This is a genomic window from Paenarthrobacter nitroguajacolicus, from assembly GCF_031455195.1.
In the GTDB taxonomy this organism is placed as follows: domain Bacteria; phylum Actinomycetota; class Actinomycetes; order Actinomycetales; family Micrococcaceae; genus Arthrobacter; species Arthrobacter nitroguajacolicus_D.
The window spans coordinates 570,593-628,263 of the sequence record NZ_JAVDSH010000002.1 but is presented as its reverse complement, the minus strand read 5'-3'; the positions used below and the strand labels follow the sequence as shown (position 1 = coordinate 628,263).

The 57,671-nt window shown below is 64.2% G+C and carries 44 protein-coding genes and 1 pseudogene (1 of these 45 cut by a window edge); 10 read left to right on the top strand and 35 right to left on the bottom strand.

The genetic code is table 11. From position 1 onward, the window contains the following. Nucleotides 1-78 precede the first annotated feature (78 nt). Nucleotides 79-717, top strand: a complete 639-nt coding sequence (locus J2Y68_RS06520) for a VOC family protein (protein WP_211711634.1) — start codon at nt 79-81, stop codon at nt 715-717. 80 nt (nt 718-797) lie between these two features. On the opposite strand, the gene J2Y68_RS06515 is transcribed toward J2Y68_RS06520, so the two are convergent. Beyond that, nucleotides 798-1,571 (bottom strand): CPBP family intramembrane glutamic endopeptidase, encoded by a 774-nt coding sequence (locus J2Y68_RS06515; protein ID WP_309991222.1) that lies wholly within the window; start codon nt 1,569-1,571, stop codon nt 798-800. Nucleotides 1,572-1,621: 50 nt separating this feature from the next. Here J2Y68_RS06515 and J2Y68_RS06510 point away from each other — a divergent pair, with 50 nt between their 5' ends. Beyond that, nucleotides 1,622-2,314, top strand: a complete 693-nt coding sequence (locus J2Y68_RS06510; RefSeq protein ID WP_309991218.1) for a histidine phosphatase family protein — start codon at nt 1,622-1,624, stop codon at nt 2,312-2,314. A 9-nt stretch (nt 2,315-2,323) separates the two neighbouring features. On the opposite strand, the gene J2Y68_RS06505 is transcribed toward J2Y68_RS06510, so the two are convergent. The 5 genes from J2Y68_RS06505 to J2Y68_RS06485 are packed head-to-tail and all read right to left on the bottom strand — an operon-like array spanning nt 2,324 to nt 6,803. Beyond that, nucleotides 2,324-3,115 (bottom strand): DeoR/GlpR family DNA-binding transcription regulator, encoded by a 792-nt coding sequence (locus tag J2Y68_RS06505; RefSeq protein ID WP_211711631.1) that lies wholly within the window; start codon nt 3,113-3,115, stop codon nt 2,324-2,326. Between the two features lie 24 nt (nt 3,116-3,139). Continuing rightward, nucleotides 3,140-3,994: a class II fructose-bisphosphate aldolase gene (locus tag J2Y68_RS06500; RefSeq protein ID WP_309991215.1), complete on the bottom strand. Its 855-nt coding sequence runs from the start codon at nt 3,992-3,994 to the stop codon at nt 3,140-3,142. Beyond that, a complete protein-coding gene (locus J2Y68_RS06495; RefSeq protein ID WP_309991213.1) occupies nt 3,976-4,944 on the bottom strand; it encodes a 1-phosphofructokinase family hexose kinase in 969 nt (322 codons plus the stop codon). The genes J2Y68_RS06500 and J2Y68_RS06495 overlap by 19 nt, the downstream gene beginning before the upstream one ends. Beyond that, a complete protein-coding gene (locus J2Y68_RS06490; protein ID WP_309991212.1) occupies nt 4,941-5,876 on the bottom strand; it encodes an ROK family protein in 936 nt (311 codons plus the stop codon). The genes J2Y68_RS06495 and J2Y68_RS06490 overlap by 4 nt, the downstream gene beginning before the upstream one ends. A gap of 9 nt (nt 5,877-5,885) precedes the next feature. After that, complete coding sequence (locus J2Y68_RS06485; RefSeq protein WP_309991209.1) at nt 5,886-6,803, bottom strand: SIS domain-containing protein; 918 nt, start codon at nt 6,801-6,803, stop codon at nt 5,886-5,888. Nucleotides 6,804-7,078: 275 nt separating this feature from the next. Between J2Y68_RS06485 and J2Y68_RS06480 the strand changes: the two genes are divergently transcribed. Beyond that, a complete protein-coding gene (locus J2Y68_RS06480; protein ID WP_309991207.1) occupies nt 7,079-11,461 on the top strand; it encodes an endo-alpha-N-acetylgalactosaminidase family protein in 4,383 nt (1,460 codons plus the stop codon). On the opposite strand, the gene hutI is transcribed toward J2Y68_RS06480, so the two are convergent. Further along, on the bottom strand, nt 11,462-12,700 hold the full coding sequence (hutI, locus tag J2Y68_RS06475; RefSeq protein ID WP_397334654.1) for an imidazolonepropionase: 1,239 nt from the start codon (nt 12,698-12,700) through the stop codon (nt 11,462-11,464). It abuts the gene before it with no gap. Nucleotides 12,701-12,711: 11 nt separating this feature from the next. Further along, entirely contained in the window at nt 12,712-13,809 is a 1,098-nt protein-coding gene (locus J2Y68_RS06470; protein ID WP_309991204.1) for an NAD(P)/FAD-dependent oxidoreductase, read from the bottom strand. Nucleotides 13,810-13,999: 190 nt separating this feature from the next. Here J2Y68_RS06470 and J2Y68_RS06465 point away from each other — a divergent pair, with 190 nt between their 5' ends. Then, entirely contained in the window at nt 14,000-14,350 is a 351-nt protein-coding gene (locus J2Y68_RS06465) for a hypothetical protein (protein ID WP_309991202.1), read from the top strand. 73 nt (nt 14,351-14,423) lie between these two features. On the opposite strand, the gene J2Y68_RS06460 is transcribed toward J2Y68_RS06465, so the two are convergent. Continuing rightward, complete coding sequence (locus J2Y68_RS06460) at nt 14,424-15,617, bottom strand: glycine C-acetyltransferase (RefSeq protein WP_309991199.1); 1,194 nt, start codon at nt 15,615-15,617, stop codon at nt 14,424-14,426. Nucleotides 15,618-15,651: 34 nt separating this feature from the next. Further along, complete coding sequence (gene tdh, locus J2Y68_RS06455; protein WP_211711119.1) at nt 15,652-16,698, bottom strand: L-threonine 3-dehydrogenase; 1,047 nt, start codon at nt 16,696-16,698, stop codon at nt 15,652-15,654. Between the two features lie 109 nt (nt 16,699-16,807). On the opposite strand from tdh, the gene J2Y68_RS06450 reads away from it, so the two are divergent. Continuing rightward, nucleotides 16,808-17,746: a LysR family transcriptional regulator gene (locus J2Y68_RS06450; RefSeq protein WP_309991196.1), complete on the top strand. Its 939-nt coding sequence runs from the start codon at nt 16,808-16,810 to the stop codon at nt 17,744-17,746. A 1-nt stretch (nt 17,747) separates the two neighbouring features. On the opposite strand, the gene J2Y68_RS06445 is transcribed toward J2Y68_RS06450, so the two are convergent. The 5 genes from J2Y68_RS06445 to J2Y68_RS06425 form a co-directional block, all read right to left on the bottom strand. Then, entirely contained in the window at nt 17,748-18,932 is a 1,185-nt protein-coding gene (locus tag J2Y68_RS06445) for a Gfo/Idh/MocA family protein (RefSeq protein ID WP_309991193.1), read from the bottom strand. A 26-nt stretch (nt 18,933-18,958) separates the two neighbouring features. Next, on the bottom strand, nt 18,959-20,020 hold the full coding sequence (locus J2Y68_RS06440; RefSeq protein WP_309991190.1) for a LacI family DNA-binding transcriptional regulator: 1,062 nt from the start codon (nt 20,018-20,020) through the stop codon (nt 18,959-18,961). A gap of 58 nt (nt 20,021-20,078) precedes the next feature. After that, complete coding sequence (locus J2Y68_RS06435; RefSeq protein ID WP_309991188.1) at nt 20,079-21,737, bottom strand: type 2 periplasmic-binding domain-containing protein; 1,659 nt, start codon at nt 21,735-21,737, stop codon at nt 20,079-20,081. A gap of 70 nt (nt 21,738-21,807) precedes the next feature. After that, the gene (locus J2Y68_RS06430; RefSeq protein WP_211711124.1) at nt 21,808-22,731 is read right to left on the bottom strand and encodes a carbohydrate ABC transporter permease; all 924 of its coding nucleotides are present in this window, start codon (nt 22,729-22,731) and stop codon (nt 21,808-21,810) included. Nucleotides 22,732-22,770: 39 nt separating this feature from the next. Next, nucleotides 22,771-23,802, bottom strand: a complete 1,032-nt coding sequence (locus J2Y68_RS06425; RefSeq protein ID WP_309991184.1) for an ABC transporter permease — start codon at nt 23,800-23,802, stop codon at nt 22,771-22,773. A gap of 287 nt (nt 23,803-24,089) precedes the next feature. On the opposite strand from J2Y68_RS06425, the gene J2Y68_RS06420 reads away from it, so the two are divergent. Then, nucleotides 24,090-25,109, top strand: a complete 1,020-nt coding sequence (locus tag J2Y68_RS06420; RefSeq protein WP_309991181.1) for a formylglycine-generating enzyme family protein — start codon at nt 24,090-24,092, stop codon at nt 25,107-25,109. A gap of 1 nt (nt 25,110) precedes the next feature. Here the strand turns inward: J2Y68_RS06420 and J2Y68_RS06415 are convergent, their stop codons facing one another. The 6 genes from J2Y68_RS06415 to J2Y68_RS06390 form a co-directional block, all read right to left on the bottom strand. Further along, nucleotides 25,111-25,668, bottom strand: a complete 558-nt coding sequence (locus J2Y68_RS06415) for a DUF5666 domain-containing protein (RefSeq protein ID WP_309991178.1) — start codon at nt 25,666-25,668, stop codon at nt 25,111-25,113. A gap of 101 nt (nt 25,669-25,769) precedes the next feature. After that, complete coding sequence (gatB, locus tag J2Y68_RS06410) at nt 25,770-27,278, bottom strand: Asp-tRNA(Asn)/Glu-tRNA(Gln) amidotransferase subunit GatB (protein WP_309991175.1); 1,509 nt, start codon at nt 27,276-27,278, stop codon at nt 25,770-25,772. Further along, on the bottom strand, nt 27,278-28,831 hold the full coding sequence (gatA, locus tag J2Y68_RS06405; RefSeq protein ID WP_309991172.1) for an Asp-tRNA(Asn)/Glu-tRNA(Gln) amidotransferase subunit GatA: 1,554 nt from the start codon (nt 28,829-28,831) through the stop codon (nt 27,278-27,280). The genes gatB and gatA overlap by 1 nt, the downstream gene beginning before the upstream one ends. A gap of 6 nt (nt 28,832-28,837) precedes the next feature. Next, nucleotides 28,838-29,134, bottom strand: a complete 297-nt coding sequence (gene gatC, locus J2Y68_RS06400) for an Asp-tRNA(Asn)/Glu-tRNA(Gln) amidotransferase subunit GatC (RefSeq protein ID WP_211711130.1) — start codon at nt 29,132-29,134, stop codon at nt 28,838-28,840. A gap of 65 nt (nt 29,135-29,199) precedes the next feature. Next, nucleotides 29,200-30,309, bottom strand: coding sequence for an AI-2E family transporter (locus J2Y68_RS06395; protein WP_309991168.1), 1,110 nt, complete (start codon nt 30,307-30,309; stop codon nt 29,200-29,202). A gap of 13 nt (nt 30,310-30,322) precedes the next feature. Continuing rightward, complete coding sequence (locus tag J2Y68_RS06390) at nt 30,323-31,201, bottom strand: cytochrome c oxidase assembly protein (RefSeq protein WP_309991164.1); 879 nt, start codon at nt 31,199-31,201, stop codon at nt 30,323-30,325. A 94-nt stretch (nt 31,202-31,295) separates the two neighbouring features. On the opposite strand from J2Y68_RS06390, the pseudogene J2Y68_RS06385 reads away from it, so the two are divergent. After that, nucleotides 31,296-32,809 (top strand): annotated as a pseudogene (locus J2Y68_RS06385) (LCP family protein). A 48-nt stretch (nt 32,810-32,857) separates the two neighbouring features. Here the strand turns inward: J2Y68_RS06385 and J2Y68_RS06380 are convergent. Further along, on the bottom strand, nt 32,858-34,354 hold the full coding sequence (locus J2Y68_RS06380; protein WP_309991161.1) for a CitMHS family transporter: 1,497 nt from the start codon (nt 34,352-34,354) through the stop codon (nt 32,858-32,860). Nucleotides 34,355-34,553: 199 nt separating this feature from the next. Here J2Y68_RS06380 and J2Y68_RS06375 point away from each other — a divergent pair, with 199 nt between their 5' ends. After that, nucleotides 34,554-36,242 carry a sensor histidine kinase gene (locus J2Y68_RS06375; RefSeq protein WP_309991651.1) on the top strand — a complete coding sequence of 563 codons (1,689 nt, stop codon included), beginning with the start codon at nt 34,554-34,556 and terminating at the stop codon, nt 36,240-36,242. Beyond that, nucleotides 36,235-36,894, top strand: coding sequence for a response regulator (locus J2Y68_RS06370; RefSeq protein WP_211711134.1), 660 nt, complete (start codon nt 36,235-36,237; stop codon nt 36,892-36,894). Before J2Y68_RS06375 ends, J2Y68_RS06370 begins: the two co-directional genes overlap by 8 nt. 36 nt (nt 36,895-36,930) lie before the next feature. Here J2Y68_RS06370 and J2Y68_RS06365 read toward each other — a convergent pair whose 3' ends face one another. Both J2Y68_RS06365 and J2Y68_RS06360 read right to left on the bottom strand, forming a co-directional pair. Then, a complete protein-coding gene (locus tag J2Y68_RS06365; RefSeq protein ID WP_309991157.1) occupies nt 36,931-37,311 on the bottom strand; it encodes a RidA family protein in 381 nt (126 codons plus the stop codon). Nucleotides 37,312-37,366: 55 nt separating this feature from the next. Beyond that, nucleotides 37,367-37,879 (bottom strand): GNAT family N-acetyltransferase, encoded by a 513-nt coding sequence (locus tag J2Y68_RS06360; RefSeq protein ID WP_309991154.1) that lies wholly within the window; start codon nt 37,877-37,879, stop codon nt 37,367-37,369. 308 nt (nt 37,880-38,187) lie between these two features. Here J2Y68_RS06360 and J2Y68_RS06355 point away from each other — a divergent pair, with 308 nt between their 5' ends. Continuing rightward, nucleotides 38,188-39,555 (top strand): LLM class flavin-dependent oxidoreductase, encoded by a 1,368-nt coding sequence (locus J2Y68_RS06355; protein ID WP_309991151.1) that lies wholly within the window; start codon nt 38,188-38,190, stop codon nt 39,553-39,555. Nucleotides 39,556-39,571: 16 nt separating this feature from the next. Here J2Y68_RS06355 and J2Y68_RS06350 read toward each other — a convergent pair whose 3' ends face one another. From J2Y68_RS06350 to J2Y68_RS06300, 11 genes are all read right to left on the bottom strand, one after another. Continuing rightward, complete coding sequence (locus tag J2Y68_RS06350; RefSeq protein WP_309991149.1) at nt 39,572-40,780, bottom strand: AAA family ATPase; 1,209 nt, start codon at nt 40,778-40,780, stop codon at nt 39,572-39,574. A 10-nt stretch (nt 40,781-40,790) separates the two neighbouring features. After that, entirely contained in the window at nt 40,791-41,615 is an 825-nt protein-coding gene (locus tag J2Y68_RS06345; RefSeq protein ID WP_309991147.1) for an inositol monophosphatase family protein, read from the bottom strand. Continuing rightward, a complete protein-coding gene (ligA, locus tag J2Y68_RS06340) occupies nt 41,612-43,933 on the bottom strand; it encodes an NAD-dependent DNA ligase LigA (RefSeq protein ID WP_397334653.1) in 2,322 nt (773 codons plus the stop codon). The genes J2Y68_RS06345 and ligA overlap by 4 nt, the downstream gene beginning before the upstream one ends. A gap of 39 nt (nt 43,934-43,972) precedes the next feature. After that, the gene (locus tag J2Y68_RS06335) at nt 43,973-44,578 is read right to left on the bottom strand and encodes a hypothetical protein (RefSeq protein ID WP_309991144.1); all 606 of its coding nucleotides are present in this window, start codon (nt 44,576-44,578) and stop codon (nt 43,973-43,975) included. Between the two features lie 89 nt (nt 44,579-44,667). Then, the gene (locus J2Y68_RS06330) at nt 44,668-49,122 is read right to left on the bottom strand and encodes an FtsK/SpoIIIE domain-containing protein (protein ID WP_309991142.1); all 4,455 of its coding nucleotides are present in this window, start codon (nt 49,120-49,122) and stop codon (nt 44,668-44,670) included. Then, entirely contained in the window at nt 49,119-49,823 is a 705-nt protein-coding gene (locus tag J2Y68_RS06325; protein ID WP_211711143.1) for a hypothetical protein, read from the bottom strand. The genes J2Y68_RS06330 and J2Y68_RS06325 overlap by 4 nt, the downstream gene beginning before the upstream one ends. A gap of 45 nt (nt 49,824-49,868) precedes the next feature. Then, complete coding sequence (locus tag J2Y68_RS06320; RefSeq protein ID WP_309991138.1) at nt 49,869-51,578, bottom strand: serine/threonine-protein kinase; 1,710 nt, start codon at nt 51,576-51,578, stop codon at nt 49,869-49,871. After that, nucleotides 51,575-53,347 carry an FHA domain-containing protein gene (locus J2Y68_RS06315; RefSeq protein ID WP_309991136.1) on the bottom strand — a complete coding sequence of 591 codons (1,773 nt, stop codon included), beginning with the start codon at nt 53,345-53,347 and terminating at the stop codon, nt 51,575-51,577. Before J2Y68_RS06315 ends, J2Y68_RS06320 begins: the two co-directional genes overlap by 4 nt. After that, nucleotides 53,334-54,242, bottom strand: a complete 909-nt coding sequence (locus J2Y68_RS06310) for a PP2C family protein-serine/threonine phosphatase (protein ID WP_309991133.1) — start codon at nt 54,240-54,242, stop codon at nt 53,334-53,336. Before J2Y68_RS06310 ends, J2Y68_RS06315 begins: the two co-directional genes overlap by 14 nt. Then, nucleotides 54,239-55,798: an RDD family protein gene (locus J2Y68_RS06305; protein WP_309991128.1), complete on the bottom strand. Its 1,560-nt coding sequence runs from the start codon at nt 55,796-55,798 to the stop codon at nt 54,239-54,241. The genes J2Y68_RS06310 and J2Y68_RS06305 overlap by 4 nt, the downstream gene beginning before the upstream one ends. Then, nucleotides 55,788-57,671: the 3' portion of a transglutaminase-like domain-containing protein gene (locus J2Y68_RS06300; protein ID WP_309991126.1), read on the bottom strand. It continues 606 nt past the right edge of the window; only the last 1,884 of its 2,490 coding nucleotides appear in the window; its start codon lies beyond the right edge, outside the window; its stop codon occupies nt 55,788-55,790. The genes J2Y68_RS06305 and J2Y68_RS06300 overlap by 11 nt, the downstream gene beginning before the upstream one ends.

The following is a 57,671-nucleotide window of genomic DNA, read 5'->3' as shown; positions in this document are numbered from 1 at the left end:
CACCCCCGCGAGTAACATCCCATGTTAGTTAGGCATGGCTTAGCTGAGACACCGATCACAAAGTGCCAAGATGATGCCATGCGCATGGATCACGTCTCTTACGCCTGTGAACGAGATGGCCTTCTGGCCACTACCGAACGAATTTCCGCGGCATTGGGAGTGGACGCAGTCCGGGGCGGAGTGCACCCGCGCTTCGGCACCCGGAATATGATCATTCCCCTCGCGGATAACAAGTACCTGGAGGTCGTGGAGGTCCTGGACCACCCGGCTTCCGATAAAGCCCCCTTTGGCCAGGCAGTCCGTGCACGCTCGGCTGCCGGTGGTGGCTGGATGGGCTGGTGCGTCGCCGTCGACGACCTCGCCCCCTTCGAAGAGCGCCTCGGCCGCGCGGCCGTACCCGGCAACCGCAAGTTCCCTGACGGCCGCGAACTGGTGTGGCAGCAGATCGGAATTCTTGGCCTGATCGCCGATCCCCAGGTGCCCTACCTCCTCAAGTGGGAGGGCGACCCTACCCTGCATCCTTCAAAGGTCTATGAGAGTGACGTGAAGATGTCCAGCCTCACCATTGCTGGCTCGGCGGAACGCGTGACCGAGTGGTTGGGCGAACCGGTGGAAAAGCCACTGGAGGACGTAGCCGTGCAGTGGATCGCACCGCGGGGTACTCCGGGCATCATGGCTGTTACCTTCGAAACAGCCTCAGGAGCCGTCACCATCTGACCGTTCCACAAAGCTTCGGCCGCCATCAGCGGGTGCCAATGACGTCACCCACCGATGGCGGCCGGATATTTTTAGGGCCCCTACCCTAGGCCCACCGCCTTCCCGAACAGGCTGAAACCTACGAAAGCCACGATGTCCAGCAACGCGTGCGCGATCACCAAGGGCATCACTCGCTTGGTTTTGGTGTAGATCCAGGCAAAGACCAAGCCCATCACGACGTTGCCAATGAACGGGCCAAAGCCTTGGTACAGGTGGTAACTCCCCCGCAGTACTGCGCTGACACCGATGGCCACTGGGGTGCTCCACCCAAATTTGCCAAAGCGGTCCATCAGGTAGCCCACCACAATCACTTCCTCCACGATTCCGTGCCGGACCGCGGACAGGATCAGCACGGGGACCGTCCACCAATACGCGTCCAGGCCACTGGGCACGATCGCCGTCGTGATGCCCAGGGCCCTGCCGGCCGCGTAAAGGCCCAACGATGGGATGCCTATGGCAGCTGCCAGTCCCAGGCCGTGGAGCAGGTCCTTGCCAGGGCGGGCGAAATCAAACCCCAGCCGGGCGAACGCCGATCCGTTGTCGCCGTCCCGGTTCGCCTGGACATGCGTGGACAGGAAGTAGAACACCAGCGCCACAGGCACCAGGGCGAACACGATGTCCAGCAACTGGTACGTGAGGTCGAAGTATTCGCGGGTGCTTTGGGACCTGTTCAGCGTCGAGGTCGCATCCGCCAACGGCGCCCGCGTCATCTTGTCCAGCAGTTGCACCACCGAATAGACGGCCGACTGGCCCAGGGACAGACCAAGCACAATTAGCAGTTCGGCGCGCAGCCGGCGTCGGGAAGCAAGGAACATGTACCTATCTTGCCTGCAGTTCCTGCCACTTTGCCGGGAACCACCGCCCCATGCTTGATGGGATGGGTGCCCCTGAGCGAATTTTCATGATCCGGCACGGCCAATCCGCCGCCAATGCCGACACGTCGATTTACAACCGCGTGCCGGACTACCGGATCCCCCTGACGGACCAAGGCGTGGAGCAGGCACGGATCGCTGGTGACGACCTCCGCAGGAAGCTCGACGGAGAGCAGGTCTGCGTTTACATATCGCCCTATCTGCGCGCCTACCAGACACTCGAGGCAATGAACCTTGGGTCCTTGGTGGAGCGCGTGGTCGAGGAGCCTCGGCTGCGCGAACAGGACTGGGCCAACTTCCAGATAGCTGGGGACATCGAGGACCAAAAGGAACTGCGCAACCTCTATGGCCATTTCTTCTATCGCTTCCGCGAGGGCGAGTCAGGCTCGGACGTGTACGACCGCGTGTCCTCGTTCATGGAGACGCTCTACCGCCATTGGCAAAAGCCCACCTATGTACCGAACACGCTGCTGGTGACGCACGGCCTGACGATGCGCCTGTTTTGCATGCGCTGGTTCCACTGGACGGTGGAGTACTTCGAGTCGCTGAACAACCCGGAGAACGCAGAGTTACGCACGCTGATTAAGGACGACGGCGACCAGTACCGTTTGGACCTGCCGTTCACCCAATGGGTGCCCAGGGACGTGGACGATTCGGTGCTCCACGCGCCAAGGATGCGGTTCTAGGAGCAAACCCTAGCTGGCAGGCGCGACGATGACTTCGGTGCCCTTGGCCTCGAATGCGGCCTTGTCCTCGGCGCTGATGCCCGAGTCGGTGATGAGGTGCCGGAAGTCGTAACCGGACATGGCGGCGAAGGAGCGCCGGCCCACTTTGGAGGAGTCTGCCACGACATAAGATTCCGTGGCCCGGCGTGCCATCACTGTGTTGACCATGGCTTCGCCTTCGTCGGTGATGGTGGGGCCGAGGTCCGGGTCCACGCCGTTGACGCCGATGAAGGCTATGTCCAAGGCGACTTTCTGCATGATGACATCCGTGTAGGGGCCCACGAGTTCGTAGGACCGGGGATTCAGGATGCCTCCCGTGACCATGATCTTGATGTTCGGCCGGACTGCCAGTTGCGAGGCGATGTTGATGGCATTGGTCACCACGGTCAACGTAGGCCTGTTGGACGGCGCGTTGAGGTCCTCTCGGGTGGAAAGAAGCTGGGCCAGGGCCGTGTTGGTGGTACCGCCGCTGAGCCCGATCACTGCACCGGGTCGGATCAACGACGACGCGGCCACCGCGATTTCCTGCTTGGCCTCTGCGTGGTCGTCCCGGTTGTAGCGCCCGGGGAGGTCGTAGGCAACGGACCCTGTGGTGGCGCCGCCCCTGGTCCGGCTAAGCAACCTTTGCTTGGCGAGGCTGTCGAGATCCCGGCGCGCCGTTGCAGGCGACACGCCCAAACGCGTCACGATGTCCTCGACTTCCACATGGCCGGACTCGGCCAGGAGGTCAAGGATGGCGGTCAGCCGATCGGTGCGGGTCATGACGAGCCTTTCGCGGGTTCCTTGCTATTTCGCTTTGGCGAACAGCGTCAGCATACGTGCGGACTCCAGCACCAGGGCATCCCGGCCGGCCTTGATGTACTTCCGGGAATCCACCACTGCAGGGTTGGCATCGAGGTACTCACGGACGGCGCGGGTAAAGAACCCGTTCAAATGTGTGGATACGTTGATTTTAGTCATACCTGCGGCGATAGCAGCTACGAGCATCTCGTCTGTGACGCCAGAGGAGCCGTGGAGGACCAGTGGTTTGCCCACCGCGGACTTCAATCGGGAAATCAGGTGCAGGTCCAGGGCGGCACTGCGTTCGGTCATGGCGTGGGATGAGCCGACAGCCACCGCGAGGGCATCCACGCCCGTAGCTTCGACAAATGCCTGGGCTTCTGCGGGGTCGGTTCGGACGCCCGGGGCGTGGGCTCCGTCCTTGCCTCCCACCTTGCCGAGCTCGGCCTCAACGTAGACGCCCTGTCCGTGGGCGTATTTGGCCACCCGCTGGGTGACTTCGACGTTCCACTCGTAAGGCAGGTGCGCGCCGTCGTACATCACCGAACCGAAGCCAAGATCGACGGCGGCGAGCGCGAGGTCCTCGGACTCGGCGTGGTCCAGGTGGAGGGCGACGGGAACAGCGGCGGAACGGGCGATCGCGAGGGCGGCCGAGGCGATGGGCTCCAGCCCACCGTGATACTTCGCGCAGTTTTCGGAAATCTGCAGGATGAGCGGGACGCCTGCGGCTTCCGCACCGGCAACCAGGCCCTCGGCTGTCTCTAAATGGATGATGTTGAACGCGCCTTGGCCCGTGCCGTTGGCTGCGGCTGTGTCCATCAGCTCCCGTGTGTTGACCAGGGTCACCGGGTCTCCTTCCATGTCACGATCAGTTGGTCTTGAAGTTCCTGGTGGCGCGGCGAAATTTCGCCCGCTGCGGGCATGAGCACCGCCGCGGCGGACCAGGCGGTGGCCCGCCGGAGGATTTCGCGTGGTTCGGTGACGCCTTCGGCGAGTGCGACGGCGGCAGCTGCCACACCGGCGTCGCCCGCCCCTGTGGGGTTGCCGCTGAGCGCCTCCGGCAAGCGGGCGCTCCAGTAGCCGCCCGGGGCGGCGTGGTCGAAGGCGAGCATGCCGTCAGCGCCGGCACTGACCAGCACCGTGCGGGCCCCCATGGCAATCAGTGACAGTGCAGCTGCCTCAAGGCTGGACTCGCCGGTGGCCTCGGCAAGTTCGTGGTGGTTCGGTTTGAGGATGTCGGCACCTGCCTTGGCGGCGGCGATGATCCCGGGACCGGAAGTGTCGATGATGGCCGGTATGCCGGCGTCGTGAGCCAACCGCACCAGCTCCGGGTAGAAATCCGCAGGTGCGCCCGGCGGCAAGCTGCCCGAGCCGACCAGGACGGAGGCCGGCAGGTTTCGGTTGCCGCTCACGGCTTCCACCACGGCGATCCGGAGCGAGCGCCAATCGTCGGGCAGCAGCGCCTGCCCCTCCTCATTGAAGATGGACGTTTCTCCGGCGACGGCGTCCACCAGTGCGATGCTTCGCCGCGTCTCCGCGGCAACTCCCACCAGGGCGTGCGGTACCCCGCTGGTCCATAGTTCAGCGGCGAGGGTCTGCCCCGCCGCACCCCCGGTCGGGGCAATCGCGAGAACCGGATATCCGAGCTGGTGGGTGACGCGGGCGACGTTGATGCCCTTGCCTCCTGCCCTGCTCAAGGGGGTTGGGACGCGGTGGCTGGCACCCTCGGTGATCCCCTGGACGGTGTAGGTCATGTCGATGGCCGGGTTGGGGGTGACGGTAATAATGCGGTTTACGGCGGCGCGATTCACTGCTTGCCTCCCAAGAGCGCCCGGGCGTTCAAGGCCGCACCCAACAGGCCTGCGTCCTGTCCCAATTGGGCACGGATCAGTTGTGGACGTCGCTGGAAATCGAGGATGTGGTCAACACGGGCGCGGAGGGGCTCCAGGAGCTCCTCACCGGCTTCCGCGAGCCCACCGCCGATCACGACGGCTTCGGTACCAATGATGTTGACGCATTGACAGATGGTGAAGGCGAGGGCGTCCACGGCGTCGGCCCAGATACGGGCCGCCAGCGCGTCGCCCGCGTTCGCCCGGAGCAGTACACCGCGTGCCCCGTTCACCCTGTTTCCCGAGGCGCGGTGGTAGCGCTTGGCGATGGCCCCGGCAGAGCCGACGGCTTCGAGGATTGTGGAGCCCGCGCCGCCTGGGGAGGCGTCGGGGTCCGGGACCTGGGCGTGGCCCAGCTCTCCTGCGAAGCCGCCCGCTGTCACGGGCTTTCCCCCCGAGAAGACGGCGGCAGCGATGCCGGTGCCCACCACCATCACCACAACGTCGTTGAACTCCCTGGACCCACCCAGGCTATGTTCCACGGCAGCGGCGGATCGGACATCGTGATCGAAAGCGACGGGGATGCCCAGCCGCTTCTCGGCTTCGGCAGTGAAGGGGAAGTCACGCCAGCCAAGGTTGGCGGAGTAGACACCAACCCCGGCCACGGAGTCTACGATGCCCGGAACGATGATCCCGGCGGCCCGTGCGGGCGATCCCGGGAACTCGGAAGCCAACTCGGCAGCAAGCTCCGCGAGCCGGTCCAGCACTGCCTCCCCCGGCCGGGACGAGTCCAACGGCGTAGGGACGCGGCGCATGCCCAGGACATTTCCACGGGCATCCACCAAACCCGCTTTGATGTCGGTTCCGCCAACGTCAAAGGACAGGACGGGTGATTCTGCGGCTCCGAGAACCATGACGGGTGCCTAGGCTGAGGCGTCGAGAATGACGGAGCGTGTCAGGTTGCGGGGCAGATCCGGATTGAGTCCGCGGACGCGTGCGCGCTCAAGGGTTACTTTGTGTACTCGGGCCAGCTCAGCCAGGGGGTGCTTACCTGTGTGGACGTAAAGGGCGCCGGTTACTGCCATGTCGTTGTCGAGGCCTTCAGGCTGGGCACCGAACAACCAGGTGACGCGGCCGGGCGCAGCAATGGAAATGGGGCCGTGGCGGTATTCCATGGCGGGGTAGGACTCGGTCCACCCCTGGACTGCCTCGCGCATTTTCAAGCCGGCTTCGTGGGCAAGGCCCACCGTCCAGCCAGTGCCAAGGAAGGTGAACTGCTCCGCGTCCAGCAGTTCCTGGGAGACCGGGGCGCTCACTGCGTCCCGAGCGTCCTCGATGGCCTGCTGCACGTTGATTCCGAGGCTGCTGAGCAGGTAGACCAAGGCCGTGGTGGCGAACCGGGTCTGGACGACGGAACGCTCATCGGCGTATTGCAGGCCAATCACAGCGTCCGCCAGCTCGATGATCGGAGACGTGGTGTCACCAATGATCGCAACGGTGGGGACGATTCCCTTCAACTCGGCCAGGATCTCAAGTACCTCGGTGGTGGTGCCGGAGCGCGTAATGGCCACAACGGCGTCGTACTGGCGATCTGCGCTGTTGTGGTTCAGGAAAGCCTCGGAGGCGGCGAATGCATCGGTGACGCCCTTACCGGCGGACTCGCGGGCGGCCGCGTAGCTCTGGGCCATGAACCAGGACGTTCCACAGCCGATGACGGCGATGCGCTTGCCATCGGCGGGGAGCAACTGCTCCGACCCCGCCTGCTCAACAGCGCGCTGCCAAACGTCCGGCTGGGAAACCAGCTCTTCCTCCATGAAGGCGCCCAGTGTGTTCTCGCTCATCGTTGTTCCCGTTCCCGCTCAAGTAAATGACGTTTTCTGATCTATAGAAACACTAAACGATCATTTTCGATCTCACAAGGATCATCTACTGAAGAAGACTGCGCATTATGCGCGCATGGTTGCGATGCGCGCTGCGTGGGCGGAAAGCTGTTCCCTGATGTTCTTTTTAGTTAACTACCTGTTAACTGTTGTCAACTTCTGTCCGATGAAGCAGTCTTGTTCTGGTCCGCAAGAACATGACTGTTACTAGCTCGGAATAATCAAGAAGGAGCATCATGCCCCGCTTGTCATCCCCCAGACGGTTCGCCTCGCTGAGCTTGGCGTGTGTCGTCGCCTCATCGTCGCTGGGCCTGCTGGCCCTCCCACCCGCGGCAGCAACCGCCGCCACCCAACCCGCAGAGACCATCAGCCCCACCGACACCACCACTATTTCCTCCGGGCAGCTCCGGGTGGACGTTGCCACCACCTTCCCCCAGGTCCTTGGCTACACCGACACCACTGCCCGTGCCCGCCTGGACGGGACCACCGCCCGGCTCACCACCATCACGATCAACGGCACGGAATACACGGTCACCGGTACGTCCGCCGCCTCGGGCAAAGATGCAAGGGACTACGTCCTCACCGTGCCCGAATTCGGCAACACCGTGATCAACGCCCGGTTGTCCGTGACGAAGAACGTGGTCTCGTTCAACGTCACGGAGATTAAGGACACGGCGGAGTACCAGGTGAAAACCCTGCAACTCCCCCGACTGAGCCTGGTGACCGTCAGCTCCACGCAGCCGGGCGCCCAGGTGTCCACGGCCAACCTCTCCGTGGACCGGAGCGCCACGGGCGACGAGTTCACCCCGATCACCGCCTCGACTCCCCTGGATGCTGTTGCCAAGAGTTCGGCCTACGCACTGGCCAACACTGCGTCCCTGGGCGCCGCCGTTGAATCCAACGCCCTCTACGACACATCCTCCGGGCCGGGCGCCAAAGATCGCGGACGCTTCTGGCGCCAAGCTGTAAGCGACGGCGCCGGCGGAGTTTCCATGGGCTTGGCGAGTGGCCAATGGCTCTACCGGGCCGAAGGCTCCGACAGTACCGAGGAACTCCCGTGGACCCGGGTGGCGATCACAGCCGACGCCAACGCGGACGGTGGCGTGGACTGGCAGGACGTGGCCATCGCCATGAGATCCATCCAAGTCAGTCCCAACAAAGGCGACCAGACGCCGGACAACGTGATCACCCACATCCCCTTCAACTTCGCCTCCCAGGCAACCCACCCGTTCCTCCGCACCCTTGACGACGTCAAACGCATCTCCCTGGCAACGGACGGGCTGGGGCAGGTGGCCATGCTCAAGGGCTACACCAGCGAGGGGCACGACTCCGCCAACACTGATTACGGCAACAACTTCAACACCCGCGCCGGAGGCCTTGAGGACCTCAACAAGCTGGTGAAGGAGGGCAAGGACTGGAACGCCAGCTTCGGTGTCCACATCAATGCCACTGAGATCTACCCCGAAGCCAAGTCCTTCAGCGAAGACCTCCTGAGGGCGGACAAGGGCCTCGGCTGGAACTGGCTGGACCAGTCCTACTACATCAACCAGCGCCAGGACATCAACTCCGGCAAGCTCGCCCAACGCATCAAGGAACTGCGCGAAGCCACCGATAAGAACCTGGACTTCGTATACGTGGACGTGTACTACGAGTTCGGATGGCTCGCCGAACGCCTCCAGCAGGAGCTCGTCAAGAACGGCTTCCGGGTGGGGTCCGAATGGGCAGACCACCTGTCCAGGAACAACACCTGGTCCCACTGGGCCAACGATGAAAAGTACGGCGGTTCCACCAACAAGGGAATCAACTCCCAAATCCTGCGCTTCATCAACAACACCCAATCAGACGTCTGGAACCCGGACCCCAAGCTTGGGGTCAGCCACATTGTGGAGTTCGAAGGGTGGACCGGGCAGAACGACTTCAATGCGTTCAGCGAGAACGTGTGGACGGCCAATCTGCCGGCCAAATTCCTGCAGCACCACCCGATCACCAAGTGGACGGCCGACCGGATCGACCTTGCCGACGGCGTGGCCGTGACCGGAAACACCGCCGCCGAGCGCAACATCACCGTCGGCGGGGCATCGGTCCTCCAGGGCGGAACGTACCTGCTTCCGTGGTCCTCCAAGGAAGACGGCAAGGCTGACAAGCTCTACCACTACAACCCGGCAGGCGGTGCCAGCACATGGACCCTGACCAAGGAGTTCGCCAAGTCCGGCACGCTTGAACTGTTCAAACTGACAGACAACGGCCGCGTCAAAGTGGCCGACGTGCCAGTGGTCAACGGCCAGGTCACCATCACCTCCGAAGCCAAGCAGCCCTACGTCCTCACAGCCAAGAACAACGCGCTTCCCAAGAAGGCGGACTTCGGCGAAGGCACGGCCTTCAACGATCCCGGCTTCAACGGCGCCGACCTCTCCTCCTGGAACCCCATGGGCAGCGTCACCCAGGTGCGCGACGACAAAGGCCGACGATACGCCCAAATGGGGGCAACGCCGTCGTCGATCAGCCAGGAAGTAAAGCTCGACGCCGGAACCCAATCCGTCAGCGCATGGGTTGAAGTCCAACCCGGCAAAACCCGGCCCACCACCCTCTCGGTGGACATCAACGGCAAAACCGAAAGCACCACCATCGACTCCTCGAACGCCGAAAACTACGTGGCCGGAGACGAAAAGCACGGGACGTCGTTCCAGCGCGTACGGGTGCTGGTGGACGTGCCACGGAACAACACCAAAGCCACCGTCAGCCTCAAAGCGGCCGACGGCGATGCCACAGTGCGCGTCGACGACTTCCGGGCGGTGAAAACCACCCGGGTTGCCACCACAGGTGTGCTCAGCGAAGACTTCGAAAACGTAGACCAAGGCTGGGGACCGTTCGTGAAGGGCGACGCCGGCGGCTCCACAGACCCGCGCACGCACATCACAGAGCGCAACGAACCCTTCACCCAAAAGGGCTGGAACACGAACGTGATCGACGAAGTGCTGGGCGGTAACTGGTCACTGATCGCCCATGACGAAAACCTTGGCCCGAACGGCGGACCGGGCATGGTGTACCGCACCACAGAGGCAACCATGCCGTTCCAGGCCGGCCACAAGTACAAGGTGTCGTTCGATTACCAAAACTCCAAGGCCGGGCAGTACGCCTGGGTTTCGGGCTACGACTCACAGGCCGGACCGGCAGTGACGGGCAGCCAGGCGATCGACGCCGCCACGTCCACCACCAGGTTCGAGCAAACCCTGGACACCGGTTTCTGCGGGGACTACTTCGTCGGCTTGCAGCGAACGGGCAGCTCGAATGGTTCGGACTTCACATTGGATAACCTCCTGGTGGAAGACCTCGGCGCTTCCGAAGCCGTCCCGGCCTGCGCGCAGCTCTCGGCAACGCTCCAGGGCGATGTGGTCCAGCAGGGCAAGGCGCAGGATTTTGTCACCACGTTCGTTTCCGATGAGCCCGCCGCCATCAGCAATCTCGCCGTCGCGCTCGATATGCCTGAAGGCTGGACGGCAACCCCTTCCACCCCTGCAACAGCTCCGACCCTGGCCGCAGGCGGCACGTTGACCACCACGTGGAAGATCACCGCACCTGCATCCGCTGACGGGGATTACCCCATCAAGGCAACGGCCAGCTACACCACCACGACCGAGCCCGCAGGTGGCCGCACCATCGCCACCACCACCACGGTCCGGACCTTGCCCAAACCTCCCCAGGCCACGGTGTACGCCAGTGACCATCCCTGGGTCAGCGCCACCAACGGTTGGGGACCCGTGGAGAAGGACCAGTCCAACGGTGGGACCGGCACGGGCGACGGAACACCCCTTACGCTGAACGGCACCGTTTACGCCAAGGGGCTGGGGGCCCACGCCAACGGTAATGTCCGGTACTACCTTGGCGGATACTGCACTGCCTTCACGGCGACCGTAGGCATCGATGATGCGCAAGCGACGCGGGGCAGCGTGAAGTTCTCCGTGGTGGCTGACGGCGCCACCAAGGTCACTACCCCGGTGCTGGGAGCCACAAGTGCTCCGCTGCCGCTCACCGTGGACGTCACCGGCGCCCAGTACGTGGAACTGGTGGCCGACGATGCCGGCGATTCCAATGGCAACGACCATGCGGACTGGGCGGACGCCAAGTTCACCTGCTCCGCCACGGCGCAAGAACCGCCAGCCCCGGTCCTGACGGGCACCGTGTTCGCCTCCGACCTCCCTTGGATCGGCAGCAGCAACGGTTGGGGACCCGCGGAACGTGACCGTGCCAACGGTGAGCAGAACGCCGGTGACGGGCCCGCACTGCGGCTTGACGGCGTCGTCTATCCCAAGGGCATTGGCGTCCACGCCGACTCGAAGATCAGCATCGCCACGGAGGCCAAATGCACAGTGTTCAAAGCCCTGGTGGGAGTGGACGACGCCAAGCTGAACAAGGGCCTGCACGGATCGGTGGTGTTCATCGTCAAGGGTGATGGCCGCGAACTGCTCCGAACACCGGTGCTTAGCGCCGACTCGGCCGCACTTCCCCTCAACGTGGACATCACCGGTGTCCGGAACGTCGAGCTCATCGCCGACAAGAACGGCGACGACGCCGGCGATGACTGGGGCGACTGGGCCGACGCGAAGTTCAGCTGCGCATAGTCAGGCGGCGCGTACGCCCGCCCTCCACACCGAGTGTGTCAGCGGGATGCCGGGACGATACGCCAAGTGCGTGGCCGACGGCGCCTTGAGCATGTGCAGGTCAGCGCGATGACCGACGGCGAGCGAACCCACCGCCCGTTCGCCGTCGGCGTCGTTCCCTGACTCCCTGCCCAGCGCCAGGGCACCGCCGTACGTCGCAGCACGGACGGCTTCGTGGACGCTCAGGTGCATCTGGAGCACGGCCGTGGTGACGCAGAACGCCATGGAGCTGGTGTAGGAGGTGCCGGGATTGCAGTTGGCCGCCAGGGCGATCTGCACACCGGCGTCGATCAGCTCGCGGCCGGGTGCCAAAGGTTGGCGGGTGGACAGGTCGCAGGCGGGCAGGCAGGTTGCCACGGTGCCCTTCGTCCCGCGCCCCGTCGCCGCATCCCAGCCGGCCCACGTTTCCGCGAGCGCCCTCACGTCCTTGTCGGAAAGATAGTTGACGTGGTCGACGCTCGCAGCCGCGAACTCGACGGCCAAGGCAACGCCGGGACCCTCGCCGAGCTGGTTTCCGTGAACTCGGAGCCCCAGGCCGGCATCTCGGGCGGCAGTCAGGACACGGCGGGACTGGTCCTCGGTGAAGGCACCCCGCTCACAGAAAACATCGGCCCACCGGACATACGGCAGGACGGCGTCGAGCATTGGGCCGCAGACCAGGTCCGTGTACTCCTCTGGGTCGGAGCCTTTCGGGACCAAGTGCGCGCCGAGATAGGTGACTTCATCCACTTCCGCTGCGGCGATGCGGGCGCTCCGGGCCTCGTTTTCCACGTCCAGCCCGTAACCGGTCTTGCTTTCAAGGTAGGTGGTGCCTTGGGAGACTGCCTCGGCCACGCGGTCCCGCACGAGGCGGGTCAGCTCGTCGTCGCTGGCTGCTCGGGTGGCTCCGGTGGTAACGGCAATTCCGCCGGCGCTGTAGCTTTCGCCGGCCATGCGGGCCTCAAACTCGGCAGTGCGATCACCCGCGAAGACCAGGTGCGAGTGCGAATCCACCCAACCGGGCAAGACGGCCCGGCCCTCGGCGTCTATTTGTTCATCGGCAGATGGGGCGTCTGCGCTGGACCCCATCCATGCGATGCGCTCACCCTCGAAGACGATGGCCGCGTCCTTGAGGACCCGGTGCTCCAGGTCCTGGGTCATCAGCTCGCCGATGTTGGTGATGAGTGTGCTGCCGCTGTTCCCGTTCCTGATTCCGCTCATGACCCTATTGTTCAGCGCCGGATGGACCAGCGTACTGCTGCGAGCTGCTCCGCTGTCCGGGATTCCGGACTGTCGGCTTCGATTTCGCCGAGGATCAGGGCCGCTGCCAGCTCGGCCATGGCTGACGATGTCTGGAAGCCGTAGCCACCCTGTCCGGCCAGCCAGAAGAAGCCCGGCGCTTCGGCGTCGAATCCCACTACCGGAATCCCATCCGCGGCTTCGGTCCTCAGCCCTGTCCAGGCGCGGTCCACGGAACGGATTCCCAGTGACGTCACAGCGTTAAGCTTGCTGATCAGCGCCTCAACGTCGCCCGGGTAGGGCTTGGCATCTTCGGCGCCGCTCGGCACCGTTTCCGACGGCGAAATCAGCACCTGATTGCCTTCGGCGCGAAAGTAGAACGTGTCGTCCGCGGCGCACACCATGGGCGTTTCTGGCGTCAGCGGATTCTCGACGTTCACGATTGCAGCGGTCCGACGGTACGGCTGAAGGCCCAGCTTCTCCACACCGCTGATGACGGCCAGCTCGTCCGCCCACGCACCGGCCGCGTTAACCACGACGCCGGACTGGAACCCTTCGGTGCCTGCCCCCACCTGCCAGCCGCTCCCCAATCGTTGGGCCGAGTGCACCTTTGCTCCGGTGATGATGTCCACACCCGCCGCCTCCGCGGTGCGACGGTGTTCCTCAAGCAACAAAGGGGCGTTGCAGCCGAACGAGCCGTCGTCCAGCCCTGCCGCAGTGAAGGAATCCGGAATGAGGGCCGGGCAGAGCTGCATGGCCTGTTCGTGCGAAATCGGGCGCATGTTTCCGCTGGCTTCAGCCCGCACGGTCTCCTCGTCACCCACCAACATGAAGCCTCGCGGCGTGAGGATCGGTTCGGCTGCCTGCGCGTCCCGCTCAGCCAGCATCTCCAGTGTCCGGACGGTGAGGTCCTGCACCACGGCGGGACCATAGCTGGGGATGAGTTGCCTGGCAGAACGCGAGGACGTGTGGAAAGCCAAGGACTGCTCTGCCTCAACCAGCGCCACAGTGCATTTGCCTGCGAGGGCCGCCGCCAAGGAAAGTCCCCCGATGCCGCCGCCAACGATTACCACGTCATAATTCGAAGCCATGGCTATATCCTGTCAGACCGGATCCTCTCTCACATCCCACCCCCAAAACCCCAACGCTCTCTCACATCCCACCCCAAAACCCCAACGCTCTCTCACATCCGCTTCCCGATGCGCGCCGGGTCCTTGCGGCTTCAACGTCGGCCAGTGCTGCAACAATGACGGCAAGCACCGCAACCATCCCATCCGGCGAGTGACAGAAGATCCCGCCAACGCCTTGGACCGCCGCCGGTGGCCAGCCGGTCTGCCTCCGGTAAAGCAGCTTCTGGAACAAAGTCTGGATCTGGCTCCCGCAACAATACTGGTGGGTGAAAACGGTTCCGGAAAGTCGAAGAACCCCAGCATGCACGGCGATTTGCCCTTCCACGGCAAGTCCCAGGTCATCATGTCTACACACTCCCCCCTGCTTGCCGCGCTTCCGGGCGCCCAAATACTTGAAGCCGGGCAGTGGGGCCTCCGTCCCAGGAAATGGGACGACCTGGATCTGATCACTAACTGGCGCTCATTCTTGGACGCCCCGGAAAGATACCTTCAGCACCTGTAGGGCCGATGCTCTCTCACTTTTGTAAAGAGAGTGAGAGAGCATCGGCCCGAAGGGGGAGGGATATGAACGAGGGTTAGGCGACCGCGGCGCGACTCTTGACGAACGCCTGAACGCACGCTTCGACGTCGTCCGCGCTGTGGGCGGCCGAAAGCTGCACGCGAATCCGGGCCACACCCTTGGGTACGACGGGGAAGCTGAAAGCCGTGACGAATACTCCGTTGTTGAGCATCTCATCGGCCACGCGAGCTGCAACCACGGCGTCGCCGAACATGACGGGGATGATGGCGTGTTCGCCGTCGAGGAGCTCGAAGCCTTCCTCGCTCATGCGGCGACGGAACAGGGCAGCGTTCTCGAAGAGGCGGGTGCGCAGTTCGCCGGATTCCTGGACCAGCTCGATCGCCTTGATGGTGGCCGCAACGATGGCCGGCGCAAGGGAGTTGGAGAACAGGTAGGGGCGTGCCTTCTGGCGGAGCATGGCGACGATCTCGCCGCGGCCGGAAACGTAGCCACCCGAGGCGCCGCCGAGGGCCTTGCCAAAAGTACCGGTGTAGATGTCAACGCGGGAAGAAACCCCCGCGTGCTCAGGGGTGCCTGCACCGGTGGGGCCCATGAAACCAACCGCGTGGGAGTCGTCCACCATGACCAGGGCGTCGTGCTTTTCGGCGAGGTCGCAGATGGCTTCGAGCGGTGCCAGGTACCCGTCCATGGAGAACACGCCGTCGGTGACGATGATCTTGCGCCGCGATCCCGATGCCTCAAGAAGCTTGGCCTCGAGGTCTGCCATGTCCTGGTTGGCGTAGCGGAAACGCTTGGCCTTACTCAGGCGGATGCCGTCGATGATGGAGGCGTGGTTCAGCGAGTCGGAGATGATGGCATCCTCCGGGCCGAACAGCGACTCGAACACGCCACCGTTGGCGTCGAAGCAGCTGGAGAACAGGATGGTGTCCTCGGTTCCCAGGAATGCGGAGACCCGTGATTCAAGTTCCAGGTGGAGGTCCTGCGTCCCGCAAATGAAACGCACGGAAGCCATGCCGAAGCCGCGCTCGTCCATCGCGGATTTGGCGGCGGCGATGATGTCCGGGTGGTCGGCCAGGCCCAGGTAGTTGTTGGCACAGAAGTTCAGGACCTTGTTGGCCGGCTGGCCGAGCTGGCCTGCGGCGATGTGGCTTGCCTGTGGGGAGTCGATGTGGCGTTCGGTTTTGAAAAGGCCGGCACTGCGGATCTCGTCGAGTTCGCCCTGCAGTTGGTCTTTGATGGCTGAGTACATGGGTGCTCCTAAAATTGAGGGGGTCCGGTGGGAGTTACAGTTCGGTCCAGTCGAGGACCACTTTGCCACCGGTGCCGTTGCGGGCAATTTCGAAGCCCTTTTCCCAGTCGGCTGCGGACAGCTTGTCGGTGACGACGGCGGAGATACTGCGGTGCAGCACGGGATTGGAGGACAGCATCGCGCTCATGGCGTACCAGGTTTCGAACATTTCCCGGCCGTAGATGCCCTTGAGGGTGAGCATGTGGGTGACAACCTTGCCCCAGTCGATGTCGATGGACTGGCTGGGAAGGCCAAGCATGGCGATGCGGCCGCCGTGGTTCATGTTATCGATCATCTCAGGCAGTGCCGTGGGGTGTCCCGACATTTCCAGTCCGATGTCGAAGCCTTCGCGCATACCCAGTTCCTGCTGTGCGTCGCGGACACGCATCTTGGACACGTCGACGGCGAGGTCCACGCCCATCTGCCGGGCGAGCTCCAGGCGCGGTGCGGACACGTCCGTGATGGCGATCTTGCGTGCACCTGCGTGGCGGGCGACGGCGATGGCCATCAGGCCGATGGGGCCGGCGCCGGTGATGAGCACGTCTTCGCCGACCAGCGGGAAGCTCAGTGCGGTGTGGACTGCATTGCCGAAGGGATCGAAGATGGCGCCGAGTTCCGGGGTGACGGATTCGTCGTGGTGGACCCAGACGTTGGTCTCGGGAATGACGACGTACTCCGCAAACGCGCCATCGCGCTGCACGCCGACGGAGACGGTGTGGATGCACATCTGACGGCGTCCTGCACGGCAGTTTCGGCAGATTCCGCAGACCACGTGGCCTTCGCCGGAAACCCGGTCCCCCACCTTGACGTCGCGGACGTCCTCGCCGATTTCGACCACTTCACCGTAGAACTCGTGACCGGCGATGAGCGGCGCCTCGATGATGCCCTGCGCCCAGGCGTCCCAGCTCTGGATATGGAGGTCGGTGCCGCAGATTCCGGTGGTCATGACCCGGATCTTCACGTCGCTGGGGCCAGCTTGGGGCTCGGGACGGTCGACGAGTTCAAACCCTGCGTGGGGTCCGGATTTGTAGAGAGCCTTCATGGGATTCCTCACTGGCTTAGGGCTGCTTCGCTGCTGCTGAGTCCATTGAATCCCCGCCAACGATTTAGCACAACTAGATTCTTCTCAATCAACGATTTAGGATTTGCTAATGGAAATCCATCAGCTTCAGATGCTTCGCGAACTTGGGGACCTGGGTAGCGTCAAGGCTGTGGCCGAGACCCTCATGGTCACCCCATCCGCCGTATCCCAACAGCTCGCGCTCCTCCAGAAGTCGGTGGACGTCCCCTTGACCCGCAAGGAGGGGCGGGCCCTGGTGCTGACCGACGCCGGCCGCGTACTCGCCGAGGCGGGCGCCGCCGTCGTCAATGCCATGGCAGATGCGCGGGCCGCGATCGGCGCGTACCACGACGCTCCGGACGCGCCTGTCAGCGTGAGCGCCTTCCACAGCGCGGGGCAGGCGCTGTTCGCGCCTTTGGCAGCGCTGCTGGCTGCAGACAAAACGTCCGACGGCGGCATCACGCCGCGCCTGCGGCTGTCCGACGAAGACGTGGCCCAGGAGGATTTCCCGGGGTTGGCCGCGCGGTACGACCTGGTCCTGGCGCACCGGATGGACAACAGCCCGCAATGGCCCGAAGACAAGGTCGCGGTGATTCCGCTGGCGGATGAGCCGTTGGACATCGCGCTCCCCGCGCATCACCCTTTGGCGGCCCGGACCGAGTTGGAGCCCTCCGACGTCGTCGATGAAACCTGGGTGACCAGCCGCGATGGCTACTCCCCCGCGGACGTGTTGTCCGCCGTCGTAGCCGTGAGCGGACGGCCCGCGGAGGTGCTGCACCGCATCAACGACTATTCGACTGTTGCAGCGCTGGTCTCGGCGGGTGGTGCGATCGGGCTGCTGCCGAGGTTCACGGCACGCCGCGTGCTCGACGCAGGCGTGGTGCTGCGCCCGCTGGCCGGAGTGAATTCCGTACGCAAGATCGACATCCTGGCCCGGCCTGAGGCGCTCAAGCGAAAATCGGTCATGACGGTTTGCGAGTCACTTCAAACCGTCATGACCGAGCTCATCGAGCTATCCAGTCCCCGCTAGCTCAGTCGCGGACCAGGGCGGGCTGGCCGGCGTCGAAATACTCCACCAGCTCGGCAGGGAGTTCCGGTACCTCCCGCGCTGAACCGTCGCCGCGCAGGGATTCAGCCGCGAGGATGCCCGCAACCACAGCCTGGCGCGCGGCAATTGGGCTGGTCTGTGTCTGCCCACCCGAGGCCGCGAAGTGCAGGAATTCCTCGATCAGGCGTGGATCGGCACCACCGTGGCCGCCTTCGCCGTCCTTGATGGTGATGACCTCGTCCGGCGCCGCGTAGCCGGAAGTCCTGCTGGTCCAGACGTTGATGGTCTCCCCCGGCCCATCGCCCAGGTTCTCGATCCGGCCCTTGGTGCCGATCACCGTGTAGTTCCGCCAGTAGTCGGGCGTGAAGTGGCACTGCTGGTAGGAGGCCAGGACGCCGTTGTCCAGCACCATGTTCATCATGGAAATGTCCTCGACGTCGATCACCTCCGCGAGGTCCTTCTGCTCGGTGGGCGGCCAGTTATCCATGGAGAACCAGTCGCCCATGCGCTTCCCGGCGTTATCGCTCCGATTGGCCACGCCTCCATAGACAGCAAGATCGCCGACGGCGGCAACCCGCTTGGTGTACCCGCCGGCCAGCCAGTGGATCACATCAATGTCGTGCGCACCTTTTTGGAGCAACAGCGAAGTGACGTTGGCACGCTGCGCATGCCAGTCCTTGAAGTAGTAGTCACCGCCGTGGCCCACGAAGTGCCGGCACCACACCGCCTTGACGTCACCGATCCTGCCGTCTTCAATGAGCTGGCGCATCTGGACCACCACCGGCATGTGGCGCATGTTGTGGCCAACGTAGAGCCGGGTGCCAGTGTCGTAAGCGGTCTTCAGGATCAGGTCCGCGGCCTCCACGGTGATGTCCAGAGGTTTCTCGCAGAAGGTGGGGATACCCGCCTTGAGCGTACGGACGGCGACGGCGGCGTGCTGGTTATCCGGGGTCAGGACCAGTACGGCGTCCAGGCCGCTGGCCAGCAGCTCCTCAAGATCATCCGTGATCCGCGCCGTGGGGATGCGCTCAGCAGCGTCTGCACGGCCGCGTTCGCTGAGGTCGCAAACGATGGTGACCTCAGAGCCTTGGCCCGGCTTGTGGGCATGCTTCCAAAGCCCCGACCTCAGGCCAAAGCCCACGATGCCGACCTTCAAATCCTTTTCCATGGTGTGAAATTTCCTTCTGCTGATTCTTAGTAAAGTCTGGTTGCGGCGCTGCGGTGCGGCGCCGATTCACGCACGAACAAGTGCCAGGGGAAGTCCAGGACGCCCGGTCCTATCGAGACGCCTCCGGCAGCGTCTCCCGACTGCGCGGTGGCGCGTCGAAGGAGCAGCCGGGCGAGCTTGTCGAAAAAGTCCACGGGACCAACAGTGCTCAGCGAGGGCGACATCCGCTCACCTTCCACCGTGTTGCCAACGCCGATGATGTCAACGTCAGTGCCCACTGCCAGGCCCAGGCGTTGCGCGGCATTGATGGCGCTGACTGCGGCGTAATCCGTGGTGGCGTAGATGGCGGTGGGCCGGTCCGGCAGGCTGAGCACCCGCGTTGCCGCAGCGTAGGCCCCGGCGCTGGTGCCGTCGAACAGGCCCACGTAGTCTTCACGTTCCGCAATTCCGGCCGCTGCGAGCGCTTCGGCGTAGGCCCGGTACCGCGCCCCACCCGAGGTTCCCGCTGCCGTGGCCGGGGTCAGGCAGGCGATCTTCCGGTGGCCGTGGAGCAGGTGCTCCACGGCCATGCGGCAGCCGGGCCCGGCAATGGAACGGATAACGTCGAAGCCTTCCGCTTCCAATCCTTCGTCGAAGACCACCAGGGTGGTCCCGTGCTCGGCGAGCTTCCGAAGCTCATCCCGTTGGTCACCACGAACCGCGTCAACGAACACCGCGTCGGCGTTATGCGTGCCAAGGACCTTCACCCAGTCCGCATCTCCGAGGATCATCGGAGTGATGCCGAGCGGGGCGGCCGCCTTCTGGACGGCCTCAATGACAGACAGGGACCAGGGATCGGACAGCATGGTCAGCGACAGGATCACCGTGTTGGTGCGCCCCGTCCGGATGGCACGGGCTGCCTGGTTGGGCCGGTAGCCGAGCCGCTCCGCAGCAGCCTTGACCTTTTCCGCCGTCGGGTCCGAAACGCCTGGTCCGCCATCGCCGCGGCGACCTGACAGGACATAGGAAACCGTGGCCGTGGAGACGCCCGCCAATTCGGCCACCATACGGATGGTGGGTCGGACTCCGGTGTTGCTCGTTTTTGCCATGGTTCCCCCTACTGGTGCTTGCTCGTTGCGTGCGTGTTGCTTCGTTGTTGGTTTGAGGCTAGCTCCTGAACACCGGGGCATTGGGGTCCAACGCGGCCTGGTACTCATCGCGCATCTTGTCACCGCCCTCGCTCTTCCAGCGCTTTACCGCGTCCTTGAGTTCATCGATCTTGGCGCGGCCGGTGATGATGTCCACCACCTTGTCGCGCAGTTGCTTGGTGATCTTGGCGCCCACCTTGGCGTTGGTGTCCGAGTAGGAACCGTTGGTGGGGTTGCGCCACGCGAACTCGAGGAGCTTTTCTTCCTGCTTGATGACGTACCGTGTGTCGTCGTCGAAGCCCGGGTTGAAGATGACGTTTTCCGGGCTGGACATGATGTTCAATGCCGAAACCAGGCCGGGGGCGTTGGTGGTGCCGGTTTCGGTGCGCGCCGGGTTGCCGGAGGCATCGATGGTGTAGTCCTGGCCGAGTTCGCCGAAGTTCTTTTGCATGTACTCCACGGTGCCGAACGACGCCGACAGGTAGTTGATCAGCGCGAGGAGCTCGCGGATCTTGCCCTCCTCCGCCTTCTTGAACGGCGTGAAACCGACTGTTCCGTAGCCCATGTCGTAGACGGGCTTGACCTTGCCGTCGGCGCTGAAGGGGATCAAGATGTCGAACTGGGCGTCCTTGTTCAGCGAGCGGTAGCTGCGGATGTCGTGCGGACCCACCACAACCTGGGCTGCGACGCTTCCGTTGGCGACCCGCGAACGGATGTCGGTGGCTTTGGAGTCAGGGTAGAAGACGCCGGCGGCGAACATTTTGGCGGTGAACTCCACGCCAGCCAGGTATTCGTCAGTTTCGTAAAGGTGCGTCAGCGTGCGGTCCTTGTTCACTGCCCAGCTGTTCGGGGCGCCGAACCACTCGGTAACCATGTGGAGGGCGTTGATGTAAGCCGGCTCCAACGCATACTTCTGCTCGCCTGGACGCGTCAGTTCCTTGGCCTTGTCCAGGAACTCATCAGCGCTGCCGGCCTCAAAGCCGCCCACCTGTTCCCACACAGCGTGGTTGCCCACGTAGACCTGGCCGAACGGGGTACTCGGGATGGGAGCTCCCCAGATCTTGCCATTCACGACGGCGGTCTTCCAGGAATCGGGCTTCAGGGCCGCGAGATTGGGGTACTCAAGGACGGCGTCACCCGAGAGGTACGGCGTCAGGTCCTGGAACTTGGCTTCGAGCATGGGCCCGACGTTGGGGATGCCCTGGTTCGGCGGAACCCACATCATGTCCGGGAGGTCGTTGCTGGCAAGGACGGTGGCGAACTTTGCCGGGTAGCCGTCGCCGATGTCCTCGGCGATCTGCAGCTCCAGGTCGCCGCCGAGCTTGGCGTTGAGCCTTTGCCAGAAGGGGTTGTCCTTCAGGCCAGGGCTCATGGTGTCGAACGTTTCGGTCAGCCCGGTCACTTTGCCTTTGAGCGGCGGCGTCTTCACGGACTGCACGGCGGTGGGCAGTTTGAAGTAGCCGGCCTGTAGACCCTTGGCGTTGCCCGCAATATCCGGGGTGACGCCAGTAAATTCCTTATACGTGGGCAGTTTGACCGAAGCTGAGGCGGCGGCGCCGCCATTGCTCGCGGACCCGCCACCACCGCAGGCGGACAAGCCGACGGCGGTCACGGCCAGGCCTGCGAGGCCAAGGAAACCGCGGCGGCTGAATCCAGCCTGTGAGGTAGTGCTCGTCATGGCATAACCCTTTCTGGTTACTTGCTTCATGGTGTGTTGTGTCAGTTCTTTGGCGGGTCCGCGGGTGCGGTCAGCCCTTCACTGCGCCGGTGATGACGCCCTTGGCGAAGTGCTTCTGGAGGAACGGGTAAACCATCAGGATGGGGACCAGGGCAACCACCACCACGGCCATCTGGATGGACTGCGGTGGAGGCGTGGTGGTGATTCCGAGCTGATCTGCGGCACCGCTGCCCTGGACTACGAAGTTGCGGAGCAACAACTGGATGGGCCACTTGGAGTGGTCGTTGATGTAGAGCAATGCATTGAAGAAGGAGTTCCAGAAACCAACCGCGTAGAACAGCCCGACGACGGCGATCACGGCTTTGGACAGCGGCATGACGATCCGCCACAGGATCTGCCAGTCGTTGGCGCCGTCGATCCTGGCGCTTTCAATCAGCTCCCCGGGGATGTTCATGAAGAAGGACCGCATCACCACAAAGTTGAAGGCACCGAAGATGCCGGGGAGGATCAGCGACCACAGGGAGTCCAGCAATCCCAGCTGACGGATCATGAGGAAGGACGGAATCAGGCCCGGCGCGAAGAGCAGAGTGAACAGGACCGCGAGGATCACCGGCCGGCCGAAGAGGACAGTGCGGCTGGTGGCGTAGGCCATGGTGATGGTCACGAACAGCGCCAGGATGGTGCCTACTGCCGTGATCAGCATGCTCACACCCAGGGACTGCAGGACCATGGGGCCTTTGAAGATGGTGGCGTAGGCCTCCAACGTGGGCCGTTCGGGCCAGAGGACGAAGCCGCCTGCCTTGACGAGCTGTTCCGTATCCGCAAGGGACGTCGAAACCACCAACAAGATGGGGGTCAGGATGGAGATACTGAAGACGATCAGGACTACTGCTTTGACCGTTTGGTAGAGCGCGGAAGGCTTTTCCTTCCACACCGGGCGTTTGGGGTTGTACGTCAGTTCCCGGGGTTTCCTGGTGAAAAGTGTTGTTGCCATGGGTTCTCCTTGTGCGGCAGCTGCGCGGGCCAGCGGCTCTCAGCGCGCTTGTTTTGCGAAGATTCCGTCTTCTCCGAAGCGGTGGGCAAGTTTGTTGGCGCCGTAGATCAACAAAGCGCTGACCACACCCTTGGCGAGCCCGGCTGCTGCGCCTGAGCTCCAGCCACCGCCCACTACGCCGGTGTAGTAGGTAAAGGTGTCCAGCACTTCCGCAGCTCCGGCCCCAACGGCGTCCCGCTGCAGGATGAACTGCTCAAATCCGACGGAGAGGATGTCCCCGATTCGCAGGATCAGGAGCAGGACGATCACGGGTCGGAGGCCGGGAAGGGTAATGTGCCACATCCGGCGCCAGCGGCCAGCACCATCTGCTGCGGCTGCTTCATAGAGCGAGGCATCAATGCTGGCAAGGGCTGCCAGGAAGATGATCATGGCCCAGCCGGCATCTTTCCAAATCATCTGGACCACCACCATGACCGGAAAAGTCTCGGGGTTGGTCATGAACGGAATCGGGTCCATGCCCCAGTCGCGGAGCAGGTTGTTGACGAATCCTGCACCACCGAGCATCTGTTGGAAGAACGCGATCACCAGCACCCAGGACAGGAAGTGCGGGAGGTAGGCGATGCTCTGGAAGATCTTGCGGACGCGGGTGCTGATCAGCGAGTCGACAATCAGCGCCAGTACCAGGGGCACCGGGAACAGGAAAACCAGTTGCCACGCCGCCAGGTACAGGGTATTCCAGAAGGCGTGGAGGAAGTCCGGGTTTCCGAACAGCTCCACGAAGTTCTGCCAGCCCACCCACAAGCTGTCACCGATGCCCAAGTAGGGCTGGTAGTCCTGGAACGCGATGACGTTGCCAAGGATGGGAATGTAGAAGAAGAGCAGCAGGAAAGCTACGCCCGGCACCATCATCAGGAGCATCTGCTTATCGCGTCGCAGGCGTGACCGGAAGCTTTGCTGCGGGGCCTTGGCCTTCCGCTTCTTTGGACCGGCCCCCGGCGGCTTGCTGCCCGCCCTGGCCGGGACTCGGCGAGCTTCGGGCAATGCCGGAGCCTGTTCCGTCGTCGAGTTCATGCTGTCTCCTCAAGTGCTGAGCCGAAATCATCAGTGTGATTCAGGCCACGCTCGTTAACCGTTTAACAAACGATAAGTGACGCTTCCCACTTTTGCAAGATCATGATCGAAACTGAGCGCAGAAATCAGTTTTCATCACTTTGTCCGGACGGTCGCGGTTCCTCCATGGCGCTTCCTCCATGGCGCTTCCTCGGTGGCGCGAGTGGTGTGCACGGTGGAAACGGGTGCGTGTGGCACAGCACGCCCCGCTAAAGTACTAGCAAGCGGATTTCAGACAGAAGGTTCACATGGCAGATTGCTGTAGCCCAGGCACCGGAGCCCGGGCGCGTTCCGATCAGGGCCGGCCCCTCGGTCCGGGGCAGCCCCTCCCCCTGCCAACGATCCGTGACCGCCCAGTGGCGAGTACCGCCGTCGAAAACGCAGCGTCCTTAACGGCGGAAGCCGACGTCGAGATTCCAGCCGGCACCTTCGCGATGGGCGATCCGTTCGGCGAAGGCTACGACGCGGACGGCGAATCTCCCGTGCACGAGGTACGGATATCTGCGTTCCGAATCAGCGCCACCACCGTAACCAACGAGGCGTTTGCCGGCTTTGTCGACGCCACCGGGCACCGCACCGAGTCCGAGCTGTACGGAACCTCGGCGGTGTTTCACCTGGCCGTGAAAGCCAGGCCGGAGGACATCCTGAACCGGGTGGAAGCCGTCCCCTGGTGGCTCAACGTTCGCGGAGCAGACTGGGCACACCCGGCGGGGCCCCTCTCGCACTGGACTGACATCCCGGACCACCCGGTGACCCATGTGTCCTACAACGATGCGCTGGCGTACTGTGCGTGGGCGGGCCGCAGGCTCCCCACGGAAGCCGAGTGGGAGTACGCCGCGCGCGGCGGCCTGGCCGGGCGACGCTACCCGTGGGGCAACGAACTCCTCAAAGGTACTCCTGGCGAGGCCGCCCACAACTGCAACATATGGCAAGGCGAATTCCCGGTCCGCAACGACCTCGACGACGGCTACCTCACCACGGCACCTGCCCGGTCATACAACCCGAACGGCTACGGGCTGTACCAAACCAGCGGCAACGTCTGGGAATGGTGCAGCGACTGGTTCCTGCCCAAGTACTACAGGACGTGCCTCGCCCGCGGCACGGTGGAGGACCCACCAGGCCCCACGATCGGACGCGGGCGGGTCATGCGCGGGGGCTCGTACCTTTGCCACGATTCCTACTGCAACCGATACCGGCTGGCAGCACGGAGTTCCAACACGCCAGATTCAGCCGGGGCCAACCTGGGTTTCAGGACAGTGGCCCTCTGACTCAGGCGCTGCCGTGGCCCCTGTGCCCGTGGCCGGCTTTGGGTCCTGCGGGGAGTTCGCCCGACACGATCCGCGTCGCGGTCACCGTATTGCCGTCCTTGACCCCGCTGGCATGCACTGTGTCACCGGTTTTCAGGTCAGCAACCGTGGCCGACGGCAGCGTGGGCTTGCCCTTGCCGTTCCGGAGCTGCGACAGGTCCGTCGGTATTTTCGCGATCCGCGTTTCGGCGTTGATCGCATACCTTTGGGTGAAGCCGTCTTCGCTCTTGACGGTGACCTCGGAGTCGCTCACCGCTTCGATGGTTCCAGTCTGGGTGACCACCGTGCGATAACTGCCATCCTGTTGCTTCACGACATGTTCGCCGTGGATAGCCTTCCCGCGGGCCTCGGCGGGCTTGGTGTCCGCCGAGGCGGACGGGCTGGGTGAGGCAGTGGTGCTCGACGGCGAAGGGCTGGGTTGGGTGCCCGCCCACACGGCGGCGGCCCCGCCGCCGGTCAACGCGACGGCGATCCCGCCGGCAAGAAGGACCTTGCGAAAACCTGGTGTGATGGTGCCCATGCATCCATTGTGCGCGCGTCCGGACAAAAAGTAGCCCGCTGTGGTGGTGTTCCGGGTTGGAACACCACCACAGCGGGCTACCCGCCGTTCAAGCCAAGGGATCAGCCCTCGACGCCGAGCCTCTCCAGGATCAGTTCGCGGACACGGCCTGCGTCAGCCTGCCCACGGGTGGCCTTCATGACTCCACCCACAATGGCGCCAACTGCCTGGACCTTGCCGCCACGGATCTTGTCCGCGACGTCGGGCTGTGCTGCCAGGGCGGCGTCGATGGCTTCCAGAAGTGGACCGTCGTCGGAGACAACAGCCAGACCGCGCTTCTCGACGATCTCAGCCGGGGCACCTTCGCCGGCGAGAACGCCGTCCAGGACCTGGGTGGCCATCTTGTTGTTGATCTTGCCGTCTTCTACGAGCTTGTTGAGCTCAACGATCACCTGCGGGGTGACGCCCAATTCGGAAGGATCGACGTCGGCGACCTTGGCACGTCCGACGATCTCGCCCATCCACCACTTGCGGGCAACGTCAGCGGACGCACCGGCTGCGATGGTCTCCTCGATGGAGTCCATGACACCCGCGTTGACGACGTCGCGGAATTCCAGGTCGGAGTAGCCCCAAGCTTCCTTGAGGCGCTTGCGGCGCTCGGCCGGCGGTTCCGGAAGGGTGGCGCGGAGCTCCTCCACCCACTCGCGGGAGGCGACGACGGGAACCAGGTCCGGCTCCGGGAAGTAGCGGTAATCGTCAGCGTCGGACTTGGGCCGGCCTGACGTCGTCGAACGCGTATCCTCGTGCCAGTGGCGTGTCTCCTGGATGACCGGCTCGCCGGATTCCAGGACGGCAGCATGGCGCTGGATCTCGTAACGGACGGCGTGTTCGACGGCGCGCAGCGAGTTCACGTTCTTGGTTTCCGAACGGATACCGAAGCGCTCCCGGCCGTGCGGCCGCAACGAAACGTTGGCGTCGCAACGGACGTTGCCGCGCTCCATCTTGGCATCGGAAACCCCAAGGTTCTTGACGATTTCGCGAACAGCCGCAACGTACGCCTTGGCCAGTTCCGGTGCGCGGCTTCCGGCGCCCTCGATCGGCTTGGTGACGATTTCCACCAGGGGAACACCCGAACGGTTGTAGTCCACCAGCGAGTAGTCGGCGCCCTGGATACGGCCGGCAGCGCCACCCATGTGAGTCAGCTTTCCAGCGTCCTCCTCCATGTGTGCGCGTTCGATCTCCACACGGAAGACCGTGCCGTCCTCCAGCTCGATGTCGAGGTACCCGTCATACGCGATCGGCTCATCGTACTGGGAGGTCTGGAAGTTCTTGGGGGTGTCCGGGTAGAAGTAGTTCTTCCGGGCGAAACGGCATGATTCGGCGATCTTGCAGTTCAGCGCGAGGCCGATCTTGATGGATGACTCCACTGCGGTCTTGTTGACCACCGGGAGGACACCGGGCATGCCGAGGTCTACTTCGTTGACGTTGGTGTTCGGCTCGTCACCGAAAACGTTCGGGGCGGAGGAGAACATTTTCGTCTTGGTGTTGAGCTCCACGTGGACCTCGAACCCCAGGACGGGATCGTACTTCTCCATGGCCTCTTCGAAGCTCAGGGTTGCGTCGACGGACATTAGTTGGAACCTCCGGCGGTAGTTGAAGCTGAACTAAGCTCAGGCGCCTGGGCGAGCATCGGGCCGCCCCACTTTTCTTCAAGGATGGATTCAAGGACCGCACCCACGCGGTACAGGCGGGAATCCTCGCGGGCCGGGGCCAGCAGTTGGATGCCAACAGGCAGGCCGTCTTCGTCAGCCAGGCCGCCCGGCAACGACAGTCCCGGAATGCCGGCCAGGTTGGCCGGAATCGTCGCGACGTCGTTCAGGTACATCGCCAAAGGATCGTCCAGCTTCTCGCCCAGCTTGAACGCCGTGGTGGGCGCCGTCGGAGAGATCAGGACATCGGCCTGGGCAAACGCGGCGTCGAAGTCGCGTTGGATCAGGGTGCGCACCTTCTGGGCCGAACCGTAGTAGGCGTCGTAGTAGCCGGCGCTAAGCGCGTACGTGCCAAGGATGATGCGGCGCTTGGCCTCGTCACCGAAACCTGCAGCGCGGGTGGCAGCCATGACGCGCTCAATGGTCATCGGACCATCCTTGGGGAGAGCCCGCAGGCCGAACCGCACGCCGTCGAACTTGGCCAGGTTGCTGGACACCTCGGAGGGCATGATCAGGTAGTAGGCGCCCAAGGCGTACTTCAGGTTGGGGCAGGAAACCTCAACGATTTCCGCGCCGGCATCCTTGAGGAACTGGAGGGACTCGTTGAAACGGTTCTCGACGCCGGCCTGGTAACCCTCGCCGTGAAGTTCCTTCACAATGCCGATCTTCATGCCTGCAACGTTGCCAATGCGGGCAGCAGCAACCAGGTTGGTGAATGGGTCGGTCAGCGACGTGGAGTCGAAGGGGTCGTGTCCGCCAATGACTTCCTGCAACAAGGCGGAGTCCAGGACGGTGCGTGATACCGGCCCAATCTGGTCCAACGACGACGCCATGGCAATCGCGCCGTAACGGGAAACGGCGCCATACGTCGGCTTCACGCCAACAGTTCCAGTGACGGCGCCGGGCTGGCGGATGGAGCCACCCGTGTCCGTGCCGAGAGCGAGCGGGGCCTCAAAAGCGGCGACGGCGGCCGCTGAGCCACCGCCCGAACCGCCCGGAATGCGGTCAAGGTCCCACGGGTTGCGGGTAGGGCCAAAAGCCGAATGCTCCGTGGAGGAGCCCATGGCGAATTCGTCCAGGTTGGTCTTGCCCAGGATCGGCATCTTGGCTGCGCGCAGCTTCTTCACCACGGTGGCGTCATACGGGCTGTGCCAGCCCTCAAGGATCTTCGAACCAGCGGTGGTGGGCTGGCCGATGGTGACAATCAGGTCCTTGACCGCGATGGGCACGCCGGCGAGGGCGTGGAGTTCCTCAGCGGCGGCACCGCCGGCAGCGCGGGCGGCGTCAACCTCGGCGGCAACTGCCAGGGCTTCCTCGGTGTTGACGTGCAGGAAGGCATGTACCTGGCCATCGACGTCGGCAATCCGGTCGAGGTGCGCCTGCGTCACCTCAACAGCGGATACCTCGCGGGAGGCCAGCTTGGCTGCGAGATCGGCAGCGGAGTGGCGGATGAGTTCGTTCTTTAGCTCAGTCATCAGTAATTAATCCTCATCCAGGATTGCCGGGACCTTGAAACGGTTCTCGAACGCATCCGGAGCGCCGGACAGTGCCTGCTCAGCCGTGAACGTGTGGCCCACAACGTCCTCACGGAACACGTTGGTCAACGGAATCGGGTGCGACGTGGCTGGCACGTCCTCCCCCGCGGCTTCGCTGACGGACTTCACTGAATCGACGATGACAGCGAGCTCGCCGGCCATCCTGTCCAGTTCTTCGGCACTCATTTCAATGTGAGCCAGACGCGCAAGATGCGCGACGTCGTCACGGTTGATCGCAGCCATGGATCTCCCCTGCAAAGTTCAAATGGTTTTCCGAACCAGTCTACTTGGCCGGGCACGCGGCTCGGTCAGCCCTCTGCCGCAACTGCTTCCGCGTCCGGTCCCGGTTCAGGTGCCTGATCCGGTTCCGGCTCGGACAGCGTCTTGTAGACGGTCCATCCAACGGCGGTCACGGGAACGGCGAGCAGTGCACCCACGATTCCGGCGATCATGGTGCCGGCAGCAAGGGCCAGCAGGATCGCCAGGCCGTGAATGCTGAGGACCCTGCCCATCAGGATGGGTTGCAGGAGGTGGTGTTCCAGCTGGTTTGCACCGATGACGACGGCCAGCACAATCAGGGCCGTCACAGGACCATTGGAGATCAGGGCGACGGCGACCGCCAAGGTTCCCGCGGCCGTAGCGCCGATGATCGGGATAAACCCTCCAATGAAGACGAAGGCGCCCAGCGGTAACGCCAAGGGAACGCCCAGGATGGCCAAGGCCACCCCAACAATGATTCCGTCAGTTGCGGCAACGATGGCAGTTCCGCGGACGTAGCCGCCCAGGACGACTGCGCTGCGTTCGATGGCCATGTGCGCTTTGGGGCGGCGTTCGGCGGGCAGGAAGCCGATGAGGAAGTTGCGGATCTTGTGCCCGTCCTTGAGGAAGAAGAACAGGATCACAGCCATCAGCACCATTCCGGCCAGGATTTCCCCCAACGTCCGTGCCCCGGTCAGCGCCTCCGTACCAAACGAGCTGGAGGTAAAGAACCGCTGTACCGATTCGCGGGTGTCGTTGATCTGGGCGTCGCTCACAGGGATTGGTCCGGAGGTCAGGAATTCGTGGAGGTGGTCGAGTCCGGCAACCGCCTTCGCTGTCAGGTCCTTCGACTGTGCCCGGATGAGGAACACGATCCCCGTAACAATCCCGCCGAATACCACGAGGATTCCCACGAACGCGGCCAGCACGGCGAGGGCGCGCGGCCAACCGTGCCGGGCAAGCCAGCGCACCAGCGGCGCGATCGCAGCGGCCAGGATCAGGGCGATCGTGAGCGGGATCAACACCAATGGCACCCGGGTCAGCGCCCAGATAACGGCCCAGGCCAATGCCCCTACCGTCAGGGCCTGGACGGAGCGGATGCTGACACGTCCCAGACCATCGGCCCATATCGCAGGCAGGCCGGTGCGAAGGTCAGGCATGACGATCTCCTTTTCAGCGCCCTCGAAGGTGTTGGGCGTTCAGTTCTTCCAGTTGCTCGTCGGTCAGGTCGTCGAAGCCCCGGGCCTCACGCTTGTCACTGCGCGAAAACCGGATGAACATCAGGATGATGAGCGGCAGGTCCACGATTTCACAGATAAACCACAAGGCATCCCCCGCCAACCGCTGGTCACGCAAGGGATCCGGGAACCAGCCCAACGCCGCCTGCGTCGTCATGACATGATCGAGCACCTGCCCGTTGAGGCGGAGCAGGATGCCGGGGACCGCATCAACCAGGAGCTCGATGAAGACAAAGACGAACTCCAGGGTGATGTAGGCGCTGGACCGCTGGAAGTCGGCTTCCTCAATGATGGGCAGTGCCATGAGAAGGCCCAGCAACGGAATCAGGAAGGTCAGGAGAGCCTGGGCCAAAGGATCGGCCCGCAGGGTGTGGAAGGCAGGGGTCAGGAATGTGGAGAACAGCGCCAAACCCAGGAGCGGCGCGGCCAGCGAGTTGCTGACGAAACGCACGGCGGGATGAGCCAGGACGATGTTCAGCCTCTCAATGCCGCGGGGAGGCAAGGCGGCTCGGGCCAGTGAGATCGGCCTGCCCAATCCGATCAGCAGTGGTACCACGAACAGGAGCAAGGAGACCTTGACCGTGAAGGCCCACCGCAGGTCTGAACCATAGACCCCGAGGAACCCGCAGGTAAGCACAGCCAAGGATCCAAGCCCCAGGACATAGAACGCGACGGTTCGCCAGAGGGGCCAGCGGTGGCCATTGGCCGCGGCAGACTTCAGTCCAAGACCGTAGAGCACGCCGAAAGCACTGATCATGATCACAGCTGCCCAGTCGATCTGCCAGGCGCTGACGAGGACATCAAAGGGCGGCACAGGGAAATGATAGGCACCTATGGGCGCGCTTGGGTATTTCCCAGAATCGCTCAGTAGCATAGGCCCGCCCCCGCCCAGAGGAAAGGCCAGTGCCGTGATCGGTCGCCACGAACGCCCCGCCCCCAACTCACCGGATGGTGATACTCCCCGCTACCCCGGACAAGGAAGCCTCGTAGAGGAAAGTACCGGCGTAGCGCGCCGCAGACGCCCCCGCTGGCTCCGGATTGGGGTCATCGTGGTTGCTGCTGCAGTGGTTGGAATCCTTTGCTTTGGCGGCTACTGGCTGTGGCGGCTTCAGTCGAACATCTCCACTACTTCGCTTGGCGCAGGGGGCCAACGAAGCGAAGGTCCGGTTGATGACAGGAAGGACCGCCTGCAGATTCTGGTGCTGGGAAGTGATACCCGAAGCGGTAAGAACAGCCAGTACGGAACTGCGGACCAGTCCTCCGGCTACGGGCAGTCGGATGTCATGATGCTGGTGGACATTTCCGCGGACAACAACCACGTGAACGTCATCAGTTTTCCCCGGGACCTCCTGGTGGACGTCCCTGCATGCAAGGACCAGGCAAGCAATGAGCAGCACGACGCCCGCCCGGGCGTGATGATCAACAGCGCCATGGCCGAAGCCGGAATCGGCTGCGCTGTTGACACCGTCAACAAGCTCACCGGGCTGGAAGTGGACCATTTCATGATGGCCGATTTCAACGCAGTCAAAGAGCTGACCACCACGGTGGGTGGGTGGACGTGTGCGTCAATTCCGCCGTCGACGATTCCGATTCAGGACTTCACCTCCCCAAGGGGACCTCCCAAGTGCAAGGCGACCAGGCCTTGGCTTTCCTCCGGACGCGCCACGCTTTTGCCGACGGCGGAGATCTGGGCCGCATCAAGGCCCAGCAGTCCTTCCTGGGCTCCCTCACCAGGAAACTGAAGTCCGAGGGGACACTCGGCGACCCCCAGAAGCTGCTGAGCATCGCCGATACGATGACCAAGAACCTGACGGTGGACACGGGCCTGGCCTCGGTTCCTGCCTTGCTGACTATTGGCGACCGGCTCAAGAACATCGACCCCGCCAAGGTGGACTTCATCACCGTGCCCACCGTCCCGGCCCCGTCCGATCCCAACAGGCTCGGACTGGATGAACCCGCGGCGTCGAATCTCTTTGCTGCCCTCAGGAACAGTGCGGACCTTGCCCAAGCCGGAACTCCCTCCCCCACGCCGTCAAGCTCCGCGGCGAAACCTGCCTTTGACAAAGCCCTCCAGCCCATCAGCATTGCCAATGGAACCGGTGTTTCAGGCAGAAGCAACGCAATCGCGGCCTTGGTCACGGCTGCGGGCTACACCAAGACCGTCCGTCTGCAGGGCCAACCCCGTGCCCAGACGATGGTGTACTACCAGGCCGGCTTCGCCGACGTCGCGGCGGACATCGCAGGGATGTTCGGCCTCCCGGCTGCAAACGTCCAGCAGGTGACAGGCATCCAAGGCGTGCAGCTCTATGCCGGTGAAGACTTCGTTTCCGGCGACAAGCCGACCCAAAGCACCACGCAAGGCAACATCCCCGCACAAACGGCAAATGACCAGACCTGCCAGGCTACGAACCCTGCAGGCTGATCATTTTCCGTCAATGTGGGGGCCGGGCAATCCTGCCACCCACGTCGGTCAGCCGATGCCGATGGCTCCGGTCAGGACTCCGACAGCCAGCATCACGATCGAGATGACTGCCGTCCGCCACAGGACCTTCTTGTGGTGGTCACCCAGTTCCACCTTTGCCAGCGACACCAGCAGGAGGATCGCGGGCACCAGCGGGCTCTGCAGATGGAAGGGCTGGCCGGTGATGGAAGCGCGGGCCATGTCCGCTGCGCCCACACCGTAGTGCGCTGCGGTTTCGCTCAGAACAGGCAGGACACCGAAGTAGAACGCGTCGTTGCTCATGAAGAACGTCATCGGGATGCTCAGGACGCCTGTGATGATGGCCATGAACGGACCCATCTCGGCGGGGATGATCTGGACCAGCCACTCGGACATTGCCTTCACCATGCCAGTACCGTTCAGGACACCGGTGAGCACTGCGGCGGCCATGACCATGCTGACCACGGCGACGATGGACGGTGCGTGGGCGATCAGCTGGGCGCCTTGGTCCTTGACCTTGGGGAAGTTGACCAGCAGGGCGATCGCGGAACCGACCATGAAGACGAACGGCAGGGGAACAATGTTGGCGACCAGCGTGACCATAACAGCCACGGTGAGGACCAGGTTGAACCAGAACAGCTTGGGACGCAGGGTCTTGCGGTTGGGGTCCAGGGCGGTGTCGGCCATGGCGGTGTCGTGCTCGTCCACCAGTACTTCGGTGCGTTCCAGGACTGCGACGCCGGAACCTCCGCCGGTGCCAGGCTTGCCGACGGCGGCGGTTGAGCCGGTACGGCCGAATCCGAAACGACCCTTGCCGGAGCCCGGGCCGCCGGCGACAGAACCGCCACGTCCGGTGCCGCCGTCGAACGCGTCAGCAGGATCGGCGATGTCGCCCCAGATCTCCGGAGCGACCGAGCGGAGGCGGTTGCGTTCCTGCAGGCCGAGCAGCCAGGAGAAGACCATCACAACGATCAGTCCAACAATGAGCGAGGGGACCATCGGAACGAAGACGTCGTTGACATCGAGCTTGAGCGCAGTGGCAGCGCGGGCAGTGGGGCCACCCCACGGCAGGATGTTCATGGTTCCGTTGGCGAGGCCGGCTACGCAGGTGAGGACCACGGGGCTCATCTTGAGCCGCAGGTAGACGGGGAGCATCGCGGCGGTGGTGAGGATGAAGGTGGTGGAGCCATCACCATCGAGGGAGACCGCTGCCGCCAGGATCGCAGTGCCCAGGACAACCTTTGCCGGGTCGTTCCCCAGCTTGCGGAGGATGAACTTGACCAGCGGGTCGAAGAGCCCGACGTCGATCATCAACCCGAAGTAGATGATGGCGAACATCAGGAGCGCAGCCGTTGACGTCATGGACTTCATCGAATCCATGACCATGGGCCCGATGCCCAAGCCTGCCCCTGCGAAGAGACCAAAGATGGTGGGGACGATGATCAGCGCCAGAACCGGCGTCAACTTTTTGGTCATGATCAGGACCATGAATACCGCAATCATTGCGAATCCAAGCAAAACCAGCATGGCCGGCTCCTTTACTACTGTGAAGGGCACCACATCGATGTGATGCGCACTACAGACAATAGGGTGGCGCCGATCACGGACCGGGGTTTCGGGGAATTGTTCAGGATAGTGCTCATTGCGCACGTTTTGCGCATTGTGCTCAGTGCTTCAATGGAGCAGGAGGAAAGGAGCGAAGGTGCCGGTTTTCAGCAAGGTGGGTATGCGGTTCTCCACCCAAACCCTCCTCCTCCAACTCGGAGTGGTCCTGCTGGTGGTCCTGCTCAGCGGCGCCGTCCATGCCTGGTTGGTGTACGGACGGATCGGCGACGAAGCCGAAAACCAAGCCCTCACCCTCGCCAGGACAGTAGCGGCGGATCCGGACATCAGGACCAACGTCCAGGAGATCAGCAAGGAAGAAGGCACCCCACCGGCAGGTGTGCTGGCGGTGGGGCCACTCCAGGCTGCGGCCGAAGCGGTGCGGGTGCGCACCGGAGCCCTGTTCGTCGTCATCACGGACGAAACAGGCCTCCGCCTCGCCCACCCCGACCTTGCCCGGCTGGGTGAACGCGTGAGCACCGACCCCTCCGTTGCCCTCGCCGGGAAGGAAATCACCACCCGCAATACGGGCACGCTGGGCCCCTCAGCCGGCGCCAAAGTACCCGTCTACTCGCCAGACGCTGCCGGCACCATCGTGGGCGAAGTCAGCGTCGGCTACTCCATGGAGTCCCTCAGCAACAGCCTGGGACGGGACATCCTGCCCATCGCGTTCACCGCTGGCGGGGCCCTCCTTGCCGGCGTCCTGGCCTCATTCCTCCTTCGCCGCAGGCTCCAAAGACTCACCCTGGGCCTGGAACCCGAAGAGATCAGCACCCTGGTCCACGATCAGGTGGCTGTCCTGCAGGGAGTGGATGACGGCGTGATCGGCATAGCCGCCGATGGGCGGATCTCCGTCTTCAACGCAGCCGCCTCCCGCCTCCTGGACCTCCCCGACGCCACCGGCCAGGACTGGGCCACCGCGGATGTTCCCGAACAGCTCAAGCAGCTGACGCAACCTGCAGCGCGGGATGCCGAGCCCGTCGAGATCGTGGCGGGCGGCAGGGTCTTGGTGGCCAGTGCGCGCAAGGCATGGCATCGGAAAGAGGACCTCGGCTGGGTTGTCATGCTCCGCGACCGTACCGAACTGCAGCAACTGACACGCCAACTGGACGCGGTTGGGACCATGTCCACGGCCCTCCGCGCCCAACGCCACGAGTTCGCCAACCAACTCCACACCATCGCCGGTTTCATGAGCATCGGACAACACGATTCCGCAAAGGAATACCTTGAAAGGATTTCCGCCACCGGTCCCCTGAAATTTCCCGTTGAGCAGGCCGAGCTCCTCCAGGACGCCTACCTGCAGGCCTTTATCGGCGCCAAGGGAGTGGAGGCGTCCGAACGCGGAGTGACCCTGCGCGTCGGGCCGGAGACATTGGTCCGTGGACACGTCGCCGATCCGCAGGACGTCACAACAGTGCTCGGCAACCTGATAGACAACGCGGTGAGTGCCGCCGTCGCCGGTTCCGCCGCGGACCGTTGGGTGGAAGTGGAACTGCTGGACGACCCGGCCGCGGACGGCGGCACCCTGCACCTTGTCGTGGGAGACTCCGGCGACGGTCTGGGAAACCTGGACCCCGAGGAAGTCTTCGCCGAAGGATTCACGACGTCGGCACAACCGGTACGCTCGGGGGCTGGACAAGGATTGGGGCTGGCATTGGTGCGGCAACTCGCGCGGAGGCGCGGAGGCGATGTCCGCGTCCTGGACCGCGGCAGCGAAGGTGGCCCGGGCGCGGTCTTCATGGCCACCATTCCCGGGGTCATGGATGCCGAACGCCCCACAGGCTCAACGGAAAGGGAGGACCTCCGTGGTTGAGGATCTGAGGGTGCTGATCGTCGATGACGACTTCCACGTCGCAAGGCTCCACGCGGCGTACGTCGATTCGGTTGCGGGCTTCATGGCCCTGGCGCCGGCGGGATCGGTATCCCAGGCTCTGCAGGCGATCCACAGCCTGCGCCCGGACTTGGTGCTGCTGGACGTGTACCTGCCCGACGGTTCCGGCCTGGACCTGCTGGGGCAACTGGACGTTGATGCCGTGATGCTGACTGCCGCCTCGGACGCGCAGTCCGTCCGGGTTGCCCTCCGGCGGGGCGCCTTGGGCTACATGCTCAAACCATTCACCGCCGAAACCCTGTCCCAACAGCTTCGGTCCTACGCCCGCTACCGCAGGATCCTCGGACAACAGCCCAGCATTGACCAGGGCACCATCGAACGGGCCAAACGCTCACTCATACCAGGGGACGTGGCGCCGTCGGCCAAACCCCGGTCCGCCACCGAAGCCGCGGTCCTGGAATCCTTGCTTCCAGGCGAACAGTACTCCGCTGCCGAAGTCGCGGAGCGGGTTGGCGTTTCCCGTGCCACGGCCCAAAGGTACCTGTCATCGCTCGCTGATGATGGCGCCGTCGAGATCCAGCTGCGTTACGGAACCACGGGCCGCCCGGAACACCGGTACGGCGTTCCGGGCTGACCCAACCAGGTACGTTCTGCGCCTCAACTGGCCGCGCTATGCGGACTTCTGCGCTACGAGCTCGATCTCCACCAACATTTTCGGGTCCAGGAACGGCAGCACATGGACAAGGGACAGCGTGGGACGGATCTCGCCGAAGACCTCGCCGTGCGCTCGGCCGGCGTCTTCCCACTTGCTGATGTCCGTCAGGTACAGCTTGGACTGGACCACATCCTCATAGGAGAAGCCGGCGTCCTCAAGGACCGAGCCGAGCTTTTCGAGGATGAACCTGGTCTGCGAGTAGAAATCATCGCCGACAATGCCGTTTTCGCCGGAAGCTGCCGTAGCGGAAATGAAGAGGGTGTTGTCCACCTGGACCGCGCGGGAGTAGCCAAGGGTCTGTTCCCAGACCGAACCCGTGCCAAATGTCTTGCGCATGCCGCGCCTTCCTGTCGTTGCGCCCGGCCCGGTGACCGGCGCTTCGAAGGAAACTTTATGACTGCCCGAGCTCGAGCCTGTAAACGAACAGTTTTATGTCGGTGCCGGGCACGAACCAGTCCCGGTGTGGGGCGCGGTCAAAGCCGGTCCGGGCGTAAAGGGCATTGGCACTCTCCCACGTCGCACCCGTGGTCAGGGATACCGCGTTGATCCCTTCCATGGCCTTGGCCTGGTCCACGACAGCCTGGACCAGCGCACGGCCTGCCCCCGAACGCTGGACCGCCGGGTCCACCACGAGGGTGCGGAGTTCCAGTTCGTCCTCCAGCCCGATGTCCGAGAAGCCGCCACCGGCCGGAGCCGCGGTCACGGACCCAATAACCTCTCCGTCACGCTCAGCCACCAGCACGTCGGCGTGCTCTGCCCTGCCGGCCACGTCCCGGAGTTTCTGCAGGTACGGGTGTTCGGCGTCGCCGTAGTACCCCGCGGTGACGTAGGAATCCTGCGTAATGCGGGCAACGGCGTCGTAGTCTTCGGGCAGGGCGGGACGGACGGTAATCGGCGAAAGCACCTACCAATGGTAGTTGGGCAGCATGCATGCCACGCGCCAAACAGCGCTTTCCGTGACGGAACTATCAGTCATGAACAGAAGGCACGACGCCGGTTGCCCGGGTTGCGTCCGCTCCAGCACCTGGACGCCGGGCTTCTGTTGTGTTGCCTTCCGTGGCGTCGAATTGAGCCGGGTTGCGCGCGGTGAACCCCGGTTTCGTGCTGTTGCGGGCACATGTCGGAGCGCTGGCGAAGTCCGTTGGGGGCGTGCTTGAGTTGCCACACACCACAGCCTGCCTCCCCCATCCGGTATGAACCGAGGAGAACCCCATGACTGAACCACAGCGCCACCTTCACCTCAACGCCTTCCTCATGAGCACTGGCCACCACGAAGCATCCTGGCGCCTGCCTGAGAGCGATCCACTGGCCGTCACCAAGGTTGAGCACTACCAGCACCTGGCACGAACAGCCGAACGCGGAAAGCTGGACTCAATCTTCTTCGCCGATTCCCCGGTCCTGTTTGGGGAAGTGGGCCGCCGTCCCGCCGGCAAACTGGAGCCCACGGTATTGCTGACCGCCATTGCGGCGGTCACGCAGAAGATCGGGCTCATCGCCACAGCCTCCACCACCTACAACGACCCCTTCAACCTGGCACGCCGTTTCGCGTCGGTGGACTGGGTCAGCGGTGGCCGGGCAGGCTGGAACGTGGTCACCACTGCCGGACCTGACGCCGCACGCAACTTCGGTGTAGACGATCAACCCGCCCATGCTGTCCGCTACGAACGGGCCGCCGAATTCATCGAGGTGGCCCTGAAACTCTGGGACAGCTGGGAAGACGACGCCGTGCTCGCGGACAAAGCCGGGGGCGTCTGGGGCGACGACACGAAAATCCGGGTCATCGACCACGAAGGGAAGCATTTCCGTGTCCGGGGTCCGCTTAACGTCCCGCGCTCCCCCCAAGGCCACCCCCTGATTGTGCAGGCGGGATCGTCGGAGAACGGCAAAACCCTCGCAGCACAGTACGCGGAAGCGGTCTTCACCGCCCACCAAACCCTCGCCGATGCGCAGGCGTTCTATGCGGACCTGAAAGCACGCACCGCCGCCGTGGGTCGTGACCCCGAGGGCATCAAAATCCTGCCCGGCATCGTCCCGGTGATTGGCTCCACGGAGGCTGAAGCGCTGAAGCTGGAGCGCGAGCTCGACGAACTGATCAAGCCCGAATACGCGCGGGAGCAACTCGCCAAGACCCTGCGGCTGTCCCCCGAAGACCTTCCGCTGGACCGTCAGTTGCCTGCGGACCTTCCCTCCGAAGATGAAATCGAGGGGGCCAAAAGCCGGTACACGTTGATCGTGGAACTGGCCCGCCGTGAGAAACTCACCGTCCGGCAACTGATCGGCCGTCTGGGTGGTGGCCGTGGACACCGCACCTTCTCCGGCACCCCCGAGCAGGTGGCGGACGCCCTCCAGGACTGGTTCTTCGCAGGAGCTGCGGACGGTTTCAACATCATGCCGCCCGTCCTTCCCTCGGGATTGGAGGTCTTCGTGGACCAGGTGGTACCGATCCTTCAGCAGCGTGGCCTCTTCCGCACCGAATACACGGCCTCCACGTTGCGCGGACACTACGGACTGGCGCGGCCGGAAAGCCGGTACGCCCACGCTGAAGCCCACGCACTCACCTCCATCGGATCAGCCTTCTAGACCGGGCCGGCGCACCCTAGCGCTTGGGCCAACTCCACAACGGACCCTCCAGGGAACCCAAACCCTTGATCCTGGTTTCGCCCAGGTCCTTATACAGCTCATGCTCGTGCGCAGCGCCGCTGTCGCGGAGGGCCTTGAGCAGTGCCTCGGAATGGGTCACGACGATCATCTGGCTGCTGGCACTGGCTTGGACAATCAATCCAGCCAGTGCCGGCATCAGGTCCACGTGGAGGCTGGTCTCCGGTTCGTTCAGGACCATCAGTTCCGGCGGCCTCGGCGTCAGGAGGGCTGCCGTGAGCAACAGGAATCGCAACGTACCGTCTGACAGTTCGGCGGCTTTCATGGGCCTCAGCATCCCGGGTTGGCGAAGCTCCACGCCGAATCTGCCGTCGTTAACGGCGATCTCCAGCCGGCTTCCGGGAAAGGCGTGATCGACGGCGGCATCCAACTGCCGCTCGAAGCCCACCTCCCGCAGCGTCTGGAGAGCGGCCGCCAGGTCCCGTCCGCTATGGTGCAACACGGGGGTTCTGGTGCCGATCTGGGCTTGTCGGGCGGGAGCATCTGCGTCGGTGCGGAAATGGTCGTAAAACCGCCAGGATCGAACCGAGTCCCGGACACGCAACACTTCCGGGGCACGGTCCTGGTCGGAGACTTCCGTCAGCATGCTCTGGAAAGTATCGAGCCGCCGTGAAAGCTCGGCCCATTCCCCACCGGGTTCCCGCAGTTTGGCGAGGCTTCCCTTTCGATCAACCAACAGCGAACCCGGCCGTGCCACCGGTCCCGAAAAGATCTGCTCCCTTTTGATCTCGGGGTCCAGGCTGAAGGCCGAGGGCCGGGGCCTGCCGGTGGCTTCATCAAAACCGGAGCCGCTGGCAACCGGCATGCCGAGGTCCACCAAATATCCGAAGTCGTCACCGGAGTACCCCAGTTTCAGGTTCACGGATTCCCGGCGGACCGTTCCCTGGACGGGAACTTCGCCGCGCCGCATGGCGTCGCTGATGGACTCCGGCCCGGCCCACAAAGTGGACGACAAACCACCGTCCCTGGCCAGGGAACCCACCACGTTTCCGGAATCCCCGCCCGCACACTCGGCCAACAGCCGCAAGGCACGGTACAGCGAGGACTTGCCGCTGCCATTGGCTCCCGTCACGACATCCAAGCCGTGCAACTCCATGGCAAGGTCCCGGATGGAACGGTAGTTGGCGATGGCGAGTGTGGTGATCACAGGGCGGTGGTCACAAAGGGAATTTGCCGGACAGTTCCAACGCCCCGGCGCACATCCACGCCGCCAAACGATCCTCGGTGCTGGGTCCGCCGTCGAGCGGGCTCCGAAGCCGTGGCCGCCGCACCCAGCAGCCGGCCTCTTCAGCGATCAGCGCACCCGCCGAGAAGTCGTGCTCGTTGAGCCCACGTTCCCCGTAGGCGTCAAAGGTGCCATCCGCCACCATGCAAAGATCCAGTGCCGCCGACCCCAGGCGCCGGACATCGGCGAACCCGTCCATCACCTCGCCCAGTCCCTCCACCTGGCTAGCACGCGTGGCGGGATCGTAACTGAAACCCGTGGCCAGGATCAGCCCCTTCCGCCCAGGTACCGGACCTTCGAGCCGAGTTGACTGACCAGCGGCTTCAACCCAGGCCCCGTGTCCGCGGGCAGCCGAATAGACCCGGCCCAGCGCTGGCGCGTGCACCACTCCGGCCAGCCACACGCCGTCGGAGTCCGCCACGGCAACGGACGTTGCGTAGTAGACGATGTTGCGGATGAAGTTGGTGGTCCCGTCCAGCGGATCGATGGACCACCGATACCCTGAATGGTCATCGGGCCGGGTGGTTCCGTGCTCCTCCCCCGTCAGCGCATCACGGGGGCGTTCGGCCAGGATAGCGTCGCGGACGGCGTTCTCCGCTGCGACGTCGAAAGCGGTGACCCAGTCACCAGCTTCCCCTTTGTTGGTGGTTTCCAGGCCTTCGCCACCGGTCCCGGTGACGGATCGACGGGCAAGGACAGCTGCGCCGGCAGCAGCGGCGCGTTTGGCCACAGCAAGCAGTTCCAATGCGTCGGTCATTCGGATGCTGCCTCCGCTATCGCTTCAGTGTCCGCTGCGGCTTCAGTGTCCGGGTCCGCTGCCACGTCGTTGTCCGGGTCCGCGTTCGTCGTCGCCGGGCCGTTGGCCAGCAGCTCGCGGAAGCCGTCCTCGTCCAGCACGGGAACGCCCAGCTGTTCAGCCTTGTCCAGCTTGGTTCCTGCACTTTCTCCGGCCACGAGGTAGCTGGTGTTCTTGGAGACGGATCCCGACGCCTTGCCACCGCGGATGATGATCGCTTCCTTGGCCTCGTCCCGGCTGAAGTTCGGAAGCGTTCCGGTGACCACCACGGTGAGGCCTTCAAGTGTCCGCGGCATTGAGGAGTCGCGCTCATCCTCCATCCGGACTCCCGCAGCAGCCCAGCTGTCCACGATTTCGTTGTGCCAGTCCACGGCAAACCACTCCTTGAGGGCCACGGCGATGGTGGGACCCACTCCGTCCACGTGCGCCATTTGCTCTTCGGTGGCGTTACGGATGGCGTCCATGCTGCCGAACGCTGTGGCCAGTGCACGGGAAGCAGTAGGGCCGACGTGCCGGATGGAGAGTGCAACCAGCACGCGCCACAAGGGCTGCTTCTTGGCCTTCTCCAGTTCCACAAAGAGTTTCTCGGTGGTCGCCGTCGGCTTGGACGGGGACTTGGCGGTTCCCTTGGTGTAGAAGTACGGGACGAGTTCGAACTCCCCCGTGCCCACGCCCTTGGAACGCTTTTCCCTGCGGATCAGGACATCGGCAAGGTCCTCGCGCGTCAAGCTGAACAGTCCGGCCTCGCTGGTCAGCGGTGGGGTTTCCGGCTCCGCAGGCTGGGTCAGTGCAACGGCCGCTTCCCAGCCCAGCGCTTCAATGTCGAACGCACCCCTGCTGGCGACGTGGAACACGCGCTCCCGCAACTGGGACGGGCACGACTTGGCGTTGGGGCAGCGGATGTCCACGTCCCCTTCCTTGGACGGGGCCAGGGGCGTGCCGCAGGAAGGGCATTCGGTGGGCATCACGAACTCGCGGACGGGCGGGTCCTGCTTGTCCCGCAAGGCCAGGACGGGGCCAACGATTTCGGGGATGACGTCGCCGGCCTTTCGCAGGATCACGATGTCCCCGATCATGACGCCCTTGGTCTTGACCACATCCTGGTTGTGCAGCGTAGCCATGCCCACCGTGGAACCTGCGACCTTCACCGGCTCCATCAGGCCGAACGGCGTGACCCGCCCTGTCCGGCCGACGTTGACCATGATGTCCAGGAGCTTGGTGTGCACTTCTTCCGGCGGGTATTTGTACGCCGCCGCCCATCTGGGCACCCTGGAGGTGTAGCCAAGGGCGCGCTGGGTGGCGAAATCGTCGATCTTGACTACGATGCCGTCGATCTCGTGAAGGAGGTCGTGGCGGTGCTCGCCGTAGTGCGCAATGAATTCGAGGACGCCTTCGTAAGTGTCCAGCACTTTCGAGTAGGGACTGACCGGCAGCCCCCATTCGGCGAGCAATTGGTACGTTTCCGACTGGCTGGTCGCATCCAGTCCCTCTCGGGCGCCGATGCCGTGGACGAACATGCTCAGCGGACGCTTCGCCGTTTCGGCCGGATCCTTTTGCCGCAGGGAGCCCGCTGCCGCGTTGCGTGGGTTGGCGAGGGGCGCTTTGCCCGCGGCCACAAGGCTCTGGTTGAACTCCGTGAACGCCTTGGACGGGATGAACACTTCACCCCGGATTTCCACTTCCGTCGGGTAACCGGAACCGCTGAGTTCCCGCGGGATCTCCTTGATGGTGAGGACATTGTGAGTGATGTCTTCCCCGGTGGTGCCATCGCCGCGCGTGGCCGCGCGCACCAGCTTGCCGTCCCGATACAGGAGGTTCACGGCGAGGCCATCAATTTTCAACTCGGTCAGCCAGTGGATCGGTGGCACCCTGTCTCCAAGCTTCGCGACAGATGCTTCGGCCTTGCGGACCCATGCTTCCAGTTCGTCCAGCGAAAAGACGTCGTCAAGGCTGTACATCCGCTGCAGGTGCTCCACTGCGGCGAACGCCGATGAGACTTCCCCGCCGACCTCCTGTGTGGGGGAATCGTTGGAGACGAGCTCCGGATGAAGCGCTTCCAGCTCCTCAAGGCGACGGTAGAGTTCATCGAACTCTGCGTCCGAGACCGTGGGTGAGTCTTCCTGGTAATAGGCATACCGGTACTTGCGGACGAGGTCGGCTAATTGCTCATATTCGTCCCGCAACGACCCTGAAGGCGGGGTCCCTTCCGCTTCGACGACGGCGGCTGCCGCACCTTCACCTGTGGTTTCTACCGGATTCGCGATTTCTGGTGTGCTCACAGGTCTATCTTGCCGCAAGCCACCGACATTAAAGCGCTGCTAGTGGGAGGAGAGCCGGTTCTTGCTCCAGAGCGCGAATCCCAATCCGCCCAAGCCCACCAGCAGTACGCCACCGAGGATGCCGAACAAACCCATCAGGTTGGGCCCGGTGAAGGAGTTCGATGCCAACACTGCGGCCTGCGTCGCCCGGCCCTTGTCCACGGGCGTGTTCCAGTTGGAGGACTTGGAGGGACTCGGGCTTGCGGTGCTGGGGCTCGCTGAGGGAGTTGCCGACGGCGTTGCTGACGCCACCGTGGTTTCAGGGGCCTGAGTTGGTTCCGGCGTGCTTTGTACCGGATTGGCCACCTGGGGTGCCACGGTGACGAACTGCGTCACCGGCGGCTGTTGGGGAACCTGCACGGGAGGGGCGGGCGCAACCGGTGGCGGCGCGGGCTGGGTCTCGCGTACACGGGTCGGTTCCGGCTTGGGTGCGGGCTTCTGGTCCAGTTCGGGAGCCAGCCCCGGTTGGGTCGGCGTCGGGCCCTCCACTCCCCCGGTGGGAGCGCAGGTCAACTTCTCTCCGCAGGGGACAGCTTGGGCAGCGGCGGCCGGTGCCAGCAGCAAGCCAGCGGCCAGGAAAACGGCAGGGACAACGGAGTGTCGCATGAAAGTAACCTCAGCTGGGGCGTTGGGGCGCCCCGAAATTGGGGGTGTTTCGAGAAATCCTCCTACATCCTCCTGCGCGTCGGCAAATCCTAGCCCCGATTCTCGGGTGGCATGGCGATCTGGAGCTTGCGTACTTTTCCGCGGCCCACGATGTACCCGCGGCCCGGAATGAAGTCCGGGCTGACACGGCCAAGGGAGGTGTTGAGCAAGGAATCGCCCTCCACGTCTCCCGGGTTCAGCAGCAGCCCGCGACGCCCGGACTTGAACGGCTGGGCGAGGGACCAGGCCTGTGACCAGGTGGACGTTTCGGACTCACCTACCACCCACTGGTCGGCCTTGATCGCCGCAGTCACCAGCCGGCCGACGCCGGACTCGGCCAGAGTATCGGTGAACTCAGTCAGTCCCTCGATGAAAATGGCCATGCTGCCCGGATTGTCGGACACTTTGTCGATGAGGTCGTCAACCACATCCGAGACCTCGTCCGGCCCAACCAAGGACCGGCTCCAAATGTTCAGGTCCGCAACCGCCGAGCGCCGCGAACCTATGTAGATGAGGTCCGTTCGGGGATTGGAGCGGCGCAGCGCATACGCCAGGGTGACCAGCGCCACCGTTCGCCCGGCACCCGGGGGTCCCGCAAGCAGGAGCGAACCCTTGGCCGCAATGGCGGCCGGGCCGAGGGTCTCGTCGTCGACGCCGATGACCGGGTTGTCCGGAGCACCGCCTGGCAGGATGTCCAGGTCCACCAGTTCGGGGAGCCGCTGGATCTGGGGCGCCTGCTCCAGGCCCTGTCGGATCATTGCCTGGCTGAGCTTGGCCACTTCCCGCGCCTGCAGGGCAAGGTTCGAGTTGCCGCCCAGAACGGCAAGCTGGACTTCCAGTCCGTCCAGCAAGCCACGCCCGGGAGGCGAAGCGGCGTTCAGGACGTCCTTGGGAACGTCAAGGGTCATGTAGTCGTCTTCGGAGCTGAGGCGAAGGACCAGCCGCTTCTGGATGGAAGCAAGGAGCGACGCCGGGACGGAGTTGGTGCGGTCACCGCTCACGACCAAGTGGATGCCCAGCGGACGGCCGTCTGTGGCCAGGGTCAGGAAGATGTCCCAGAGCGCGGACAGTTTGCTGTATTCGTACCCTTCACGGAAGGAAGACATACCGTCCACCATGATGAAGATGCGCTTCTCGTCCGGCCTGTTGGCCAGCTCCCGGTATTCGACGATTGTTGAGGCGCGGACCTCCGCAAACCGTGCTGCCCGATCGTCAGCGACTTCCTTGAGCCATCGGAGCAGCCGGCCAACTCTTTCCACGTCGTCGCCGTTGATGATCTCGCCCACGTGTGGAAGACCGTCGAGCATCTTCAGGCCGTTCGAACCACAGTCGATTCCATAAACGTGCACGGGTCCGCCACGGGGTGTGACGGCCGCGGCGATGGCGATGCTGCGCAAAGCTGCCGACTTACCGGATCCGCCCGTACCGTAGACGGCCATGTTGCCGTCCTTGTCCGGCTCGTAGAAAACGGTGGGCTGGTCCTGGTGGGCGGGGTCGTCGGCGACTCCCAGCAGGAGCCGCTCATCGCTTCTCGGGTTCGGGAGCTTGGAGAAGTCGTAGGTGGTAGCGAGTTCGTTGAGCCACGGCTTCCTGGGAGGCTGGATCGACAATACGTCAGCTGCGCGGATGATGTTTCCGGTCATCCTGGCAATGTCGTTGGGGCCGGCAGGCTCGTCCTCTCCGTGCTGGTCCAACGGCGGTTCCCATGCGGGCCCGGACCCGAACGCCATCTCCACAATGTCGATGCGGGGACGCTGCGGCTTCTCCGTGGTCCAACCACCGGCGTAGCCGGTCTGGAAGCCCTGGATGCGTCCCGGGCCTGTCTTCGCGGCTCCACGGCCGGGAATCGAGGGATCAAAGTACGCGGCGGTGGGAACACCCAGGATGTCCACGGCGTCCACTTCGTCCGCCATGCGCAACGCAACCCGGAGATTGGTGTTGGCGCGCAGGTTGTCCTTGATGACGCCGGCGGGCCGCTGGGTGGCGAGGATCAGGTGCAGGCCCAGGGAACGGCCACGCGCGGCGACGTCCACCACGCCGTCGACGAATTCTGGAACTTCGGTGGCGAGTGCCGCGAATTCGTCCACGATGATGATGAGGTACGGCGGCGCTTCGGGGTCTGCTTCGCGTTGCAGCGCCAGCAAATCCTTGGCTTTCTTCCGGTTCAGGAGGCGTTCGCGGTAGTGCAGCTCGGCGCGCAGCGAGGTCAGCGCCCGGCGGACCAGGTGCGGCGAAAGGTCGGTGACCAGGCCTACGGTGTGTGGCAGGTGCAGACAGTCCGCGAACGCCGCGCCGCCCTTGTAGTCAACGAACAGGAAGCTGACACGGTCCGGGCTGTAGGCGGCGGCCATGCCCATGACCCAGGACTGCAGGAACTCGGACTTGCCCGCACCGGTGGTTCCACCTACCAGGGCGTGCGGTCCCTCGTTCTTGAGGTCCAGGTAGAACGGCTCCACGCCCTTGGAACCCACCAGGGCGCGAAGGCTGCCGTTGTCTTTGCGGTTCGGCACGGCGGTGGCGTGGACGGAGTTGTTCTCCTGCCAGCGCTCGGCAACGGCCTGCGGGTTGTCCATCAACTCCTTGCCGATCAACGTGGCGTAGGAGACAGCACGCGGAAGGTCGGAGTCGTCCTCGAGCGGGTTTCCGACGTCCACCAAAGGTGACATCATGCGCGCAAGTTGCGTCGCGAGCTCCGCGTCGACGCTTTCGCAACTGACCGGATAGGTATGGCGTCCCAGGCGGACCTGGCCCGTGGTTGTGCCGTGGTCGCCGTCAACGGAAAGGAAATCGCGGCAGGCCGCCGGCAGGGACTGGACATTCGCGGCAACCCACATGATGTGGACGCCATAGTCAGGGCCCCGTTCCACCAGGCGGGTGAGGCGTCCGCGGTCCACGGGAGCATCGTCCTCCACAACCACCAGAACCGCCGGAACAACGGGACCAGGGAGCTCCTCGTGTTCGTCCTTAAGTCCGGGACGCAATTGCGGACCCGGTTCCTTGGCCATGGACTCGCGTTCTTCAACAAGGTTCTCCAGACGGGACAACAGTGCCGCGCCTGCCCCGGGGCCGGCCGCCAGATGGTCCCCTGAGAGGGGGCTGTGGCCCGAGCCTACGTGCGGGAGCCACTGCAACCAGTCCCAGCGTTCCCGTGAACGGGCCGAGGTCAGCGCCGCCACAACCACCTCCGCCGGTGAGTGCAGGCCTACCAGTTGAAGCACCACGCCGCGTGCGACGTCATCCACCACACTGCGATCGCCCGCTACGCCGAAGGACCCGGAAGTGCGCAGCTGTGAAACGATCGGGACGCCCTCAATAACGCGGACCTGCTGCAGGCACTCCTGGATTTCCCGCATGTACTGGGGTTCGGTTTCGTTCGCGCCGGGTTCCTCGAATTGGATACGGGACGGCGCCGAGCCCAGCCCGAACCGCACGCCCAGGAAATGCTGGTGTTCGGGCCGGTTGGTCCACAGGAGGGGGCCCAGCTTATAGATCGCGTCCACGGTGTCGCTGACGGACGGCGTTTCCTGCAGCCGGACCGCCCGCTCAATGTTCTGCTGCCGGTCGATGTCCTCGCGGAAGGCCAGCATGGCCGCCTTGAACTGTTTGTGGCCTTCCTTGGCCTGGCGCTTGCTTTGCATCTTGTGGTCCACATAGTGGCCGACGATGAAGAGCGGCATCATGGCCATGAACAGCACCGAGAGCAGGTTCTGGGTGACGGCAAAAAGCACACCGCCCATCAGCAGCGGCGCCACCAGCATGATGTACGGAAACGGCTGGTGCTCGGGACGCTTCGGCCCGGCCGGCGGCACACGCTTGGGCGACTCGAACCTGGGCAGCACCCGCGGCGAGCGGTTGAAGTCCACCAGCGGCGAGGAAGGTCCACCACTGTGGTTCCGCGACAAGGCAACCACACCCACGGTGGTGTCACCCAGCGTCACTGTATCGGAGGAACCCAGGGTTGCCCGGGTGACGGGCAACCCGTCCATCAGCAGACCGTTGGCCGAGTTAGTGTCAACGATCTCGACGGTTTCACCCACTGTGACCCGCGCATGGCGCTTTGAAGTGAGCGGATCCGAGAGGCGGATGTCCGCGTCCCGGTCCCGGCCGATGTAGCTGGTGCCGAAAGGCAGCGAAAATTCGCGGCCGACGTCGGGCCCTGACATGACGCGCAACGTTGCCGCCGCCGGTCCCCTGTTGTGGCCGTCGGCGTGCCCGTTGGTAGCGAACTGCTCACTCACCTGCGCAAGGGAGACCTTGGAACCGGGCCGTAGCCCCGACTCCAGCAGGTTGTCGGTTGGCCGCAGGACATGCCCGGAGAGTCCGCCCCCGACGAACGCTTCATCGACGCTGATGGACAGGTTCGACGGCGGTTCGGTCCCCTTGCGCGCGGGGTCCGCAGCCCACAGCTCGGTGGCGATGTCCGCGACGGTGGCGCGGCCATCAACTGTGACAGCGAGGTCCTTGGCTTCCGCCGGGTCACGCCGCAGGGTCAGGCGAAACTTCATGCTTCGTCGGCTCCAGTCATGGTTTCAAGGAGGTGCAGGTCAGCAGCTGTCACCAAGTGTGAGGTCACGGCGTGCTCAACCAGCCGGGCACGGCGGTTAGTGGCGAGTTTCCCGGCTCCACCACGCAAGCCAACCACGCCTACGCGGTCCAGTTTGTCGCACACGTTGTCCAGCTTGCGGTTGAAACGGGTCAGCGCCCACCCCAGCCGTTTAGCAGCCTCCGCGGACGACGGAATGGCGCTGAAACCCGTGCCGTCACGCCGAAGCATGGGCTCGGCCAGCGCAACAATCAGGGCCTTCTGCGAATCGGTAAAAACCACGGGCCCGATGGTGGTGTCGCCCGCCTGGTCCTCTTCGCGTGCCTCGTGGCGGAAGGACGGGGTCTTCAAATGCACGGCAAACTCGTAAGTGGTGGGACCGGCCGTGAAAATCACGTTGGTGTGGCTGAACACCAACGGAATCCGGGCCCCGGGAGCCAACCAGGCCTGCATGCCGCCGGAACCGTCCGCGATGGTGGCGGACAGCATGCTGCCCACGTTGCTGAGCCACCAGATTCCGTCGTAACGGGCAATCTGCAGGAAGCGCCTGTGCAGGTACGGGTTGTCATCGACCTCAAGGTCGCCTTCGCGGCCGATGTCGAACACGTCCTCGTCGGATGGTTCGTACCATTCGCCACAGAAATCTATTGCTAGATCCCCCATGATCTGTGCCTCCTCAGTGGGCAGTGATTTTGTTGCATAAGCCGTCTACTTGTCCAGGCAAGCGATGGAATCTGGTCCTCCGGGTGATGCTGATCCGTCAGCCCTGACAAGGATGACCTGAATACATACCGGTGGTGCGGTGGTACCCGACACCACCGCGTTGGTGGCGAGCGTCGACTCGTAGGGGCCATCGGACTTGGCCGACTTGGTCCGCCATTTGAAGGTGTCCCCGGGCTTCATCTCGACGTGATCCCACCGGAAAATAATGAGTGCGGGTCCCCCGCCACCGGACTGCTTCTCAGCGTGCAAGCCGGTCACTTCAGGAACGCCGCCGTCACCCAATGCGTCCACGGGCGGCTTGCTGCTGGTCTCAGTGGGAGCGGCCTTGGGTTGGGCATTAGCCCCCAGGACCACGCCCACCACAATGGCCACCACCAGGACAGCTGCGCCGGTTGCCGCCAACCACAGGTTCCGTTTGCCGTGGTCGACTGGCTGGGGCTCAACCGGTGAGGCACCCGATGGCGCGCCGGAGCGGCTGACCGTGGCGTCGACGTCGTCGTGTTTGCCGGAGGGCTGCCAGCCGCGGAGGACAGTTGACTCGGCGGTGTCCGGCTCGGCCGGGGCACGGTTGGCCGTGTGGTCCGGAAGCCGGAACTGCGGCGGTGACTGGAAACGGGCAGGCGTCTGCACCGTCTGTGGCGGGTTCTTGGGCTGCACAGGTTGCGGGCTGGTGCCCGGAACCGTGGACGGAAAGGTGCGGGCCGGGAACGTTGGGGCGGATCCGGTCGTGGCAGTTCCCGAAGCGTCGGGATCGATGGAGGCGATGCTCCGGACCCGGGTCTCCTCGAAGTCGTCATCCGGGTGCTCCTCGCCGTGGCCAGGTTCTTCGAGCACTTCGAAGGGCGTGACGGAGAGATTGAGTTCGGTCTGGATCCGTTGCAGCGCGAGGGCGAAGGCATGCGCCGAGGAGTAGCGCGATTCGGGGGACTTCGCCATGGCCGTAGCCAGCACCAACTCAAGCGATTCGGGGACGTCGGCACGGCCCAGGCGCGGAAGGGCCGAGTTGGTAATCCGCGAAATCAGTTCACGCTGCGAGTTGTCCTGGCCCGGGAGGACGAAAGGCGAACGGCCAGCCAGCAACGTGTAGAGGGTGGCGCCCAAAGCCCAGATGTCCACCGGGACACCTTCAACAGCGCCACCGCGGAACTGCTCCGGCGGCGACCACGGAATGGACATGCCGGCGTCGTCCTCGGTGTCGGCACCGATGGTGCCGGAGATGCCGAAGTCCGTCAGCGCCGGCCGGTTGTAATCGGTGACCAGGATGTTGGCTGGCTTGATGTCGCGGTGCACGATGCCTGCGCGGTGCGCGGTCTCGACGGCGGACGCCACCTGGATACCGACGGCAAGGACCTCGTCCACGCTGAAGCGCTGACGGCGGTAGCGGACGTCCAGGCTTGGCCTGGAGCAGTACTCCATGGCGAGGTAGGAATGCCCGTTTTCGGTGATCTCGGCCTCGAAGATCGTCACAATGTAAGGATGTGACGACAACTGCGCCATCAGGTTCGCCTCCGACTCGAAGCGCCGGCGGGCCCCTTCGGTCTTGAGGTCCGACAAAAGCACCTTCACAGCAACTTTTCGGCGCGGCCTGTCCTGCTCGTATAGGTAGACATCCGAGAAGCCACCGGAACCCAGCAGGCTGATGTATTTGAAACCCGGGATGGGTGGAGGCGGCGCGGGGGGCCTCTTGGAACTCAAAGAATCTCCTCGAAACGCAATGAAATATCGTCGCCCAGTTCGGCGATGTCGCCGTCGAGCAGGATGGCCATCTCGTTTTGGGCTAGCCTGCGTGGTGCTTGCCCCTCCCGGATGAGCACGGTCCCGTTGGTGGCCTTCAGGTCACACAGCATGACGTGCCAGCCCTCCAGCCTTACCTCGACGTGCGAGCGGGAAATGTCCCCGCCGGGACTTTCCACCTGGATGAGGCGGGGCATGGTGCCACCCTGGACACGGGAAACCGAAGGCTGCCGGCCGATGATCAGCGACTGGTCAAGGTCGATCAGCTCACCGGTGGAGATCCGCACGCGACCAAGCCTGGGGCGCGGTACGTGGACGGCGTCCCCGGAGAGCGCCACACCGCACACCGAGCACTGCGGGTAGGTTGGCGGGTTGGCATGTCCGGCTGAGCAGACCCTCGCCAGGACACTCGGGCCGTTGACTGTTGCTGCACCTTCACCGGGTTGCTGGGCGGCTGCGTCGTCACCGACGGGAAGGCTGCTCTTCATGATGGTTTGGCCGTCGTGATCCGGGTCCTCGGCCGCGGGCGGCGCCTGCGGCTGCGGTGGCAGGGCCGGCGACCAACCCGTGGGCATTTGAGGGGCCGGCTCGGCCAGCTCGGCCGCTTGCCCGGTGGGCGGCGCGGACTGGGAGCCGACCGCAGTTGACGTACCGGAACTGCTTCGCAGCCACGGAACGGAATCGATGAGGCCCGTGGCCGGTACAGCCTGGACCTGCCCGACGGCGGACTCAGCCGGAGCGGGCCCGCTCGCGGCCGCTGTGGTTTCCGCTGCCGGCGGAGTTGGCGGGGACGGGGCATCTGAAGGGGTGGGTGCGACGGAAGGGGTCGGCGCAACTGAAGGGGCCGGTGCCTCGTGCGCGTTCTCAGCGTCACCGTCGATGCGGACGGCGGCGTCCTCGATGTTCCGCATCACCGTCTTGTCCCACAGGTGGTCGTAGTTGGTGGTGTTCTCCAGCGACGGGACCAAGGGGTCGGTGGTGCTGGTGTGGACGGGAAGCTCCGCGGCCTCCGGCTCGGGCTCTGGCTCCGGTTCTACCTCGGGTATGAGCTCAGGTTCGGGTTCCACCTCGGGTTCGGGCTCCGGCTCCACCTCTACCTCGGGTTCGGGCTCCGGGAAGCCGATCATGGTTTCGTCGGACACCCGCTCGGGGGCCGGGATATAGATCGCTTCGGCCTCCGCCTCGGCTTCGTCTTCAGCAACAGCTTCGGCTGCGGCTTCGGCTCCGGCTCCGGCTGCCGAAGCAACCATCACGACATCAATGGATTCCAGCAGCACCACGCCTTCAGCCAAGGGCAAGGTATTCAGGGCAGCACCCATCAGCGACGGATGCTCCAGCGGTGCAGTGCTGCCGCCGATGCGCACACTGTAAGCCACGGCATCCGCGATACGACGTTCGGTCCAGGTGGTCACGTCCCGCCCGGTGATCCGTTCCTGGCCACCGTCCAGGTGGGCGAGCAATTCGAGCTCGCCCCGGAGGAAAACACGCAGGGCATCCTTGGCGTCGATGATCCCGAAAGGAGGGATCCGGCTGAGCGAGACCCCGAAGGCCTCGGTCACTTCGTGCAGCACCTCGTGGGCTTCGGGCGCAGAGGCGAGCAGCTCCCAGACGGTATCGATGAGTGCGTGTGGGGTGTCCGGGCCAAGGAGCACAACTGTGCCTTCGCGGACCACGCCGAACCACTCACCCTGCTCGTACCGGGCCGGCGAGCGGTGGTTACTGCTTGCCATCGACGCCTTCCTCCTGGTCATTTCCATTCACCCATGCCCTGGGAAGCGTGTCTTCCTCCACCTCGGACGCGACCTCGGGCCTGGGCGCAGTGGTGGCGATACCGGCGTCGTTCAACACGTTCTTGGCGTCAACCACGATCACGGTGACGTTGTCCCGGCCGCCGCTCCGCAAAGCTGCTTGGATCAGTGCGTCCACAGCGTCCTGCGGGTGGGCCACCGTGCTGAGAATGCGGAACATGTGATCATCGCCGAGTTCGCCGTTGAGGCCGTCGGAACAGATCATGATCCGGTCGCCTTCCTGGATGGGAAGCAACCAGAAGTCGGCTTCGGTTTCGTCCCCCGTTCCCAGGGCGCGGGTGACCACGTGGCGGCGCGGGTGCACTGCAGCCTGTTCGGCAGTGATGTCCCCGGAGTCCACCAGTTCCTGTACCTCGGAGTGGTCCACACTGACCTGGGCGAATTCGCCCTGGCTCAGGCGGTAAGTCCTGGAGTCTCCGATGTTCATCACCAGCCAGTACGGCAGGCCCATCTGTTCCACCACCACCACGCCGGACAGGGTGGTTCCTGCGCGGGCTCCTGTGGCGTTCCGGATGGCTGCGTCGGCGTTCAACAGGCAGGCCTGCAGCTCCGCCGCCGAAGCGGTGCGGACACCGGAGGCGAGCTCGGGTGAGCTCCCCAGCGTCCGGACGCACATGCCGCTGGCTATCTCGCCAGCCTCGTGGCCACCCATGCCATCAGCCACGGCAAAGACGGGGTCGGAGGCGATGAACGAATCCTCGTTCAGTTCGCGCCGGAGACCACGGTCGGTTCCGTACCCGTAGCTCAAGAGGTAGGTGGAGGGGGCTGAGGCCTGACCGGCGTCGGCGTTGGCGGGCGTGGACGGCTGTGGATTCATGCTTGTCCTAGGTGGAAGGAACGGTCGCCAAAGTGGACTGTCGAACCGGGACGCACCAGTACGGCGTCGCCGGGGTGGAGCCTGGTCTGGATGCCGTCAGGGGTGGTGACGGCGCTCCCGTTGGTGGAATTGCGGTCGGTGACCCACACGCCGTCGCCATCAACCCGGAGGTGCAGGTGCGTTTTGGAGATGGACCGGCCGGGGTCCGATACCGGCAACAGCTGCTCCACGTTTTCCCCGGGCTGGGGTGCAGGGTTCCGTCCAACGAGGACCGAGCCGCCGAGCTGAACATCCTGGCCGTCGTCGACCGTAATCCTCAGTACCGCCTGGGCCCGGCGGGCCCCGGGTCGCATCTGGGTCCGTTCGACGTCGTCATCCGGGTGGGAGGCAAAACCGTGCTGGTTGTCAGGTTCCGGCCGCTGTACGGGTTGGGCCGCGTGGGGAACGACGGCGGTGGCTTCCGGGTTCACGGACGGTTGCTGTGCCGCTACGGTTGCGGGGCGTGGCGCTGTGGGCGGGCGCCACTGATTGGGGTCGTGCGATGGCTGAACCGTGGGCGTCGGGGTGGACGCGGGAGCTGCCTGTGCTGTGGCAGCGTGCGCATGTTGGGCCGCCCTGCCGCTCGGGACCGGCGACACTACAGGCTGCACGGGCGGAAGGTCCATCGGCGCAAAACTGTACGGACCTTGGATGCCGCCTGTGGTCACGGGATTGCGCCCCGCTCCCACATCGAACACCAGCGTCTTCGCGGCCTTGTCATGCCAGCCGCGCAGCTTGCCGTTCTTATCCCATCCGCTGGAAACGACAACCAGGATGGCCCACACCGCTCCCAGCACCACCAGAGGCAATCCAATCCACAGGGCCGGACCAATGAGGCCGAGGGCAGAGAGGATCACCGAGGCGAGTGCGCCGAGGAGCAGGACACATCCGGTCACGATGCCCCTGACAAAGACCGCACCTGCGCCGGGTGCATAGCCGTCGGAGTCCGTGCTCCGGATACCCATCAGCTTGTTCCCAATGGTGTTCCCGGTTCTGGCTTCCAATCCCAGGAGCACAAACGCGTAAACCACTGTCACTCCCAGGCCTATGCTGCCCAGGAGGACCAACAGCCCGGTGTCATAGACAATGAAGCCGTTCCTACGGGTCTGGGTGATGCCGGCAATGCCAATGGCGAAGGTGGTGGCCAGTACGGCGATGGGACCAAGCCAGTCCAGAACCGCCGCACCGAGTCGCTTCCCGGTAGATGCGGGCACCAATTCCAGCTTGGTGGTCATTGTTGCCCCTCCCCCTGGTCCCGGTCCTGTGCCCGGCGTCGTTGTTGTTCCCATCTGCGCGTGGTGCACCGGCGATGCCGGCGCGGACACTACCGAGATACTACCGGGATCGTTGGGACCTCGCCGGGTGGCAGACTCCAGGGCGGCTTTTTGGGCGTGGTTGATGTTGCCTTCCTTGCGTGCTCCACGGTTGTTCAGCGGAGATCCGCACTGCGTGCAGAATGTCGCCCCCGGACGGACCGGGTGGCGGCAGGCAGGACAAAGTTCCGGCTCACTGTTCATCGGTGGTGTCCTTCGTGCGCTTCATACCGAACCGCCGCTTGCCCGCAGTGGTTGATAACTGTTCCCGACGGCGGATGGCAGCCCTTCCGTCGGACAACAACGACCGCGGGGAGAACCTCGCCTGCTGCCGTTTCCAGAACCCAACGCTTCCAGTGATATCGGTCAGGGACGAATCCACGATCTTCCAGTATTCCTCCACCTCGTCCTCGCTGGGCTGTCCGGCCCCGAAAACGGCAGCATCTGCGCGGTGGGCGAGCATGGTGGTGGTTGTTCCTGTGGAGGGGAATGCGTCGGCGATGACCGTGGCGGACTCGCGGCGGGTGGACTTGGTATCGATGGAGGCACCCAGGTCAGTGGCCAGGCTCAACACTTCATTCCATCCTCCCCCGACCCGCTGGGCCGGGTGGCCATCACGGAAACGTGCCTTACGGCGTCGTGATTTCAGCAGCAGGATCAGCAACAACGGTATGGCCAGGATCCCCAGCGGAATCAGCGCAACACCGATGGCAGAAAGCAGTGGACCCCAAAAGAGCCACGGGTTGTTCTTTTTCTCGTCCGCGTCCAACGCGTCCGGGGTGGAGTCCGGCGGAAGGTCCGCGGGTTCCTGGGGCGGGGGCGGCGGCTGAAGGACCTGCGGCTTGGGCTTTGACTTGTTTTCAGGATCAGGCGGGATGGGCACGTTGTCCTTGGGCGGCGTGGGATCGAAGGACACCCAACCCACCCGGTCGAATGCCACCTCCACCCAGGCGTGCACGTCCTTGCCGGTGATCTTGACATCGCCGGCGCCGTTTTCGGGGCTCTTGGGATCCGGGTAGAACCCCATCACGACGCGGGATGGAATCCCCAGGTGGCGGAGCATGAGCGACATGGAAACGGCGTACTGCTCGTCATCGCCCAGCATCTGCTTGGCCGAGAGCATGTTGCGGACGCGTGCAGCACTGTGGCCGGGAAGGCTCGGAAGCTGGCCGTCGGCTACCAACCCGTTGCTGAAGGCCCCACTCTTTTGGAAGTGGGCCTCGATCTGGCGGACACGATCGATGGCGGTCGGCGCATCGGCGGAAATCTCATTGGCCTGCGACGCCACAACCGGGGGAACTTCCTGGGCATCAGGCAACGTCATCTTTGCAAAGTCGTACTGCGTCAGCTGTCCATGCTCCAAGGTGCCGGGGTCGGAGACCTGGACCGTGTAGTTGTCGCCCTTGGCCATGCCCTTGGTGGTCACTGCGGTGTCTGTTCCGGAGTTGAAATAGAGGCCGGAGGCGGCGCTCGAACCTTCAGCGAAACTCATGCCGGTAGTGTGCCGGCCACCCGGGACGAAGTATCCCTGGTAGTCCTCAATGGTGATGTCCAACGTGTAATTGGTGGCCTTGGCCGGGCTACCGGAGTCAGCCAGCGTGTTGAGGGACTTCGCGTCTCCCACCTTGCTGAAGTTTCCGGAACTGTTCGGGTCCATGGTGTAGTTCATGCCGTTGAAGGCATCCAGGGCCGCGAGCCGGACACGGGCGTCCTTGGGCAGGCCCTTGACCGTAAACAGGGTGTGGTCCTTCTCGTCCTTAACGAAATTCCGGAAGCTCGCCAACGGCGTCACATATTGCCGGGGATCGAAGGGCGGAACGATCGTGTTGCGGAGGACCTTCCGGTCATCGCTGGCGGTCACCAAGGGTGATGCGAGGGCGGTGACGCCAACCGCAACGGCGATCACGGCTGCAGCAGTCCCCAGGCGGCGGAGCTGTCCGCGGCGGGCAGCCCCGGCGTCGGAATTTGGCCTGTTGGCCGACACGGTCCTGGTGCTCCGCTGGCGGAGCACCTCGCGGCGGAACGTCGCCCAGGCGATTGACACGATGGCCAGCGAGACGCCACGCTCCACGTTAAG

What these genes read in the sequence shown, in the direction of transcription:
- J2Y68_RS06520 (WP_211711634.1), top strand. Translation starts at nt 79, where the DNA reads ATGCGCATGGATCACGTCTCTTACGCCTGTGAACGAGATGGCCTTCTG.
- J2Y68_RS06515 (WP_309991222.1), bottom strand. Translation starts at nt 1,571, where the DNA reads ATGTTCCTTGCTTCCCGACGCCGGCTGCGCGCCGAACTGCTAATTGTG.
- J2Y68_RS06510 (WP_309991218.1), top strand. Translation starts at nt 1,622, where the DNA reads ATGCTTGATGGGATGGGTGCCCCTGAGCGAATTTTCATGATCCGGCAC.
- J2Y68_RS06505 (WP_211711631.1), bottom strand. Translation starts at nt 3,115, where the DNA reads ATGACCCGCACCGATCGGCTGACCGCCATCCTTGACCTCCTGGCCGAG.
- J2Y68_RS06500 (WP_309991215.1), bottom strand. Translation starts at nt 3,994, where the DNA reads ATGGAAGGAGACCCGGTGACCCTGGTCAACACACGGGAGCTGATGGAC.
- J2Y68_RS06490 (WP_309991212.1), bottom strand. Translation starts at nt 5,876, where the DNA reads ATGGTTCTCGGAGCCGCAGAATCACCCGTCCTGTCCTTTGACGTTGGC.
- J2Y68_RS06485 (WP_309991209.1), bottom strand. Translation starts at nt 6,803, where the DNA reads ATGAGCGAGAACACACTGGGCGCCTTCATGGAGGAAGAGCTGGTTTCC.
- J2Y68_RS06480 (WP_309991207.1), top strand. Translation starts at nt 7,079, where the DNA reads ATGCCCCGCTTGTCATCCCCCAGACGGTTCGCCTCGCTGAGCTTGGCG.
- hutI (WP_397334654.1), bottom strand. Translation starts at nt 12,700, where the DNA reads ATGAGCGGAATCAGGAACGGGAACAGCGGCAGCACACTCATCACCAAC.
- J2Y68_RS06470 (WP_309991204.1), bottom strand. Translation starts at nt 13,809, where the DNA reads ATGGCTTCGAATTATGACGTGGTAATCGTTGGCGGCGGCATCGGGGGA.
- J2Y68_RS06460 (WP_309991199.1), bottom strand. Translation starts at nt 15,617, where the DNA reads ATGTACTCAGCCATCAAAGACCAACTGCAGGGCGAACTCGACGAGATC.
- tdh (WP_211711119.1), bottom strand. Translation starts at nt 16,698, where the DNA reads ATGAAGGCTCTCTACAAATCCGGACCCCACGCAGGGTTTGAACTCGTC.
- J2Y68_RS06450 (WP_309991196.1), top strand. Translation starts at nt 16,808, where the DNA reads ATGGAAATCCATCAGCTTCAGATGCTTCGCGAACTTGGGGACCTGGGT.
- J2Y68_RS06445 (WP_309991193.1), bottom strand. Translation starts at nt 18,932, where the DNA reads ATGGAAAAGGATTTGAAGGTCGGCATCGTGGGCTTTGGCCTGAGGTCG.
- J2Y68_RS06440 (WP_309991190.1), bottom strand. Translation starts at nt 20,020, where the DNA reads ATGGCAAAAACGAGCAACACCGGAGTCCGACCCACCATCCGTATGGTG.
- J2Y68_RS06435 (WP_309991188.1), bottom strand. Translation starts at nt 21,737, where the DNA reads ATGACGAGCACTACCTCACAGGCTGGATTCAGCCGCCGCGGTTTCCTT.
- J2Y68_RS06430 (WP_211711124.1), bottom strand. Translation starts at nt 22,731, where the DNA reads ATGGCAACAACACTTTTCACCAGGAAACCCCGGGAACTGACGTACAAC.
- J2Y68_RS06425 (WP_309991184.1), bottom strand. Translation starts at nt 23,802, where the DNA reads ATGAACTCGACGACGGAACAGGCTCCGGCATTGCCCGAAGCTCGCCGA.
- J2Y68_RS06420 (WP_309991181.1), top strand. Translation starts at nt 24,090, where the DNA reads ATGGCAGATTGCTGTAGCCCAGGCACCGGAGCCCGGGCGCGTTCCGAT.
- J2Y68_RS06415 (WP_309991178.1), bottom strand. Translation starts at nt 25,668, where the DNA reads ATGGGCACCATCACACCAGGTTTTCGCAAGGTCCTTCTTGCCGGCGGG.
- gatB (WP_309991175.1), bottom strand. Translation starts at nt 27,278, where the DNA reads ATGTCCGTCGACGCAACCCTGAGCTTCGAAGAGGCCATGGAGAAGTAC.
- gatA (WP_309991172.1), bottom strand. Translation starts at nt 28,831, where the DNA reads ATGACTGAGCTAAAGAACGAACTCATCCGCCACTCCGCTGCCGATCTC.
- gatC (WP_211711130.1), bottom strand. Translation starts at nt 29,134, where the DNA reads ATGGCTGCGATCAACCGTGACGACGTCGCGCATCTTGCGCGTCTGGCT.
- J2Y68_RS06395 (WP_309991168.1), bottom strand. Translation starts at nt 30,309, where the DNA reads ATGCCTGACCTTCGCACCGGCCTGCCTGCGATATGGGCCGATGGTCTG.
- J2Y68_RS06380 (WP_309991161.1), bottom strand. Translation starts at nt 34,354, where the DNA reads ATGCTGGTTTTGCTTGGATTCGCAATGATTGCGGTATTCATGGTCCTG.
- J2Y68_RS06375 (WP_309991651.1), top strand. Translation starts at nt 34,554, where the DNA reads ATGCGGTTCTCCACCCAAACCCTCCTCCTCCAACTCGGAGTGGTCCTG.
- J2Y68_RS06365 (WP_309991157.1), bottom strand. Translation starts at nt 37,311, where the DNA reads ATGCGCAAGACATTTGGCACGGGTTCGGTCTGGGAACAGACCCTTGGC.
- J2Y68_RS06355 (WP_309991151.1), top strand. Translation starts at nt 38,188, where the DNA reads ATGACTGAACCACAGCGCCACCTTCACCTCAACGCCTTCCTCATGAGC.
- J2Y68_RS06345 (WP_309991147.1), bottom strand. Translation starts at nt 41,615, where the DNA reads ATGACCGACGCATTGGAACTGCTTGCTGTGGCCAAACGCGCCGCTGCT.
- J2Y68_RS06335 (WP_309991144.1), bottom strand. Translation starts at nt 44,578, where the DNA reads ATGCGACACTCCGTTGTCCCTGCCGTTTTCCTGGCCGCTGGCTTGCTG.
- J2Y68_RS06330 (WP_309991142.1), bottom strand. Translation starts at nt 49,122, where the DNA reads ATGAAGTTTCGCCTGACCCTGCGGCGTGACCCGGCGGAAGCCAAGGAC.
- J2Y68_RS06325 (WP_211711143.1), bottom strand. Translation starts at nt 49,823, where the DNA reads ATGGGGGATCTAGCAATAGATTTCTGTGGCGAATGGTACGAACCATCC.
- J2Y68_RS06315 (WP_309991136.1), bottom strand. Translation starts at nt 53,347, where the DNA reads ATGGCAAGCAGTAACCACCGCTCGCCGGCCCGGTACGAGCAGGGTGAG.
- J2Y68_RS06310 (WP_309991133.1), bottom strand. Translation starts at nt 54,242, where the DNA reads ATGAATCCACAGCCGTCCACGCCCGCCAACGCCGACGCCGGTCAGGCC.
- J2Y68_RS06305 (WP_309991128.1), bottom strand. Translation starts at nt 55,798, where the DNA reads ATGAACAGTGAGCCGGAACTTTGTCCTGCCTGCCGCCACCCGGTCCGT.